54 protein-coding genes and 2 tRNA genes (1 of these 56 only partly in view) are annotated in these 56,163 nt (G+C 64.8%); 29 read left to right on the top strand and 27 right to left on the bottom strand.

Annotated elements, in window-relative coordinates; genetic code table 11:
- A protein-coding gene (locus BJ122_RS13180) for an efflux RND transporter permease subunit (RefSeq protein ID WP_110781457.1) crosses the window boundary here: on the top strand, positions 1-905 show its 3' end. It extends 2,260 nt beyond the left edge of the window; the window shows 905 of its 3,165 coding nt (coding positions 2,261-3,165); the start codon falls outside the window, past its left edge; its stop codon occupies positions 903-905.
- Between the two features lie 461 nt (positions 906-1,366).
- Here BJ122_RS13180 and BJ122_RS13175 read toward each other — a convergent pair whose 3' ends face one another.
- The 9 genes from BJ122_RS13175 to soxA form a co-directional block, all read right to left on the bottom strand.
- Complete coding sequence (locus BJ122_RS13175) at positions 1,367-2,602, bottom strand: NAD(P)/FAD-dependent oxidoreductase (RefSeq protein WP_110781455.1); 1,236 nt, start codon at positions 2,600-2,602, stop codon at positions 1,367-1,369.
- Positions 2,603-2,681: 79 nt separating this feature from the next.
- Positions 2,682-3,950, bottom strand: coding sequence for an NAD(P)/FAD-dependent oxidoreductase (locus BJ122_RS13170; RefSeq protein ID WP_110781453.1), 1,269 nt, complete (start codon positions 3,948-3,950; stop codon positions 2,682-2,684).
- A gap of 16 nt (positions 3,951-3,966) precedes the next feature.
- Entirely contained in the window at positions 3,967-4,278 is a 312-nt protein-coding gene (locus BJ122_RS13165) for a c-type cytochrome (RefSeq protein WP_245407726.1), read from the bottom strand.
- Positions 4,279-4,722: 444 nt separating this feature from the next.
- On the bottom strand, positions 4,723-5,808 hold the full coding sequence (locus BJ122_RS13160) for a YeeE/YedE family protein (protein ID WP_110781451.1): 1,086 nt from the start codon (positions 5,806-5,808) through the stop codon (positions 4,723-4,725).
- Positions 5,809-5,884: 76 nt separating this feature from the next.
- Entirely contained in the window at positions 5,885-6,262 is a 378-nt protein-coding gene (locus BJ122_RS13155) for an ArsR/SmtB family transcription factor (protein ID WP_110781449.1), read from the bottom strand.
- 18 nt (positions 6,263-6,280) lie between these two features.
- Entirely contained in the window at positions 6,281-6,610 is a 330-nt protein-coding gene (locus BJ122_RS13150) for a thioredoxin fold domain-containing protein (protein ID WP_430694784.1), read from the bottom strand.
- A gap of 402 nt (positions 6,611-7,012) precedes the next feature.
- On the bottom strand, positions 7,013-7,510 hold the full coding sequence (locus BJ122_RS13145; protein WP_110781507.1) for a GlcG/HbpS family heme-binding protein: 498 nt from the start codon (positions 7,508-7,510) through the stop codon (positions 7,013-7,015).
- Positions 7,511-7,543: 33 nt separating this feature from the next.
- Positions 7,544-8,287, bottom strand: coding sequence for a sulfur oxidation c-type cytochrome SoxX (gene soxX, locus BJ122_RS13140; RefSeq protein WP_245407725.1), 744 nt, complete (start codon positions 8,285-8,287; stop codon positions 7,544-7,546).
- A gap of 12 nt (positions 8,288-8,299) precedes the next feature.
- On the bottom strand, positions 8,300-9,145 hold the full coding sequence (soxA, locus tag BJ122_RS13135; RefSeq protein WP_110781445.1) for a sulfur oxidation c-type cytochrome SoxA: 846 nt from the start codon (positions 9,143-9,145) through the stop codon (positions 8,300-8,302).
- Positions 9,146-9,316: 171 nt separating this feature from the next.
- Between soxA and soxY the strand changes: the two genes are divergently transcribed.
- The 6 genes from soxY to BJ122_RS13105 all read left to right on the top strand — a co-directional run bounded on the left by soxY (position 9,317) and on the right by BJ122_RS13105 (position 15,133).
- Positions 9,317-9,781 carry a thiosulfate oxidation carrier protein SoxY gene (soxY, locus tag BJ122_RS13130; RefSeq protein WP_103011717.1) on the top strand — a complete coding sequence of 155 codons (465 nt, stop codon included), beginning with the start codon at positions 9,317-9,319 and terminating at the stop codon, positions 9,779-9,781.
- Between the two features lie 36 nt (positions 9,782-9,817).
- A complete protein-coding gene (soxZ, locus tag BJ122_RS13125) occupies positions 9,818-10,147 on the top strand; it encodes a thiosulfate oxidation carrier complex protein SoxZ (protein WP_110781443.1) in 330 nt (109 codons plus the stop codon).
- Positions 10,148-10,236: 89 nt separating this feature from the next.
- A complete protein-coding gene (gene soxB / locus BJ122_RS13120) occupies positions 10,237-11,934 on the top strand; it encodes a thiosulfohydrolase SoxB (protein ID WP_110781441.1) in 1,698 nt (565 codons plus the stop codon).
- Between the two features lie 48 nt (positions 11,935-11,982).
- Positions 11,983-13,263: a sulfite dehydrogenase gene (gene soxC, locus BJ122_RS13115; protein WP_027279130.1), complete on the top strand. Its 1,281-nt coding sequence runs from the start codon at positions 11,983-11,985 to the stop codon at positions 13,261-13,263.
- Positions 13,247-13,942 carry a c-type cytochrome gene (locus tag BJ122_RS13110; RefSeq protein WP_110781439.1) on the top strand — a complete coding sequence of 232 codons (696 nt, stop codon included), beginning with the start codon at positions 13,247-13,249 and terminating at the stop codon, positions 13,940-13,942. Before soxC ends, BJ122_RS13110 begins: the two co-directional genes overlap by 17 nt.
- Before the next feature lie 117 nt (positions 13,943-14,059).
- The gene (locus BJ122_RS13105; RefSeq protein ID WP_110781437.1) at positions 14,060-15,133 is read left to right on the top strand and encodes a YeeE/YedE family protein; all 1,074 of its coding nucleotides are present in this window, start codon (positions 14,060-14,062) and stop codon (positions 15,131-15,133) included.
- A 334-nt stretch (positions 15,134-15,467) separates the two neighbouring features.
- Here BJ122_RS13105 and feoB read toward each other — a convergent pair whose 3' ends face one another.
- From feoB to BJ122_RS13090, 3 genes are all read right to left on the bottom strand, one after another.
- Entirely contained in the window at positions 15,468-17,351 is a 1,884-nt protein-coding gene (gene feoB / locus BJ122_RS13100; protein ID WP_110781436.1) for a ferrous iron transport protein B, read from the bottom strand.
- 10 nt (positions 17,352-17,361) lie between these two features.
- Positions 17,362-17,649 (bottom strand): FeoA family protein, encoded by a 288-nt coding sequence (locus BJ122_RS13095; RefSeq protein WP_110781434.1) that lies wholly within the window; start codon positions 17,647-17,649, stop codon positions 17,362-17,364.
- A gap of 288 nt (positions 17,650-17,937) precedes the next feature.
- Entirely contained in the window at positions 17,938-18,678 is a 741-nt protein-coding gene (locus BJ122_RS13090; RefSeq protein WP_110781431.1) for a thermonuclease family protein, read from the bottom strand.
- A 165-nt stretch (positions 18,679-18,843) separates the two neighbouring features.
- On the opposite strand from BJ122_RS13090, the gene BJ122_RS13085 reads away from it, so the two are divergent.
- Complete coding sequence (locus BJ122_RS13085; RefSeq protein ID WP_110781429.1) at positions 18,844-19,134, top strand: hypothetical protein; 291 nt, start codon at positions 18,844-18,846, stop codon at positions 19,132-19,134.
- Between the two features lie 213 nt (positions 19,135-19,347).
- Here the strand turns inward: BJ122_RS13085 and BJ122_RS13080 are convergent, their stop codons facing one another.
- Positions 19,348-19,527, bottom strand: a complete 180-nt coding sequence (locus BJ122_RS13080; protein ID WP_110781427.1) for a hypothetical protein — start codon at positions 19,525-19,527, stop codon at positions 19,348-19,350.
- Positions 19,528-19,934: 407 nt separating this feature from the next.
- On the opposite strand from BJ122_RS13080, the gene BJ122_RS13075 reads away from it, so the two are divergent.
- Positions 19,935-20,861 (top strand): hotdog domain-containing protein, encoded by a 927-nt coding sequence (locus BJ122_RS13075; protein WP_110781425.1) that lies wholly within the window; start codon positions 19,935-19,937, stop codon positions 20,859-20,861.
- On the opposite strand, the gene BJ122_RS13070 is transcribed toward BJ122_RS13075, so the two are convergent.
- Together BJ122_RS13070 and BJ122_RS13065 are read right to left on the bottom strand one after the other, a co-directional pair.
- Positions 20,854-21,036 (bottom strand): hypothetical protein, encoded by a 183-nt coding sequence (locus tag BJ122_RS13070; RefSeq protein ID WP_110781424.1) that lies wholly within the window; start codon positions 21,034-21,036, stop codon positions 20,854-20,856. The two genes, BJ122_RS13075 and BJ122_RS13070, sit on opposite strands and share 8 nt — an antisense overlap.
- A 13-nt stretch (positions 21,037-21,049) precedes the next feature.
- Entirely contained in the window at positions 21,050-22,192 is a 1,143-nt protein-coding gene (locus BJ122_RS13065; RefSeq protein WP_110781423.1) for an NAD(P)/FAD-dependent oxidoreductase, read from the bottom strand.
- A 172-nt stretch (positions 22,193-22,364) separates the two neighbouring features.
- Here BJ122_RS13065 and BJ122_RS13060 point away from each other — a divergent pair, with 172 nt between their 5' ends.
- Together BJ122_RS13060 and BJ122_RS13055 are read left to right on the top strand one after the other, a co-directional pair.
- Positions 22,365-22,985, top strand: coding sequence for an SAM-dependent methyltransferase (locus BJ122_RS13060; RefSeq protein WP_110781422.1), 621 nt, complete (start codon positions 22,365-22,367; stop codon positions 22,983-22,985).
- 173 nt (positions 22,986-23,158) lie between these two features.
- On the top strand, positions 23,159-24,304 hold the full coding sequence (locus BJ122_RS13055; protein ID WP_110781421.1) for an acyl-CoA dehydrogenase family protein: 1,146 nt from the start codon (positions 23,159-23,161) through the stop codon (positions 24,302-24,304).
- Between the two features lie 313 nt (positions 24,305-24,617).
- Here the strand turns inward: BJ122_RS13055 and BJ122_RS13050 are convergent, their stop codons facing one another.
- A complete protein-coding gene (locus BJ122_RS13050; protein ID WP_110781420.1) occupies positions 24,618-25,121 on the bottom strand; it encodes a YbhB/YbcL family Raf kinase inhibitor-like protein in 504 nt (167 codons plus the stop codon).
- Positions 25,122-25,211: 90 nt separating this feature from the next.
- Positions 25,212-26,033: a PaaX family transcriptional regulator C-terminal domain-containing protein gene (locus BJ122_RS13045; protein WP_110781419.1), complete on the bottom strand. Its 822-nt coding sequence runs from the start codon at positions 26,031-26,033 to the stop codon at positions 25,212-25,214.
- A 178-nt stretch (positions 26,034-26,211) separates the two neighbouring features.
- Here BJ122_RS13045 and BJ122_RS13040 point away from each other — a divergent pair, with 178 nt between their 5' ends.
- A complete protein-coding gene (locus BJ122_RS13040) occupies positions 26,212-27,903 on the top strand; it encodes an acyl-CoA dehydrogenase family protein (protein ID WP_110781418.1) in 1,692 nt (563 codons plus the stop codon).
- Positions 27,904-28,135: 232 nt separating this feature from the next.
- Here BJ122_RS13040 and acs read toward each other — a convergent pair whose 3' ends face one another.
- The 5 genes from acs to tsaD form a co-directional block, all read right to left on the bottom strand.
- Positions 28,136-30,085, bottom strand: coding sequence for an acetate--CoA ligase (gene acs / locus BJ122_RS13035; protein WP_110781417.1), 1,950 nt, complete (start codon positions 30,083-30,085; stop codon positions 28,136-28,138).
- Positions 30,086-30,619: 534 nt separating this feature from the next.
- The gene (locus BJ122_RS13030) at positions 30,620-31,279 is read right to left on the bottom strand and encodes a class I SAM-dependent methyltransferase (protein WP_110781504.1); all 660 of its coding nucleotides are present in this window, start codon (positions 31,277-31,279) and stop codon (positions 30,620-30,622) included.
- Between the two features lie 130 nt (positions 31,280-31,409).
- Positions 31,410-31,823: an EVE domain-containing protein gene (locus tag BJ122_RS13025; RefSeq protein ID WP_110781416.1), complete on the bottom strand. Its 414-nt coding sequence runs from the start codon at positions 31,821-31,823 to the stop codon at positions 31,410-31,412.
- A 1-nt stretch (position 31,824) separates the two neighbouring features.
- Complete coding sequence (locus BJ122_RS13020) at positions 31,825-32,814, bottom strand: NAD(P)H-dependent glycerol-3-phosphate dehydrogenase (protein ID WP_027279147.1); 990 nt, start codon at positions 32,812-32,814, stop codon at positions 31,825-31,827.
- Positions 32,815-33,030: 216 nt separating this feature from the next.
- Positions 33,031-34,176: a tRNA (adenosine(37)-N6)-threonylcarbamoyltransferase complex transferase subunit TsaD gene (gene tsaD / locus BJ122_RS13015; protein ID WP_110781415.1), complete on the bottom strand. Its 1,146-nt coding sequence runs from the start codon at positions 34,174-34,176 to the stop codon at positions 33,031-33,033.
- Between the two features lie 140 nt (positions 34,177-34,316).
- On the opposite strand from tsaD, the gene BJ122_RS13010 reads away from it, so the two are divergent.
- The 9 genes from BJ122_RS13010 (at position 34,317) to BJ122_RS12970 (ending at position 43,587) form a co-directional block, all read left to right on the top strand.
- Positions 34,317-35,060 (top strand): uroporphyrinogen-III synthase, encoded by a 744-nt coding sequence (locus BJ122_RS13010; RefSeq protein WP_110781414.1) that lies wholly within the window; start codon positions 34,317-34,319, stop codon positions 35,058-35,060.
- A 55-nt stretch (positions 35,061-35,115) separates the two neighbouring features.
- Positions 35,116-36,537, top strand: a complete 1,422-nt coding sequence (locus tag BJ122_RS13005; protein ID WP_110781413.1) for a COG4223 family protein — start codon at positions 35,116-35,118, stop codon at positions 36,535-36,537.
- A 16-nt stretch (positions 36,538-36,553) separates the two neighbouring features.
- Positions 36,554-38,266, top strand: a complete 1,713-nt coding sequence (locus BJ122_RS13000) for a heme biosynthesis protein HemY (RefSeq protein WP_110781412.1) — start codon at positions 36,554-36,556, stop codon at positions 38,264-38,266.
- Positions 38,267-38,676: 410 nt separating this feature from the next.
- Positions 38,677-39,756 (top strand): GNAT family N-acetyltransferase, encoded by a 1,080-nt coding sequence (locus tag BJ122_RS12995; protein WP_110781411.1) that lies wholly within the window; start codon positions 38,677-38,679, stop codon positions 39,754-39,756.
- Positions 39,757-39,822: 66 nt separating this feature from the next.
- Positions 39,823-41,571 carry a hypothetical protein gene (locus BJ122_RS12990; RefSeq protein ID WP_181418952.1) on the top strand — a complete coding sequence of 583 codons (1,749 nt, stop codon included), beginning with the start codon at positions 39,823-39,825 and terminating at the stop codon, positions 41,569-41,571.
- A 23-nt stretch (positions 41,572-41,594) separates the two neighbouring features.
- Positions 41,595-41,670, top strand: a tRNA-Thr gene (locus tag BJ122_RS12985).
- Between the two features lie 90 nt (positions 41,671-41,760).
- Positions 41,761-41,982 carry a hypothetical protein gene (locus BJ122_RS12980; RefSeq protein ID WP_110781410.1) on the top strand — a complete coding sequence of 74 codons (222 nt, stop codon included), beginning with the start codon at positions 41,761-41,763 and terminating at the stop codon, positions 41,980-41,982.
- Between the two features lie 182 nt (positions 41,983-42,164).
- Positions 42,165-42,668 carry a tellurite resistance TerB family protein gene (locus BJ122_RS12975; RefSeq protein ID WP_110781409.1) on the top strand — a complete coding sequence of 168 codons (504 nt, stop codon included), beginning with the start codon at positions 42,165-42,167 and terminating at the stop codon, positions 42,666-42,668.
- A gap of 139 nt (positions 42,669-42,807) precedes the next feature.
- Positions 42,808-43,587, top strand: a complete 780-nt coding sequence (locus tag BJ122_RS12970) for an SDR family NAD(P)-dependent oxidoreductase (RefSeq protein ID WP_110781408.1) — start codon at positions 42,808-42,810, stop codon at positions 43,585-43,587.
- A 209-nt stretch (positions 43,588-43,796) separates the two neighbouring features.
- Here BJ122_RS12970 and BJ122_RS12965 read toward each other — a convergent pair.
- Positions 43,797-43,872 (bottom strand) — tRNA-Ala (locus BJ122_RS12965).
- Between the two features lie 202 nt (positions 43,873-44,074).
- Between BJ122_RS12965 and BJ122_RS12960 the strand changes: the two genes are divergently transcribed.
- From BJ122_RS12960 to folD, 3 genes are read left to right on the top strand one after another with little or no spacing between them, the layout of a single operon-like run.
- Positions 44,075-44,365, top strand: coding sequence for a YggT family protein (locus tag BJ122_RS12960; protein ID WP_110781407.1), 291 nt, complete (start codon positions 44,075-44,077; stop codon positions 44,363-44,365).
- Between the two features lie 21 nt (positions 44,366-44,386).
- The gene (locus BJ122_RS12955; protein ID WP_173400870.1) at positions 44,387-44,710 is read left to right on the top strand and encodes a DUF167 domain-containing protein; all 324 of its coding nucleotides are present in this window, start codon (positions 44,387-44,389) and stop codon (positions 44,708-44,710) included.
- Positions 44,711-44,719: 9 nt separating this feature from the next.
- Positions 44,720-45,607 carry a bifunctional methylenetetrahydrofolate dehydrogenase/methenyltetrahydrofolate cyclohydrolase FolD gene (gene folD / locus BJ122_RS12950; RefSeq protein WP_027279158.1) on the top strand — a complete coding sequence of 296 codons (888 nt, stop codon included), beginning with the start codon at positions 44,720-44,722 and terminating at the stop codon, positions 45,605-45,607.
- Between the two features lie 187 nt (positions 45,608-45,794).
- Here the strand turns inward: folD and BJ122_RS12940 are convergent, their stop codons facing one another.
- The 4 genes from BJ122_RS12940 to BJ122_RS12925 form a co-directional block, all read right to left on the bottom strand.
- Entirely contained in the window at positions 45,795-47,276 is a 1,482-nt protein-coding gene (locus BJ122_RS12940) for a M20 family peptidase (protein ID WP_110781405.1), read from the bottom strand.
- Between the two features lie 32 nt (positions 47,277-47,308).
- Positions 47,309-47,845: an inorganic diphosphatase gene (gene ppa, locus BJ122_RS12935; protein WP_110781404.1), complete on the bottom strand. Its 537-nt coding sequence runs from the start codon at positions 47,843-47,845 to the stop codon at positions 47,309-47,311.
- 76 nt (positions 47,846-47,921) lie between these two features.
- Positions 47,922-48,431: a GNAT family N-acetyltransferase gene (locus BJ122_RS12930; protein ID WP_110781403.1), complete on the bottom strand. Its 510-nt coding sequence runs from the start codon at positions 48,429-48,431 to the stop codon at positions 47,922-47,924.
- Between the two features lie 370 nt (positions 48,432-48,801).
- Positions 48,802-49,776 (bottom strand): NADPH:quinone oxidoreductase family protein, encoded by a 975-nt coding sequence (locus tag BJ122_RS12925; protein ID WP_110781502.1) that lies wholly within the window; start codon positions 49,774-49,776, stop codon positions 48,802-48,804.
- A 284-nt stretch (positions 49,777-50,060) separates the two neighbouring features.
- Here BJ122_RS12925 and BJ122_RS12920 point away from each other — a divergent pair, with 284 nt between their 5' ends.
- From BJ122_RS12920 to argG, 5 genes are all read left to right on the top strand, one after another.
- A complete protein-coding gene (locus BJ122_RS12920) occupies positions 50,061-50,639 on the top strand; it encodes an invasion associated locus B family protein (protein WP_110781402.1) in 579 nt (192 codons plus the stop codon).
- Positions 50,640-50,884: 245 nt separating this feature from the next.
- Positions 50,885-52,090 carry a dual-specificity RNA methyltransferase RlmN gene (gene rlmN / locus BJ122_RS12915; RefSeq protein ID WP_110781401.1) on the top strand — a complete coding sequence of 402 codons (1,206 nt, stop codon included), beginning with the start codon at positions 50,885-50,887 and terminating at the stop codon, positions 52,088-52,090.
- Positions 52,091-52,556: 466 nt separating this feature from the next.
- Positions 52,557-53,048, top strand: a complete 492-nt coding sequence (locus BJ122_RS12910) for a hypothetical protein (protein WP_110781400.1) — start codon at positions 52,557-52,559, stop codon at positions 53,046-53,048.
- 52 nt (positions 53,049-53,100) lie between these two features.
- Positions 53,101-53,877: a phosphatase PAP2 family protein gene (locus tag BJ122_RS12905; RefSeq protein WP_110781399.1), complete on the top strand. Its 777-nt coding sequence runs from the start codon at positions 53,101-53,103 to the stop codon at positions 53,875-53,877.
- A 113-nt stretch (positions 53,878-53,990) separates the two neighbouring features.
- Positions 53,991-55,328: an argininosuccinate synthase gene (gene argG, locus BJ122_RS12900; protein ID WP_110781398.1), complete on the top strand. Its 1,338-nt coding sequence runs from the start codon at positions 53,991-53,993 to the stop codon at positions 55,326-55,328.
- The last annotated feature ends 835 nt before the right edge of the window (positions 55,329-56,163 follow it).

Raw genomic sequence — 56,163 nt, 5'->3', positions numbered from 1 at the left:
ACATCAACAACTTCAACATGTTTGGGCGCACCTGGCAGGTCAATCTGCAAGGCGATGCCAGCGGCCGCCGCGATCTGCCGGCGCTGTGGGACATCTATGTGCGCAGTGCCAAGGGCGAGATGGTGCCGCTGCAATCGATCGCCTCGGTGCGCACCGTCACGGGGCCCGCGGTGATCACCCGCTACAACAATTATCGTGCCGTTTCGATCAACGGCTCGCCGGCGCCCGGCGTGTCGTCCGGCACCGCGATGGCGACGATGGCCGAGGTGTCGCAAAAAACGCTGCCGCCCGGCTATGCCTTTGAATGGACCGGCACGGCCTATCAGGAGCATCAGGCAGTCGGCAAAACCGGTTACATCATCGCGCTGGCGGTGATCTTCGCCTACCTGTTCCTGGTGGCGCTCTATGAAAGCTGGATCATCCCGATCCCGGTGCTGCTGTCGGTGTCGATCGCGGTGTTCGGTGCGTTTGTCGGCGTGCTGATTGCCGGCGTCACGCTCGATCTCTATGCCCAGATTGGCCTCGTGGTGCTGATCGCGCTGGCTGCCAAGAACGGCATTCTGATCGTGGAGTTCGCCAAGGAGCAACGCGAGGCGGGGCGCTCGATCAAGGAAGCCGCCGAGCAGGGCGCGAAGCTGCGGTTCCGCGCGGTGATGATGACCTCGATCGCCTTTATCCTCGGCCTGGTGCCGCTGGTGTGGGCGCACGGCGCGGCGATGCTGGCACGGCGCAATCTCAGCACGCCGGTGTTCTCCGGCATGCTGGCGGCCAGCCTGATCGGCATCATCTTCATCCCGATGCTGTACGTCGTGTTCCAACGGATGCGCGAAAACAGCGGCGAGCTGCGCTGGCTGCCGTCGATCAAGGGCCTGCGCGAGCGGTTCGCGGGCAAGGCCAAGCAGTAGCGGGCGCAATACGCTTGTGTTGCGGCAAGACGGTGCAACGCCTTCTCTGTCCCTCCTCCTTGCGGGGAGGGTGGCCGGCCCGATGCTGATCGGGCCGGACGGGTGGGGGGACGAGGAGGCGCGCAGTTTCGTTCTGCCTACCGTTTACTGCCCGACTATCGAAATGAAGCGTCGATCCGTGTGATCGGCAAAACTCCCCCCACCCCGGCGCTACGCGCCGACCCTCCCCACCGCTACGCGGGGGGAGGGATGGTGAGCGCGTTTCTCCTCACTGCTTCACGTCATCCCCGCGCTTGTCGCGGGGATCGACGTCTTCGCAGCGGTGCAGGTGCCAAGACGTGGATGGCCAAGACGTGGATGGCCAAGACGCGATTGTCCAAGACGCGGCCGGCCATGACGCGCGGCGTAGTGGATTCAATTGTCGCTGGAGTTAGTTCTGTTTGATCCGAACTAACTCAACCTTACCCAAAAATGTCGGTGGTCATGCCGGCATACCAGCCGGTGGCTTCGCGCGCCTGCTTGGCGCGCAGCTCGGCGCTTTCGTCGAGCTGTGAGGTATAGGGCTCGATCATCACGATCCGGCCGTCGCGCGGCTCGTAGCGCGCGCCGTTCTTGACGGCGTCGTTCGGCGCCAGCGTGCTCCAGCAATGATTGGTGAAGCGGAACGGCAGCCGCCGACCACCGGCCAGTTCAGCGCGGATGATCATCGCGGTCAGCTTGCCCTCATTGTTGGCGGCAAAACCCGATTTCGGGAAATCGCCGCCGATCGCCGAGTCGCCGATAACGTGGATCGCCGGATCGATCAGCGAGGTCATGGTGTCGGCATTGACCGGGCAAAAACCGCTTTCATCGACTAAGCCAGCGTCGCGGCCGAGCTGGCCCGCGGTCTGCGCCGGGATCACATTGACCATGGCTGCCTTGATCTGTTCGAGGTCAGTGACCACGGTCATGGTGCGCGGATCGACTTCCTTGATGCCGCCGTGAATGGTCGGGTCCTGCCACTCCACCATGCCGGGATAGTGGCGCTCCCAGCCATCGGTGAACAAGGGCTGCATCGCAAAGTGATCCTTGTAGTCCAGGATCACGATCCGGACATTCTTGACGCCGCGCGTCTTGAGCGCATTGGCCATCATCGAGGCGCGCTCATAAGGCGCCGGCGGACAGCGATAGGGCGTCGGCGGCGCGATGATGACAATGGTGCCGCCATCGCCGAGCGCATCGAGCTGACGCTTCACGAGCTGAAACTGCTCGCCGCCCTGATAGCCATGCGGCATCACCGCGGCCGCCTGCTGCGAATAGCCCGGCACCGAGTTCCAGCGAAAATCGATGCCGGGCGACAGGATCAGCCGATCGTAATCGAGCCGGCCGCCGCCCGCGAGCCGCACCTGTTTGGCGTCGCGCTCGATCGCGGTGACGCGGTCGAACACCAGTTTGGCGCCGGAAGCGGCCACGCCGTAATAGCCAAAGTTCAGCGCCTCAAAATTCTTGAGGCCGCCGAGATAGAGATTGGAGGTGAACGGCGTGACGTAGTTGCGGTTGGCCTCCACCAGCGTCACGTCGAGCGCGTCCGAGCCGTGACACAGATAGCGGGCCGCGGTGGCGCCGCCAGGGCCACCACCCACCACCACGATCCGTGGCTTGGCTTTGGCGATCGCGGGACAGCCGAACGCAGCCGTCGCGGCCAGGGCGCCGATCATGCTGCGTCGGGTCAGGAGGGGAGAGGTCGTCACAGCCGGTCTCCTTGCCGCGCTCCGCCGGGCGAAGCGCGGCGAGCTGTCATGTGAAGATGTCTGCGGTGATGCCGGAGTACCAGCCCATGTTTTCTTCGCTGGTCTGCAGCCGCACTTCCGGATTTTCGTTGGTCTTGGAGACGAAGCCTTCGACTTCGGCGATCGCGCCGTCCTTGGCTTCATAGCGGCCGCCGATTTTCACGGTGTCGTCCTTGGCGATCACCGACCAGCAGGTGTTGGCATAGCGCGCCGGGAAGGTGCGGCTGCCGGCGAGTTCGCCGCGCACCGCCATCGCCACCACCTTGGCATGGCTGTTGGCGGAGAAAGCCGATTTCGGCATGGTGCCGGCGATCGCGGCGTCGCCGAGCACATAGATGTTCGGATCGACCGCCGACTTCATATTGTTCGGATCGATCGGACAATAGCCGATCTGATTAGTCAGTTGGGCGTCGCGCGCAATCTTGCCTGCCATCTGCGCCGGGATCACGTTGACAAGGTCGGCCTTGATGGTTTCGAGGTCGGTGGTCACGGTCATCGCCTTGGGATCGACCGCCTTGACGCCGCCGTGCATCTTCGGGTCCATCCACTCGACCATGCCCGGATAGTGCTTCTGCCAGCCTTCCTGGAACAGCGCCATCTTGGAGAATTTTTCCTTGGGGTCGATCACCACAATGCGCGACTTGGTGTGGCCCTTGGCCTTCAGCACGGCGGCCATACACGACACGCGCTCATAGGGCCCCGGCGGGCAGCGATAGGGATTGGGCGGCGCCAGCATCACGATGGTCGCGCCGTCACTGAGCGCGTCGAGCTGTTTCTTCAGCAGCAAGGTCTGCGCGCCCGGCTTCCAGGCATGGGGCATGATCGCGGCGGCCTCTTCGGAGTAGCCGGGCACGGAATCGAACTTGATATCAATGCCGGGCGCGACCACCAGGCGATCGTAGGGCAGCGTGCTGCCATCGGCGAGCCGGACCTGCTTCTTGTCACGATCGATCGCGGCCGCCATCTGCCGGACGTGCTTCACGCCGTAATTCGACAGCTTGTAGGGGTGGATGATCGAGTCGTAGCTGCGCAGGCCGCCGAGCACCAGATTGGAATGGAAGCAGGTGATGAAAGCGTCGAGCGGCTCGACCATGGTGACATCGATCGCGCCTTGCGAATCGCGCGCGACATATTTCGCGACCGTGGCGCCGCCTGGCCCGCCGCCGATCACCACCAGCTTGGGTTTGCCTTGGGCGCGCAGCACGCCCGGGGCAGCCAGGACGCCGGCGGCGGCCAGAACGGATGCCGAAAACCGGCGTCGGGTGATCGTGGACATGCTTATTCCTCCCTGCTTATTTGGTTGTGGCCCCGTCGCTGGCGGCGACCGACTGTGTTTCATGATCCGGTGCCAGACTGCCGAAATAGGCAGCCAGCGCCGCCAATTCGTCATCGGTGAATTTGATGGCGATCGAGCGCATCACCGCATTGTCGCGGCGGTGCTCGCGAAAATCGCTCAGCGCTTGCACGAGGCTCGATTCCGGCCAGCCGACGATCGAAGGAATGCCGTCGTTGCGGCCGCTGAGCTGATGACAGGTGACGCATTCGGTGGAGAGATATTCGCCAAGCTCGCGATCGCCGCCGGCTTTCGCCGTGGCGGTGGTCATCAGCACCGCGCCGATGACGAGCGCGGCGACCTTGGTGATCTGGAGGCTGACGACAACATCGCTGCGACGGCCTCGGCCAACGCGGTCGGCTCGCCGTGCGGCCTCGGCCGGCGTTGGTGCGCGCTGCGAATCATGGGAGGCGAGTTGCGGTTGTGCTGCCCATGCTCCGCAAAGCAGTATCGCCTTGCGGCGGCTGCCCGGCATTTCCTTGCCCCTTTCGTCGGCGGCCTGTGGTAGTGGCCGTTGCGCGACTTCGTTCTCTTGTCAGTAGCAGCGTGGCCGCCGCTCTCTGCAGAGATACATTCAGCTTTTTGAACATAATAATACGAAGATGCGTTTGGGCAAGTGTTAGTGCGTGGTCTTGCTGATGCGCGCGGCAATTATCCGTGCTGCACTGCCGCAAGTGACAGCGGTGATTGTTATTTGCCCGCTGCGAGCGGGTGGCTAAGTCAGCCGCTGCTTGCCGCGCCGGGCCCGCAAGGGGATGTCACCCATCAGAAACGCGATGCCGATCCGGGCGCCCAGGATCATGCCGCCGACGGCAAACGGCCAGGACAACGATAGCAGCGATCCGGCGGTTAGTCCCTGGCCGATGGTGCAGCCGCCGGCGAGAATGCCGCCAACGCCCATCAGCGCCGCGCCGGTGAGATGACGGCGCATCTCGCGATCATCATCGAACGCTTCCCAGCGCAGATCATCGGACCACCAGGCCGACAAGAACGCGCCCGCGATCACGCCGAACACCGAGCCGACGCCGAAATCGGCGAGATTGGCGGTGCTGATCAGGCTGGCAAACAATGCCTTGCCGACCGTCGAAACGAAGGTCAGGCTTTGCGGCCGCGCCGGCCCGGCGAAGTCATCATGCAACAGCGTGGTCGCCAGCCAGCCCAGCGTCACCATCACGCCGAGCACGGCGCCAGCCGTCAGCAATCGCGGCGTCCGCCACATCCGGCTGCTGCCGAGCGCGCTGAAACACAGCGCCGCGCCGAGGGTCAGCGCCAGCGCGCCGCGCCATTCCGAGCCGATCAGATATTTGATCAGCGATGGCAGGTCGGAGCGCAGGCCATCAGGCATCGGAACGGCGACCGCCTCCAGCACCGTGATCCGTGGCGCTGCGAAAATGCCGCGCAGCGTGGCGTAGGCCAGCGCGCCCAGCACCAGCACCACCACCAGGCTGCGCAGATCGCCGGTGCCAAGCCGCACCAGCGAGCCAAAGCCGCAGGTGCCGACCAGCGCCATGCCAATGCCGAACAGGATGCTGCCGGTCACGGTCGAAAGCAGCGGCAGCGCGCTTGGCGTGTAGGAGGTTTGATCCGGCGCCAGCACGCCGAATGCGATCAGCGCTTGCGTACCAAGCAGCGCAATGCCGAGCGCGAGCGCGAACACCCGCATACGCCGGCTGTCACCGCCGATCAGCAGATCTTCGATCGCGCCGAATGAGCACAGCTTGGCTTGTCGCACGGCAAATCCGGCGATCAGCCCGATCGCGAAGCCGGCAAACGCGATGATCCAGGCGGACCAACTCTGCACAGGGACCTCCCGTTGCGCGCAAGGCCGCTGCTCGCCTTGGCAAGCGCGGTCCGAGCCTTTCGGCGTCCCGGCGGAGTTATGGCTTCTTGTCGGCCTTCGCGGTTGCGCAGAAGATATCGTACACGACAGATATCACACGGCGCACGTCGTCATTGGCAAGACTATAGTAGATCGTCTTGCCGTCGCGGCGGGTATCGACCATGCCGTCATAGCGCAGCCGCGCCAATTGCTGCGACACAGCAGATTGCCGCAACGACAGAATGCTCTCCAGTTCGCTGACCGAGCGTTCGCCCTCGGCGAGCAGGCACAGCAGCAGCAGCCGGCTTTCATGCGACAGCGCTTTCAGGAAGTTGCTGGCCTTGCGCGCATTGCGCATCAGCGTTTCGAGTTCCGGCGAATATTCCGCGCCGTCTCGCAGTTCCGTTTCGATATCGTCGGGAAGGATCGATGCCATGATGCTGAAGGATCCGCTCTAGCGTTGGATGGCCGATACTGAACTCTCAGCAACCGGGGGCGGCAGTTTGGCGATCAAGGTGCCAAGCAAGCCCCAGAACGTATCGTCATTGATGTAACCCGTGATGCGCCCGACCTCACGGTCCTGGTCCACCACCACGAATGTCGGCGTAAAGCGCACCGGCATATCGAGCCGCAGGCCCTGCGCCGTGCCGCGGTCGAGATTGACGCGCCGCAGCGGCAGCCGTTTCGCTTCGTCGGTCTTGTCGTAAACGGCGCCGACCTCGCGATTCCAGCGCTGGCACCAGGGGCAGCCATCGCGTTCAAACACGATCAACTCAGCCGCCATGGCGCGCATCGGCATCAACGCCAATAGCAGCGCTGCAAACAGAAGTTGCGGTCTCCACCCCTTCGACATAGCGCACATATAATCGAATTCGCATATGTGTACCAGAGCCTACCGCCCTTGACGGCCAATATCTCTTGGATCGGAGCGGTAGGGCCGGGCTGATGTTCCTGTCCGGCGCCATGCCGCAGGTCTCGAACTGGCTGTGGCAACCTTTCCCGCGCTCGGCGATATCGGCTGATAGCAGCGGCGCTGTGGTGATTCGTCAGGCCTAGTCACCGGCGTCACGCGCGTTCAAAAGGCCAAGACGCGGATGGCCGGGACGAAGCCCGGCCACGACGACTGGACAGTTGGGTATCGAGGGCCGCGGGTATGAGCGCGGCCGCTCGGTCTTTCGCGATAGCGCTAAAAATCCAGCCGTTCGCGAATGGCGTCGATGCCCGCTTTGGCGCAGGCTTCGTCGATGTCGCCACCCGGCGCACCCGACACGCCGATCGCGCCGACCAGCGAGCCGGCCGCGTCGATGGTGATCGCGCCGCCCAGGATCAGCGCGCCCGGCACGCTGCGCAGACCGGACAGCGCCGAGCCCGGCTGGCTTAAGTTCTGCAGATCGGTGGTGGCGGTGCGGAACGTCGCCGCGGTCCAGGCCTTGCCGGTCGCGGTCGGAATGGTGTGCGCGCCGGCAAAGCGGTCGCGCAGCGTCACTTGCGTGAGGCCGAAGCGATCGACCACCGCGACCCCGACCTGAAAGCCGCGCGTGCGGCATTCGTTGAGTGCGGCGCGCGCGCAGTCGAGCGCCAGTTCCGGGCTGAGCGCCTTGTAGGTGACCAGCGCGTCCTGCGCGCGGGCGGCCGCCGCAATAGCGCTGGCGGCGAGCAGGGCGATGAGCACAGAGCGGAGCATCATGATCAGCAATCCCAGTTTGTTTGTTGCGGGCTATTTGTTCACGGGCGATTGCGGATCGAACAGGAACGCCATCACGTCCTTGATCTGCTGCTCGGTCAGGAATTTGTTGGCGCCAAAGCGCGGCATGTTGGAGCACGCCACCACGGCCTGCGAATTGTAGATCTTGATATAAGCGCGCTTGATTTCGGCCGCGTCGTAGTGGCGGTCCTTGCCGTAGTGGGTCAGGCTCGGCCCGAGCGTGCCGAACGACACTTCCGATTGCTCCATCTGATGGCAGGCGTAGCAATTGCCGCCATTCACGGTGTTGGCGTCGTCGGAAAACTGGCCGCCGCGGCCGTTATTGGCGATCTTGGCGCCGGACTTCCAATCGCCGAGGAACTGGCCGTCGGCCGGCAGCACCACCCGTTGGCTCTCCTCGGCGATCAGCTTTTCAGCCAGCGCCGGCGGCGGCTCGTTGCGATAGCTGCTGCATAGTTTCATCGCCTCATCCGGTACGATCTTGGCCTGCCATTCCGGCGGCGCCTTGCCAAAGGTCGCCTGCAGATAATTGTCGACCACGGCTTGGCTGACCACGGCTTGGCTGACCACGGTTTGGCTGACCACGGTTTGGCTGACCACGGTTTGGCTGACCACGTCCTGGCTGATAGCGGGCTTGGCCACCGGCAGCGGCAGATCGGCGGCGTGGCCGGCCACCGCACCGGCGACGGCCACGGCCACGGCAATCACGGCGAAGGTTTTGACATAGTTCATCTTGGCGAAGGTCATCCTGGTCATGGCAGCCGGCCCTCAGCGCTTGATGGAAGGAACGTTGATGTCGCCGCCCGCCGCCTGCTTATTGAGAAACAGCGTGAGCGCGGTGATGCCGTCCGAGCCATATTCAGGCACGGGCCAGCGCTGTTGCCGGTAGCAGTCCCACAAGCGGTGCTGCATGGTACGCAGCGCGCCTTGCGACACCCGATAGGTCGGCCAGGAGCCCATCGCTTCCTGGGCCTGCGGGCTGGGCTTGGAGAAGTTCGGCAATTGCTGCAGGCGGATGCGCTTGCCCTCTTCGCCGTGACAGGTAGCGCAGGCAAAATCCATCACGCCGCCGCGGCGATAGAACATTTCCTCGCCGACCGCCGCCATCTCCTTTTCCTTGGGGTGACTGAGCTGCGGCTCGATCTTCATGCCGCTCGATTTGTTGGCGATGAACGCCACCAGATCCTGCATGTCGGAGGCGCGTCCCGGCGCCGAGAAGCGCCGCGCGATCACATCCTTGGTATCCAGCGCCTGCAGCTTGTCCATGCACCACAACAGCCGCTGCTCGAGATCCATCACCCGGTCGGCGTCGGCGAAGTAGCGCGGCAGCTTGGCATAGGCGCCTTCCAGCTTGCCGGCGCCGAGCCCGAGATCGCATTGTTCCAGCGAGACATTGTTGGCGCCGCGCGGCTGCTTCCACAGCGCTTCGCCGCGATCGACCGCGAGGTAACCGGGATTGGACATCGGATCGGAGATCATCGCGCGGTAGCGCTCGATCTCCTTCTCGCCATTGTCCTTATTGTCCTGAGCGTCCTTATTGTTCTGAGCGTGAGCCATGACGCCCATGCTGCAAAGCAGCATCAGTGCGCCAGCCGCGATCGCCGCTGCTCTCATCAACTCCTCCCTGTTGGCCGTCTTGGAGCGGCTCCATCAATCGACTTCTGTCGGGTATCTTTACATTCAAGAAAATCGATATAATGATATTTGTATCTTGATAGCGGCGGCTTGATATCGTCAAGCGAAACTATCGCCAGGGAGCGCAGACTCCCGTTGGAGGACGTCACCATGGGTTGGAATGCGGGCAAACCGTCTCGTCGTGAAGCTCTGGGGCTGGCAGCCATCGCGGGGTTCGCCGCGCTGCTGGCGCCGCGGCTGTCATTCGCTGACCAGCAAATGGTCGATGCCGAACTGAAGAAACTATACGGCGACAAGAAGTTCGAGGCCGGCAAGATCAAGCTCGACGTGCCGGAAATCGCCGAAAACGGCCTGGTGGTGCCGATCTCGGTCGAAGTTGATAGCCCGATGACCGAGGCCGACTACGTCAAGGCGGTCCACGTCTTTGCCGATGGCAATCCGCTGCCCGGCATCGTCAGCTACAAATTCTCGCCGGCCTGCGGCAAGGCGGCGGCATCGACACGGATGCGGCTCGCGCAGACCCAGAACATCATCTGCGTTGCCGAAATGTCGAACGGCAGCCTCTACACGGCCAAAGCCAACGTCAAAGTGACGATCGGCGGCTGCGGCGGCTAACGGCCCGTTCAACGAAACAAGGCGAGGAAATACATCATGTCGAGCGCACCCACCCCCCGCGTCCGTGTTCCCGCCCAGGCCAAGCCGGGCGAACTGATCGAAATCAAGACGCTGATCTCCCACGAAATGGAGTCCGGTCAGCGCAAGGACGCCTCCGGCAAGATCGTGCCGCGCAAGATCATCAACAAATTCGTGGCCGAGTTTAACGGCAAGCCGTTCTTTGAAGCCGAGTGGAATCCGGCGATCTCGTCGAATCCGTTCCAGTCGTTCTTCTACAAGGCCGCCGAGAGCGGCGAATTCACCTTCACCTGGAAGGATGATGACGGCTCGAACTACGTCTCCAAAAACAAAATAACCGTCGGTTAGTTCGCAAGCGGCCCGGCTCACGCCGCGGCCGCGCACGCAACGATAATGACCGCCGAATTGGCGGCGATTAGACGGCCAAGGGTGGAACGATGATTTCAAGGCGGGAATTCCTGCAAGCGACGGCGGCTGCCTCGACGCTGGTGCTCGGCTCCGGGCTCGGGCCGCTCGGCCAGGTCGCGGCGCAGCAGCGCCTGACGCAGGCCGACATCACGAAGTTCGATGCGCTTGGTCGCCTCACCATCCTGCACGTCACCGACATCCACGCGCAGCTGATGCCGCTGCATTTCCGGGAGCCGTCGATCAATCTCGGGGTCGGCGAGGTCAAGGGACAGCCGCCGCATCTCACCGACGCCGAGTTTCGCGCCTATTTCAAAATCGCCACCGGATCGGCCGATGCGTTCGCGCTGACCTCTGATGATTTCATCTCTCTGGCGCGCAATTACGGCCGCATGGGCGGGCTCGACCGCATCGCGACGCTGGTCGCCGCAGTGCGCGCCGAGCGCGGCGCCGACAATGTGCTGCTGCTCGACGGCGGTGACACCTGGCAGGGCAGTTGGACCGCGCTCAAGACCGACGGCCAGGACATGGTCGATGTCATGTCGGCGCTCAAGCTCGACGCCATGACCGCGCATTGGGAATTCACGCTCGGCGCCGATCGCGTCAAGGCGATCGTCGATGCTGCGCCCTTCGCGTTCCTGGCGCAGAACGTGCGCGACAACGAATGGCAGGAGCCGGTGTTCGAGGCGCGCAAGACGTTTGAGCGCGGCGGCGTCAAGGTTGCGGTGATCGGTCAGGCGTTGCCGCGAACCGCGGTTGCCAATCCGCGCTGGATGTTTCCGCGCTGGGAATTTGGCATTCGCGAGGAAGATATCCAGAAGCAGGTCGATGCCGCGCGCGCCGAAGGCGCCGCCGTGGTGGTGCTGCTGTCGCATAATGGCTTTGACGTCGATCGCAAGCTCGCCAGCCGCGTCAAAGGCATCGACGTCATTCTCACCGGCCACACCCATGATGCCATGCCGGGCTTGGTCCGGGTCGGCGACACCGTGCTGGTGGCGTCGGGCTCGCACGGCAAATTCGTATCAAGGCTCGATATCGATGTGGCGAATGGCAAGGTCGGCGGGCTGCGCTTCAAGCTGATGCCGGTGTTCGCCGACGCGATCGCGCCCGATCTGGCGATGGCCAAGCTGATCGAGCAAGTGCGCGCGCCCTATGCCAAGGATCTGCAACGCACCATCGGCCGCACCGACTCGCTGCTGTACCGGCGTGGCAATTTCAACGGCACTTTCGACGATCTGATCTGTAACGCCATGCTGGAGCAGCGTGACGTCGAGATCGCGCTGTCGCCCGGCTTCCGCTGGGGCGGCTCGCTGCTACCCAATGACGAGATCACCTGGGAACACGTTACCAACGCCACCGCGATCACTTATCCGAATTGCTACCGGATCGAGATGACCGGCCAGCAGCTCAAAGAGGTGCTGGAAGATATCGCCGACAACATCTTCCATCCCGATCCGTATTTCCAGGGCGGCGGCGACATGGTGCGGGTCGGCGGCATGGGCTACGCGATCGACATTGCCAAGCCGGCTGGCGCGCGCATTTCCGATCTCACCCATCTCAAGAGCGGCAAGCCGATCGAAGCGTCGAAGCGCTACAGCGTCGCCGGCTGGGCCAGCGTCAATGAAGGCACGCAGGGCCCGCCGATCTGGGATGTGCTGGCGGCCCATGTCGAGCGCCACAAGGTGGTGTCGGTGACGCCCAACAACGCCGTGAAGGTTTTGGGAAGCTGAAACCGATCGAAGCTGGATAGTTCGAACGCCGGAGCACGAGCGATTGCGATGAGCAAGCAAGCCCCCAAAGACGTCCTCAACCGCCGTGGTTTCCTGGGTGCAGCGGGGCTGCTGGCCGCCGGCGCCGCGCTGCCGATCGGCAAGGCCAAGGCCGAAGCCGCCGCGCAGCCCGATCCGGCGATCACCGAAGTCCACGACTTCAACAAGCTGCTCGGCGACGGCGTCGATCGCCGGCCCTATGGCATGCCGTCGAAATACGAAAAGCATGTCGTGCGCCGCGATGTCGGCTGGCTGACCGCCTCGGCGGAATCCTCGGTGAATTTTACGCCGTTGCACGAACTCGACGGCATCATCACCCCGTCCGGGCTGTGCTTTGAGCGCCATCACAGCGGCGTTGCCGAGATCAATCCCGCCGACCATCGGCTGATGATCAATGGCCTGGTGGAAAAGCCGCTGGTCTTCACCATGGAAGACATCAAGCGCATGCCGCGCGTCAACCGCATCTATTTCCTGGAATGCGCGGCTAATTCCGGCATGGAATGGCGCGGCGCCCAGCTCAATGGCTGCCAGTTCACGCACGGCATGGTGCACAATGTCATGTACACCGGCGTGCCGCTCAAAGTGCTGCTCGACGAAGCCGGGCTGAAGCCGAACGTGAAATGGCTGATGCTGGAAGGCGCCGACGCCGCGGGCCTCAATCGTTCGCTGCCGATCGACAAAGCGCTCAATGACGTGCTGATCGCGTTCGCCATGAATGGCGAGGCGCTGCGTCCGGAGCAGGGCTATCCGCTGCGCGCGGTGATCCCGGGCTGGCAGGGCAATATGTGGGTCAAGTGGCTGCGCCGCATCGAAGCTGGCGACATGCCGTGGCAGACCCGCGAGGAAACCTCGAAATACACCGACCTGATGCCGGATGGCCGGGCGCGTAAGCACACCTTCGTCATGGATGCCAAGTCGGTGGTCACCAATCCATCGCCGCAGGCGCCGCTCAAGCACAAGGGCCGCAACGTACTGAGCGGCTTTGCCTGGTCCGGACGCGGCACCATCAAGCGCGTCGACGTCTCGATCGATGGCGGCCGCAACTGGGGCACGGCGCGGCTCGATGGCCCGATCCTCGATAAGTCGCTGACGCGGTTCTATGTCGATTTCGACTGGAACGGTCAGGAGATGATGATCCAGTCGCGCGCCATCGACGACACCGGCTATGTGCAGCCGAGCAAGCCGGAGCTGCGCAAGATCCGCGGCGTCAACTCGATCTACCACAACAACGGCATCCAGACCTGGCTCGTCCGCGCCAACGGGGAAACGGAAAATGTCGAGATCAGCTAGTGCGCTGCGTGCGCTGACGGCGTCGCTGGCCGCACTCAGCCTGCTCACCTCGGTCGCGGTCGCGCAGCAGCAGCTGGCGATCAAGCCGGGCGCCAAGCTCGGTCTTGGCCGGGTGGCACTGCCGGAAGAGATCAAGGCGTGGGACACCGACGTGCGTCCCGACGGCGCCGGGCTGCCGGACGGCAAGGGCACGCCGAAACTGGGCGATGCGATCTTTCAGGAGCGCTGCTCGACTTGCCACGGCGAGTTCGGCGAAGGCGTCGGGCGTTATCCGGTGCTGGCCGGCGGTCTTGGTAGTCTGAAGGCCGACCGGCCCGACAAGACCGTCGGTTCCTATTGGTCCGATGCCACCACGCTGTTCGACTACATCAAGCGCGCGATGCCCTATGGCAATGCCCGCTCGCTGACCGACGATGAGATCTATGCGGTCGCGGCCTATATTCTCAGCATGAACGACGTCATCAAGGACGAGAATTTCGAGCTGAACAAGAACACGCTGGCCAAGATCAAAATGCCCAATGCCGCCGGCTTCTATGAGGACGACCGCGACACCACCGAAAAGCACTTTTGGAACAAGTCGCCCTGCATGAGTAATTGCCGCGACGAGCCCAAGGTGATCGGCCGGGCGATCTCGGTGGACGTCACGCCGGAAGGCAAGAACGGCCCGGCGGTCGATTAGTCGCAAGCGCAACGGAGCCGGTCTCAGCGATGGCTTGCGGAAGATCAATGACGGCCAGAGGGCCGCAGCGAGGGTGCTGAGGGCGCTGGCAGCGGCTTCGCCCAGGGGAGTTCGGCCGTGAACTTGGATGCCCTCTCTGCCCGATTCGACGAAGACATGCTGCTGACCGCCGGCGGCGTGCTGATCGGCGTGATCTTCGGGGCCTGCGCCCAGCGCAGCACGTTCTGCCTGCGCTCGGCCACCATCGAATTTGCCGAAGGCCGGTTCGGCAACAAGCTGGCGATCTGGCTGCTGACCTTTTCCGCCGCGGTGATCGCCACTCAGGGCGCGATCCTCGCCGGCGTGCTCGATGTCAGCGAGGCGCGCCAGCTCGCGGCACGCGGCAGCCTGTCCGGGGCGATCATCGGCGGGTTGATGTTCGGCTGCGGCATGATCCTGGCGCGCGGCTGCGCCAGCCGGCTCTTGGTGCTGTCGGCGACCGGCAATCTGCGCGCGCTGATCACCGGGCTGATCCTGACCATCGTCGCGCAGGCCTCGCTGCGCGGCCTGCTATCGCCGGTGCGCGAGCAATTGTTCAATCTCTGGACGGTGCCGGGCGGCGCCGCGCGCAACCTGTTGTCGCTGATCCATGCCGGCGCGCTGTTCGGCACGCTGCTCGGCGCCGCGTTGCTGGTCGTAGGGCTGTGGCTGGCCTATCGCGCCAGCGTCAGCCTGCGCACCGGGATCTATGCGATTGGCGTTGGGCTCGCGGTCGCCAGCGGCTGGCTGATCACCTACCTGTTGGCGCAGCAGGCCTTTACCCCGGTGACCATCAAGAGCGTCAGCTTCATCGGGCCGTCGGCCGATACGCTGATGGGGCTGATCAACTCGCCGTCGCTGCCGCTCGGTTTCGATACCGGCATGGTGCCGGGGGTGTTTGCCGGTGCGCTGCTGGCGTCGCTGGCCGGCCGGGATTGGAAGCTGCAGGGCTTTCACGATGGTCCGAGCATGACGCGCTACGCGATCGGCGCGATCCTGATGGGGTTTGGCGGTATGCTGGCCGGCGGCTGCGCGGTCGGCGCTGGCGTCACCGGCGGCGCGATCTTTGCGGTCACCGCCTGGGTGGCGCTGCTGGCGATGTGGATCGGCGCGATGGCGACCCATCTTTTGGTCGATCGGCCGGCCGCCACCGCAGCCATCGCCGCCAAATAACGCGAGCGCCGGTGTTGTGAGTGGTGCCTGAGGGATTTTCCCTCCCCCTTGCGGGGAGGGTGGCCGGCCGTAAGGCCGGTCGGGTGGGGGCTCCTGAAAAACGGATAAGTCATCGCGCGAGGCGGCATCGCGGTCGAGCTGTCAAATAACGTAACAGCCAGTGCTGCGAGCGGCGGCGGGAGGGCGCCGGTGATCCCGACGGCGATCACTAACCCACCCGTCATGGCCGGGCTTCGTCCCGGCCATCTACGTCTTTGGATACTGCACCGCTCCATAAGACGTAGATGCCCGCGACAAGCGCGGGCATGACGTGTCATGGGTGGAAGCGCAACGCCTAGCCGGCGCCGAGGCTGCGGGCGATCTGGTAGGTGGCAAAGCTGGCGAAATAGGCCAGCGTCATCATGTAGGTGAACGACACCGCCACCCAGCGCCAGCTGCCGGTTTCGCGGCGGATCACCGCCAGCGTCGAGGCGCATTGCGGGGCGAAAATGTACCAGACCAGGATCGACAGCGCGGTGGCGAGGCTCCATTTGCTGGCCAGCACCTGACCGATCTGCTCGGCGGCTTCCTTGCCGCCCTCGATCGCATAGACCGTGCCGAGCGCGGCAATCGCCACCTCGCGCGCCGCCATGCCGGGGATCAGCGCCACCGCGATCTGCCAGTTGAAGCCGAGCGGCGCCAGCAGCGGCTCGATCGCGTGGCCGATCATCGATGCCAGGCTGTAATTGATGTCGGGCTCGGTGGCGCCTGCCGGCGGCCGCGGGAACGAGGCCAGGAACCAGATCAGCACCATCATCGCGAAGATCGTGGTGCCGGCGCGCTGCAGGAACATCTTGGCGCGGGTATAGACGCCGATCACCACGCTGCGCAGCCGCGGCATCTTGTAGTCAGGCAATTCCAGCATGAACGGCGCCGGCTCATAGTCGCGCCACATGGTCAGCTTGATCACCAACGACACCGCGAGCGCGCTCAGGATGCCTGCGGCATAGAGCCCGAACATCACCAAGCCCTGCAAGCTGACCCAGCCCCAGATCTGTTTGGCCGGCACGAAAGCCGAGATGATCAGCGTATAGACTGGAATGCGCGCCGAGCAGGTCATCAGCGGCGCGATCAGAATCGTGGTCAGCCGGTCGCGGCGATTGTCGATCACCCGCGTCGCCATGATGCCGGGAATGGCGCAAGCAAAGCTCGACAGCAGCGGAATGAAGGCGCGGCCATGCAGCCCGGCGCCGCCCATGATGCGGTCCATCAGGAACGCGGCGCGCGCCATGTAGCCGAAGTCTTCCAGCAGCAGGATGAACAGGAAGATCAGCACGATCTGCGGCAGGAACACCACCACGCTGCCGACGCCGGAAATCACGCCGTTCTGCAGAAAACTCTGCAGCAGGCCATCGGGCAGGTTGTCATGGACCAGTTGGCCGAGCGCGGCAAAGCTGTCGGAGAACAGTTCCATCACCGGCTGTGCCCAACTGAACACCGCCTGGAACATCAAGAACAGGATCAGCACCAGCACCAAAAGCCCGGCGACCGGGTGCAGCACCACTTGATCGATGCGCGAGGTCAGCGTCTCCGGCCGGGCCGGCAGGCTGATGCAGGCGGCGATGATGTGATCGGCCTCGCGCTGCAACGCGCGCAGCTCGGCGACCGTCATCGGCTTCCAATTGTTTTCGACCTCGGCGGAAACGTGCTGCGCCGCCAGTTCGTCGGTGCGCTGTAGCAGCGCCTCGGTGCCGCCCTTGCGCACCGCGATCGAAGTCACCACCGGCACGCCGAGTTCAGCGGACAGCCGCTCAAGATCGACCTGCACACCGCGGCGGGTGGCGATGTCGAACATGTTCAGCACCAGCAGCAGCGGCCGCCGGGTCTGCTTCAGCTCCAGCAGCAGCCGGAAGGTCAGGCGCAGATTGGTGGAATCGGCGACGCACAGCACCAGATCGGGCGGCGCTTCATTGGGGAAGCGGCCGAGCACCATATCGCGGGTGATGTCTTCGTCCGGGCTGCGACCGCGCAGCGAATAGGTGCCGGGCAGGTCGATCAGCGTGACGTTACGGCCGGCCGGGGTGGTGAAGGTGCCGGCTTTGCGCTCGACCGTGACGCCCGGGTAATTCGCGACCCGTTGCCGGCTGCCGGTCAAGGCATTGAAAAGGGATGTTTTTCCGCAGTTTGGGGTGCCGACTAGCGCCAGGCGCAGCGATTGAAGCTCAACAATGGAACTCATCAGGTGGCCGTCAGCCCAGCACGACCGCCATGGCCTCGCGCCGCCGCACCGCGATGGTGTTATTGTCGACGCGGACCGCAATCGGGTCGCGTCCAATAACACCTTCGTGCAGGACCTCGATCCGAGCCCCCTCGACAAAACCCAGCTCGATCAGCCGGCTTTCCAGCTCGGTCGGATGCAGGGTGGAGGTCACGTCCTGCGCCTCAATGGCGTGGACGGTTCCGCAAAACCCGCGCCGGGCATTGCCGAGCAATTTGACGGTTGCTCGTTTGTGGTTTCGTGTTCCGGATTGGGGCATTCTGAGCCTTCGGCAGGGCAGCTTGTTGCTTGTGCTTCCTAATAAGACCAAATCATGAGCTGATGATTTGAGCTAGCGCAAATTTCTCGCACGAGCTGTCTACATCTTTTGCACAGCAAACGGTTCCATTCGCAATCGACAGCAATGCAGGGCCGCCCTTCGCGAAATGATTATCATGAACGTTCTTCCGAACGGAACCGGCGACTGCAATTCAATACCGTTTGCGGCCGCCAACAATGCTGACGGCAGGATCTGGATACCAATTTCCGGCTGGGCGGCCTTCAGACGTCAATTGCCGCTGCTGGCTCGGCAATTATAGGCGCGGCGGAACCCGGCGGCCTTGGCGTCATCTTCTGAACAGAACCAGCGGTCCGGCTTGGTGTTGCCTGCATAGCTGCGGCAGCCCTGGTGGTGATAGACGCCGACATTGCCGGTCAGCCGCGCCCGCCGGGCAAACTTGCCCTTGATCGAGCAGCCGGGCGGCATGGTGGTGCGTGCCGGGAACAACAGCTCGACGGTCTCGGCGCGCTTGTCGTCGCGGCAGGAGGCGCCGAGCAGCACCGCGTCGCGGTCAGAGCGCCGAAAACTCTGCGGCGCCGCAAAGCAGCCGCGCCACAGCCCGCTGTGCTCGATCCGCGCCTTGGCCTCGTCGCCGGCAAAGCGGTCCCTGCCGGGCAGGTTGATGGCAAAGCCCTGCTGCACCATCTGCTGGCCGAGGCTCACCGTCTCGCCCTGGATGGTGCAGGCGCCGAGCCGGCGCGCTTTATAGAGTGGGTCGGCGCCGAGATCGCGGCAGCTGACGGCGCGCTCGCCGATCAGCTTGGCCAAGGCGTCGCGGGCGCCGACGCCGCACGCCCAGGGGTCGGCGCGGTCATTGAGGCAGATCTGGTCCATATCCGGTGTGTCGATGCCGGCCAGCCGGTAGCTGGTGCTGCCGATCTGCAGGGTCCGGCCGTCTCGGACCACCACGTCGGCCGCGGCGGCGGGCAGTGCGCACAGCAGGGCGGACAGAACGAGAAACGCGCGCATGCCGGGTGATCCTTGCTTGATCGTCGGGTGAGAGCCCTGGGTCAGGAGCGGCTATTCCTACAAGGCGCCGCGCGATAAACAAGCCGCACCACGGCGTTGCCGGTCCGCTGCTGTTCGCCATGCGGTGCGCGTCGGCTCAAGCCTGCCGGAGAATGGAGGAATAGCATGATCAATGTCAGGCAACTCCATGACGGCGATCCTGGTATTTACCAGGTCGCGGTGCGGGATACCGCCGGCAGCAGTCAGTACCGCGTCACCATGGCCCGCGCGCTGCGTAGTCGGCTCGTGGGTGATCAGCATCCGCCGGAGCGCTGCGTGGAAGCGGCGTTTCGCTTTCTGCTGGCGCGCGAGCCGAAAGAGGCGATCCTGCGCGAATTCGATGTCGCGGTGATCTCGCGCTACTTCCCCGAATTCGAGGCGCAGTGGCCGCGCTATCTGGCAGACCCGACGCTTTAATTGCTTATGCAGATGGGGTTATCGGTAGATGCGCAAGCAGCGCGCGGAGCCGCGATGCCCGTAAAAATACGGGTTCGCGGGCTGCCGCGTTTAGCTTCAGCTCGTCATCGATGCGGGATTGTAGGCAGTCGAATTGTATCAATGGCAATCGCGCAGCGATGTGCCTCGATGTGTGGTCAGTGCCTCACATCTGGCTGATCACAAGGAATCGGATCAGCCGATCGCACCTGATCGGAGCTTGCGCTCCAGCTTAGACTGTTCTTCGTCCATCCGTCGCAAAATGGCTTTGCGCCTGATTTCATCAGGCTCGGTATCCAGAAGCCGGCGGTAATGGTCGATGTTCAGTCTCGCAATTGTCTCGTCCATGGCTCGGTCGGTGACATTGGTTGACATCAACGCAGCCTACCTACCGAACGTTACCGCATTCTTCAAGGGCTTGGCGCATTTGCGAGGGACTATCGGCATTGCGTGGCCCTCTGACCAGCGAGGTCAAGCCGTTGCAGTCGCGTCAGGCGCTAGTGATTCGCAGCGGGCCCGCGCTGGATGGCCCGGGTTACGCTGCATGGCCGATTCACAAGTGCAGATTGTAGCGCGCTTGCAGCGCCAACAAGCTGACGCCTATTGTGCTGCAATGCCCGCTGCATCATGGCGGGCCAACAACAACCACGGGCCAACCCGGCTCGACGAGGAAACGAATAGTCGGAGAGCCGAGATCGCCGCGCCTGGTCGTGTAGCGTGCTGCCGCGATCCTGGCCGTGCCGGTCGCCGACCTCCGCAAGCCCGGAAAGAGGCGATCTGACATGCATGACACTCCCTCCGCCGCGTCGCCCTGGTTTGAAGCCAAGCTGCACCGCATCCGCAATCGCCGCTCGCTGCACGGTACGCTGGTCGGGTTGCAGCTCGAACGCGCCGAGCCGGCGCAGGCCTGGACCATCCTGCCGTTTCATCCGGTGTTTGTCGGCGATGACGCCAGCGGCGTGATGCATGGCGGCGTCGTCACCATCATGCTCGATGAAAGCTGCGGGATGGCGGTGCAACTCGCGGCGGAAGCGACCGGGGCGATCGCGACGCTCGATCTGCGCATCGATTACTTGCGGCCGGCCGCGCCGCGTCAGGCGATTCGCGCCCACGCCCATTGCTACCGGCTGACGCGCTCGATCGCCTTCGTGCGCGCCACCGCCTATCAGGATTCCGAAGAGGTGCCGGTGGCGAGCGCCACCGCGATCTTCATGCTCGGCGCCAACCGCTCCGACATGCTGCACCAGACCTCCAAGGTGCCGTACGATCAACTGCCGCCGCTGGAAGCGCCCGCGGACCCGACCGGCCTGTTCGAGCGCAATCCCTATCCGCGCTTTCTGGGGATCAAATACGCCGACGACCACACGCTGATGATGCCGTATCAGCCCAAGCTGATCGGCAACCCGATCCTGCCGGCGCTGCATGGCGGGGTGATCGGCGCGTTTCTGGAGACGGCGGCGGTGGTCCAGGTCGGCCGCGAAATGGCACTGAGCGCGCCGCCGAAGCCGATCGGGCTCACGGTCAACTATCTGCGCTCAGGGCGTCCGCTCGATACCTTCGCCAAAGTGTCGATCGTCAAGCAGGGCCGGCGGGTGGTGGCTTTCGAGGCGCAAGCCTACCAGTCCAGCCCCGACGAGCCGATCGCATCGTGCTACGGTCATTTCATGCTGCGTCGCGAAGCATCGGAAGCAGGTGCCGAGGCTACTTAGCCGGCAACTGCCGCCGCCGGCGACGCACCACCGGCACCGGCTGCAACACCGGCTGCGGGGGCAGCGGCCGCGCCATCGCGAGCAGTGTGACGATCAAGGCATCGAGCGTGGCTCCCATGTGGCGCCGGATGGCGTCGGTCTGCTCGACAGGCTTGTTGTTCGGTTCGCTTGCCATGGCACGGTCCTCGTCAGCGGTATGTGGTCAGGTAGTGTCGCTCATAGGCCCGCTTCAGCCAGTGAGCGATTCTCGAATTAGGCAGTACAAAATCAAAGTGTTCGTTACGAAATACCAGTGTGCCGGCGTCGAGCGCGTCAACAATGCACATCATTTCGGGTTTGAACGGGGTGTTGGCCTCTTCGCCGCTCTCGATCGCGTCGATATTGGCGGCGACCGCCAGCGCTTGCAGCCCGGCCTGGTGCGCCTGCTTCGACATCCAGTCCGGCCCCGGGAACGAGCCGACGTCGCCGGCGACCCAGACATTGGTCGCGCCTTCGGCGCGGCACAGCTCGTCGGCGCGGATCATGCCGCCCGGCGACAGCGCTAGTCCGCTGTCGGCCAGCCATTGCGGCCCGGTCAGGCCGGGCATGAACAGGATCAGGTCGGCGTCGAACTCGCTGCCGTCGGCGACCACTTTGCCGTCCTCGAAGCGCAGCAGCTTGCGGCCTCGTAGATCCACGATGCCGCGCTTCTTCATTTCCACAAACAGCCCGTCGAGAACGCGGTCGCCGAGCCGCGCTCCCGGCCGCGACGCCGGGCTGAAGAACGCCAGCTGAAAGCCGGGGCGCTTGCCGCGCCGACGCAGCAGTTTGTCGATGATGAACAACAGCTCGAACATCGGTGCGGCGCGCACCGCGCTCGGCTCCTCGGGATTGCCCGCAAAGCCGACCGCGATCGTGCCGCCCTTCATCGCCTCGATGCGCCGGGCGATTTCCTCGCCGGTATCGAGGCCGTCGTCAGCCACCTGGTCGCCGGGAATCAGCGCATGCTCAAGGCCGGGCAGGTCACGCATGAAGCGCGCGCCGCACGCCACGATCAGATGATCGTTGCGCAGCTCGCCGCGGTCGGTCACCACGACCCGCCCGCCATCCTTCAGACTGGAAACCGTTCCTTGCACGTAATTGATGTGGTGTTTGGCGAAGAAGTTCGCCAGAGGCACTTTGAGCGCATTCGCGCTGCGCAGCCGCGGCGGCAGCCAGATCACGCTCGGCAGGAAATGCAGCTGATCGCGCGGCGACACCATGGTGATGTCGGCATCGACCTTGCGGCGACGCAATTCGCGCGCGGCCGCCAAAGCAGCAAACCCAGAACCAATGATGGTGATGTTGGTCATCGTCCTGTCCGCGCCACCACTGACTTGCCGTGTCGCATGAAGCGTGGCGTTATCTCTGTGACCATGTCACTGCGAACAAGGGCGCTAGCGCGGCAGATTGTGAGAACTGCGGCAAGATGCGCAGATCGCGGCCGTGACACGGGAAATTGATCGGCTTGTGATCAGGGTGCGTATGAGCGCTGAAGAAGAGTTTTTGCGCTGGGAAACGCGGTTTTCGAGCGACGAGTTCGTGTTCGGCACCGAGCCGAATGCGTTTCTGGCGGCGAGCTGCGGCCTTTTGCCGCCAAGTGGCTGCGCGCTGTCGATCGCCGATGGCGAGGGCCGCAACGGCGTATTTCTGGCGCAGCGTGGTCTGTCGGTGCTGTCGGTCGATTACGCGCCGTCCGCGCAGCGCAAGGCGCAGCGTCTGGCCGCAGCGCGCGGCGTCACCATCGCAACCGAGCAGGTCGATCTGTTCACTTGGCAATGGCCGGGCGAGTTCGACGTCGTGGTCGGCATCTTCTTTCAGTTCGCCGAGCCCGAGCAGCGCGCGCTGCTGTTCGAGCGTATCCGCGCCGCGCTCAAGCCCGGCGGGTTGCTGCTGATCGAAGGCTATCGGCCCGAGCAGATCGGCTATGGCACCGGCGGTCCCAAACAGCCGGAGAAGCTCTACACCCGCGCGCTGCTGGAACAGGCGTTTGGTGATTTCGAGCGCTTGTGCATCCAGGAATATGACGCGGTGATCGAAGAAGGCGCCGGCCACAGCGGCATGTCGGCGCTGATTGATCTGGTCGCCTGGAAGCCGCGGGCGTGATGATGAATTGGCCGACATGCCATCGCGCGCAATATCGGCGCGCTTGTCGATCACAAGCGGACGCCGATACGGTTTATCTCGGCGCAGTGCCGCATTAGAAAGGCGGCTCACCGTTCACGACGATGATCGATGATCGTCGGGCGTAGCGATCGACAAAAACAAAGCGAGGAAACATGCAGTACCGCTCCCCTTGGATGACCGAAGAGCTGGAAACCTTCCGTGATCAGTTCCGCCGGTTTCTGGCCAAGGATCTGGCGCCGCACGCCGACAAGTGGCGGGCGCAGAAGATGGTCGACCGCTCCGCGTGGTTGAAGCTTGGTGAGATGGGCGCGCTGCTGCCGAGCATTCCGGAAGCCTATGGCGGGCTCGGCGCCACCTTCGCCTATGACGCCGCGGTGTTCGAGGACATGGAAGCGATCGTGCCGGACGCGCTGTCCGGCGTCACCGTGTCGAGCGGCATCGTCGCGCATTACATCCTGCATTACGGCTCGGAGCAGCAGAAGCAGCGCTGGCTGCCCGGCATGGCGCGCGGCGAGCTGATCGGCGCGATCGCGATGACCGAGCCCGGCACCGGCTCCGATCTGCAGAGCATCCGCACCACCGCCAAGCTCGACGGCGACAACTACGTCATCAACGGCCAGAAGACGTTCATCACCAACGGCCAGACCGCCGATCTGATTGTGGTGGTGGCGCGCACCGGCGGCACCGGCGGCAAGGGCCTGTCGCTGATCGTGCTCGAGACCAAGGACAATCCCGGCTTCAAGCGCGGCCGCAACCTCGACAAGATCGGCCTGCACGCCTCCGACACCTCCGAGCTGTTTTTCGAAAACGCCGTGGCGCCGCGTGAAAACCTGCTCGGCGGCGAAGAGGGCAAGGGCTTTGCGCAGCTGATGCAGCAATTGCCGCAGGAACGGCTGATCATCGCGGTCGGCGCGGTGGCGGCGATGGAGCGCGCGGTACGTCTCACCGCGGAGTACACCAAGGAGCGCAAGGCGTTCGGCCAGCCGATCATCGAGTTCCAAAACACCGCCTTCACGCTGGCGGAGCGCAAGACCGAGGCGATGATCGCGCGGGTGTTCGTCGATTTCTGCATCGAGCGGCTGATTGCCGGCGATCTCGACGCCGTCACCGCCTCGATGGCGAAATGGTGGTGCACCCAGAAGCAGGTCGAGACCGTCGATGAATGCCTGCAGCTTTATGGCGGCTATGGCTACATGCAGGAATATCCGATCTCGCGGATGTTCATCGATTCCCGCATTCAGAAGATCTATGGCGGCACCAACGAGGTGATGAAGCTGTTGATCGCGCGCTCGCTGTAGGCGGCGGCGCGATCACGCTTGACCAGCATTGAGACGTCATGCCCGCGTTTGTCGCGGGCATGTTCGTTTGATACCAACGGCAATTGATATCAACCTATCCGCACGTCATGGCCGGGCTCGTCCCGGCCATCCACGTCTTTGCGCTTGCAGCGATTTTAAGACGTGGATACCCGCGACAAGCGCGGGCATGACGGTCATTGATACGACCCGATGGTATCAGACGGTACGGCAGCAACAACGAAAATGGCCGGGACAAGCCCGGCCATGACGTGTCGATCAGTTGCTATCAACCGATCACAGCTGGTGCGCCGCGTCAGTCGCGCTTGAACAGGCCGACGATCGCGGCCTTGGCCAGCGTGTTGAAATGCAGGTTGAAGCCGACCACCGCCGCCGAAGTGTCGGCGGCCACCGGCAGCGTTTCGGCGCCAACCGCGAACACCGTGAAGAAATAGCGATGCGGATGATCGCCCGGCGGCGGGCACGGTCCGCCATAGCCAGGCGCGCCGAAATCGGTGCGGGTCTGCAGCGCGCCTGCGGGCAGCTTTGGCGCGCGTGGATTGCCGGCGTCGAGCTCCAGCTCGGTGACGTTGGCGGGGATGTTGACCACCAGCCAGTGCCAGAAACCGCTGCCGGTCGGCGCGTCCGGGTCATAGCAGGTCACGGCAAAGCTCTTGGTGCCTTCCGGCGCGCCGGACCAGGCCAAATGCGGCGACTGATTGCCGCCGGCACAGCCGAACCCGAAATCCTCCGACAGGATGTGCGGCTTCGGCAGATAGTCGCCGTCCTTGAAGCTGTTGCTGCGCACCGAAAACGCCATTGATCTCTCCCCAAATGTCTCAGCTGGCCGCGGCCTTGCCGCGCCGGCGCACGATACGACGCGGCGACGGTGGCTGCAATTTGCCGGTGGTCAGGCGGCGGAAACCGTGGTCCTGGCGCGCGCCGCGGCGAGGAAAGTCGACCAGATCGCGCGGCCCTGTTGATCGAAGGCGATCACCGTATCGCGGTAGCGGCGGCGCAATGCCGCATCGATCAGCGGATCGGGCAATAGCGGATCGAACACCAATTGCCGGATCGCGTGATCGCCGATCAAGAACGCTTCCTTGGCGGCGATGCCTTCCGGCAGGCTGGCGGCGCCGGCCAGCCACTGCGTCAGCCGCGCGCAGCCGTCGCGATAGGAGCGCATCAGCTCGTCGGCGTTCCAGAGCTGGCGGGCCTGCTGATCGAGCGCGTCATCGAATTGATCGGCGCAAAACACCGGGGTTTCGGCGCCGACCCCGAGCGAGGCCAGGCGAGCGCGCACCGAGGCGACGCCGCCATCGAGATTGTCGGGGCGCACGAACAGCGCGCCTTGCAGCTCACGCAGCCCGAGCAGCGACAGCGCGCGCTCGCGGGCGCGCCAGGCGGCGCGGTCGGTGCGCGGCAGCCCGGTGGTCAGCACCGCGATCCAGCGCCCGCTCCAGGGCACCACCCGCGCCTCGGCGCTGCGCCAGGCCGACACCTCATTATCGAGCGCCACCCCGGCCTGGCCGAGCCGATAGCTGCCGCGGGTTTTGGCATCGACCAAGCCCGCCGCCGCCAGCCGCGCCAGCGCCACTCTGGTGGCATTGCCGGAGATGCCGAACAATTCCCCGGCGGCCACCGCCTCGGCCGCGGTCAGGCAGCCCTTGTCGGCGGCGCGCAGCAGATTCATCAGAAGGTGGCGGGGCGACGGTTGGGCAAGGTCGGTCATTGCCGACGACAATGACGATCCGTCGGACGCCGCGCAAGCCGAGCGGGAACACGCTGTCATGAAATATTACATAGATTGACCGCGATCGTTTCGCAATGTAACAATTCCCCGATCATCCATAACGGCCAAAGCCGCCAGTGACTGCCCGCAGTCACCACCAGATCGGGAGGAATTCACCATGAACGCGCCGGTGAATGTGTTTGCAGTCGCCACCAAGGCCGAGCAGTCGCTCGCCTCGACCCATGAGGTCGTCAACGTCGCGCGCGAGCTGCGCGACTACAATCTGTTCACCCAGGACGCTGTGTTGCAGCAGGCGGTGCAGCGCGAGGCTGCCGGTTGGGCGCAGGACGAGCTGACCGCGTTCGGTGCGCTCACCGGCCAGGCCGAGTATCGCGAGCTGGGCATCGTCGCCAACCATGTGAAGCCGGAGCTGGAAACCCACGATCGGTTCGGCAACCGCATCGATCAGGTCAACTTCCACCCCGCCTATCACCAGCTGATGAAGGTCGCCTTCGAGCACGGCCTGCATTCCTCGCCCTGGACCAGCCCCGGTCCCGGCGCGCAGGTGGCGCGTGCCGCGCGGTTCTACATGCAGGCCCAGGTCGAAGCCGGCCATGGCTGCCCGGTGTCGATGTCCCATGCCGCGGTGGCGGCACTGCGCGCCACGCCCGAGGTCGCCAAGATCTGGGAGCCGAAGATCACCGCGTGCGCCTATGACCAGCGCAACGTGCCGGACCGCGACAAGCAGGCGCTGGTGGTCGGTATGGCGATGACCGAAAAGCAGGGCGGCTCGGATGTGCGCAGCAACAGCACCCAAGCGTTCCCGGTCGGCGCCGAGGGCGAAGGCCAGCTCTACGAACTGGTCGGCCACAAATTCTTCGTGTCGGCGCCGATGTCGGACGTGTTCCTGACGCTGGCGCATACAAGCGGCGGGCTGTCGTGCTTCCTGATGCCGCGCTGGCGTCCCGACGGCACCAAGAACCCGCTGCAGATCATCCGCCTGAAGCGCAAGATGGGCAACGCCTCCAACGCCACCAGCGAGACCGAGCTGCGCGGCGCGCTCGGCTGGATGGTCGGCCCGGAAGGCAAGGGCATCCGCACCATCATCGACATGGTGGCGATGACCAGGTTCGATTGCATGATCGGCTCATCGGCCGGCCAGCGCATCGCCACCACGCTGGCGATCCATCACTGCACGCACCGCGCCGCGTTCGGCAAGCAGCTGGTCGATCAGCCGCTGATGCAGAACGTGCTCGCCGATTTGGCGCTGGAAAGCGAAGCGTCGCTGACGCTGGCGATGCGCATCGGCCGGGCGATCGATCACCGCGCCGATCGCGCCGAAGAACTGTTGATGCGCTTTGGCACCGCGGCCGGCAAATACTGGATCTGCAAGCGCACCCCGAACCACGCTTATGAAGCGATGGAGTGCCTGGGCGGCTCGGGCGTGATGGAAGACAGCCCGTTCCCGCGGCTGTTCCGGGAATCGCCGGTCAACGCCATCTGGGAGGGCAGCTCCAATGTGCAGTGCCTCGACGTGCTGCGTGCCTTCGGCAAGCAGCCGGAGGGCTTGCAGGTGTATTTCGCCGAAGTGATGAAGGCCAAGGGCGGCAATGCCCGGCTCGATCGCTGGATCGCCGATCTGCGCCAGGAGTTTGCTGATCTTGGCGATCTCGAATTCCGCAGCCGCGGTTTGGTCGATCGCATGGCGCTGGCGCTGCAGGCGGCGCTCTTGGTGCAGCATGCGCCGGCGTTCGTGGCCGATGCGTTCTGCGCCTCGCGGCTCGATGGCCTCGGCGAGCGCAATCTCGGCGCGTTGCCGCGCGGCGTCGATTGCGCGGCGATCATCAAGCGCGCCGCGGTCGACGCCTGATACCGGCGGCTCCTACCATTGACCCGTCATGCCCGCGCTCGTAGCGGGCATCCACGTCTTGAAAGCGCCGCAAGATCAAAGACGTGGATGGCCGGGACGAAGCCCGGCCATGACGTGCGGAGTGGTTGGTGTCAATCGCCGTTGGTCTGAGCGCCATCATCTCGTCCTGAAATGACAATGCCCGGGACCAGCCCGGGCATTGGATGTTGCGGATGTGGAGGCCGCTTGGCGCTTACGCGCTCGGCCGCTTGTTCTGGCGGTGCGCCACCAATTCATCGACTACCCCCGGATCGGCGAGCGTCGAGGTGTCGCCCAGCGTCGACGGCTCGTCCTCGGCGATCTTGCGCAGAATGCGGCGCATGATCTTGCCGGAGCGGGTCTTCGGCAGGCTGGGCGCGAACTGGATCAGGTCGGGCGAGGCAATCGGGCCGATGTCCTTGCGCACCCAGGCCACCAGTTCCTTGCGCAGTTCCTCGGTGGCATCGACGCCGGTCATCAGCGTGACATAGGCGTAGATGCCCTGGCCCTTGATGTCGTGCGGATAACCGACCACCGCGGCTTCCGACACCTTGGGATGGGCGACCAGCGAGGATTCCACCTCGGCGGTGCCCATGCGGTGGCCGGACACGTTGATGACGTCGTCGACGCGGCCGGTGATCCAGTAGAAGCCATCGGCGTCGCGCCGGCAGCCGTCGCCGGTAAAATACTTGCCCGGATAGGCCGAGAAGTAAGTCTGCTCGAAGCGGGCGTGATCGCCATAGACGGTGCGCATCTGGCCCGGCCAGGAGCGCGCCAGGCACAGATTGCCGGTGCATTCGCCTTCCAGCACATTGGCGTCGGCGTCGAGGATCTGCGGCACCACGCCGAAGAACGGCCGGGTCGCCGAGCCGGGTTTCAGCTTGGTGGCGCCGGGCAGCGGCGTGATCAGAATGCCGCCGGTCTCGGTCTGCCACCAGGTATCGACGATCGGGCAGCGGTTGTCGCCGACCACGTGGTAGTACCACTCCCAGGCTTCGGGGTTGATCGGCTCGCCGACCGAGCCGAGCAGCCGCAGGCTCTTGCGCGAGGTCTTCTTCACCGGCTCGTCGCCGCTCTGCATCAGCGCGCGGATCGCGGTCGGTGCGGTGTAGAAGATGTTGACCTGGTGCTTGTCGATCACTTCCCAGAAACGCGAATTGCTCGGGTAGCTCGGCACGCCCTCGAACATCAGCGTGGTGGCGCCGTTCGCCAGCGGTCCATAGAGGATGTAGCTGTGGCCGGTGACCCAGCCGACGTCGGCGGTGCACCAGTAAACGTCACCGTCGTGATAATCGAAGATGTATTGATGCGTCATCGACGCGAATACCAGATAGCCGCCGGTGGTGTGCAGCACACCCTTGGGCTGGCCGGTGGAGCCGGACGTGTACAGGATGAACAGCGGATCTTCGGCGTTCATCGGCTCGCACGGGCAGTCGGTGGTCACCATCTCGGCGGCTTCGTGGTACCAGAAGTCGCGGACGTCATCCATGAACACGTCAGCGCCGGTGCGCTTCACCACCACCACCCAATCGACGCCGCCGACCTTGCGCAGCGCGGCATCGACATTGGCCTTGAGCGGCACGCGGCGGCCGCCGCGCAGACCTTCGTCGGCGGTGATCACCACCTTGGACTGACAGTCGGTGATACGCTGCGCCAGCGAATCCGGCGAGAAGCCGCCGAACACCACCGAATGAATCGCGCCGATCCGCGCGCAGGCCAGCATCGCGAACGCCGCCTCGGGGATCATCGGCAGATAGATGGTGACGCGGTCGCCCTTCTTCACGTTGCGGTTGCGCAAGACGTTGGCCATCTTGCAGACCTCGTCGTGCAGCTCGCGATAGGTGATCTTGCGCGATTCCGACGGATCGTCGCCTTCCCAGATGATCGCGACCTGGTCGCCGCGGGTCTCCAGATGACGATCGATACAGTTCCAGGCGGCGTTCAGCTCGCCATCCTCGAACCATTTGATCGAGATATTGCCGGGCGCGTAGGAGGTGTTTTCGACGATGGTGTAGGGCTTGATCCAGTCGAGGCGCTTGCCGTGCTCGCCCCAGAAGCCGGTCGGGTCCTTCACCGAGCGCTCATACATCTCGCGATATTTCGCGTCGTCGACAAAGGCGCGCTTGGCCCATTCCGCGGGCACGTCATAGATCTTCTCGGACATTCGTTCCTCCACACCCCAATGAGCGGTCATTGCCGCACCCGCCGTCAGTGCCCTTCGACCGCAACCGCGCTTCCCGGCGGCTTACCATCAGCGCCGACGACTTCGCCGGGCGTCGAACGTTCCGGCAAAGTCTGCATTAAGCCTGATGGATAAGCGTCACCGGCCACGAGAGATGCGATCGTCCCGCCCTCCGGCTATTGATACGATTATGCGTTGCCGCCCGGGGCGCCGACAAGCCGTCCTGTATAGGACTTTTGGCCCTGTTAGGCGGTGCTACACCGCTGATTGTGCAGTGCAATCAAGTTGGTAGTGCGTAGCGAGCGGTGAGCTAACAGGGCCAAAATCTCTCATTTTGGCATCCAACCGAGGGTGCCGGGTGCTGTTATCGCCAAGAATTCCGCCAGCCGGGCAAAGGCGAGATAGTGCGGTGCGATCAATGCGACGCTGCGGCGCGAAATTGAATTTCGCAGCTGCGAAGTGATCAGCAGGCGAATTTTGCACTGATTGTTAGCTAGCCGCGGCAAAGCGCCGCGGCTAGCGCAGCGTCCAGACGCTGGTGTTCTTGATCTCGGCGTCTTCCAGATCGCGCGACACCGGCACGCCGAACTGGGCGAGCTGAGTGAGCTGGTCCTTGGGCAGATAGCTGCGGCCGGGATCGCCGATCAGCACGCTTGCGCCGTCAGCGGCGCGGCTGCTGAGAAATTGCAGCGCCAATTCGGCAATATCGCGCTGGTAGAAGATGTCGCCGGCCAGCACGGTGTCCGCGAATTCGGGATGGGGCGCGCTCAGCAGGTCGGCACCACTGACCTTCACCGCGACATCATTGGCGGCGGCGTTGATGGCAATCGCCGCGCAGGCAAAGCGGTCGATATCAAAGGCGGTGACGCGGCGCGCGCCGGCCTTCATGGCCGCGATCGCCACCAGTCCGGAGCCGGAGGCGAGATCGATCACCTCCTTGCCGGCGACCGTGTCCGGGTTATCGAGCAGGTAGCGGGCCAGCGCCTGGCCGCCCGCCCAGGCAAAGGCCCAGAACGGCGGCGGCAGCCCGGCCTCGCCCAGTTCTTCCTCGGTCTTGCTCCACAGCGGCAGCGCCTCGTCGGCGACATGCAACGCCACTTCCGGCACCAGCGGCACCGGCCGCAGCCTGGTATTGGCGTGAATGAAAGCGATCGGGTCGGTGATGGCGGTGCTCATCGCGCGGTGATGCGGGGCGGCATGACAAAAGTCCAGCGCCACGCCGCGCGGCACGTGGCGGTGCTGATGCCTGCTACGAACGCAAACACTGTGCGCGGATGGGGTCACACCGCAAGCGGCGTGATGGCGGCTAAACGCCGCCCATCTGGCAGATCAGCCGCCATTCGGCGTCGGTGACCGGCTGCACTGACAGTCGCGACTGCTTGAGCAGCGCCATTTCGGCGAGCTTCGGTTCGGCCTTGATCGTCGCCAGCGTCACCGGGGTTTTCAGCGGCGCGACCGCCTTGAGGTCGACGCACACGAATTTGCCGGACGGATCGGTCGGGTCGGGATAGTGCTCGCGGATGATCTCGGCGATGCCGACGATCTCCTTGCCCTCATTGGAGTGGTAGTAGAACGCGCGCTCGCCCACCTTCATGCGCATCAGATGCTGCTTGGCACTGTGATTGCGAACCCCGGTCCAGGCTTCGCCCGCGGCGCCCTTGTCGAGCTGCTGCTGCCAGGACCACACCGAGGGTTCGGACTTCACCAGCCAATACGCCAAGCTACAGCTCCGATTTCAAAGGACGGGTCAGCAATGCGCCGATCGCGGCATCGACCGTGGTCTGCCCGGCCAGCACCGCCGCCACGGCCTCCGAGATCGGCATCTCGATATTTTTGGCGTGCGCCATCTCCAGCAGCACCGGCGCGGTGAACGCGCCTTCGGCGAGCTTGCCATGCGAGGCGGTGTCCACGCTCTCGCCTTTGCCAAGCGCCATGCCGAACGAGAAATTGCGCGACTGCGGCGTGCCGCAGGTCAGGATCAAATCGCCGAGCCCGGACAGCCCCATCATGGTCTCGGTCTTGGCGCCATAGGCTTTGCCAAACCGCACCAGCTCGGCAAAGCCGCGCGTGGTCATCGCCGCCAGTGCCGAGGCGCCGAGTTTCTTGCCCTCGACGATGCCGGCGGCGATCGCCAGCACGTTCTTGGTGGCGCCGCCGAGTTCGACGCCGCGCACGTCGGTCGAGTGATAGGGCCGGAAGCTGCCGCAATTGATCGCCTGCGCCAGCGCTTCGGCGACGGCGGCGTCAGTCGCGGCGATCGTCACCGCGGTCGGCAGGCCGCGCGCCACGTCGGCGGCAAAGCTCGGCCCGGACAAGATCGCCGGCACCGCTTCCGGCGCGCATTCGGCGATGATCTCCGTCATAAAACGATGGGTGCCGCGTTCGATGCCCTTGGCGCAGGCGATCAGCGGCGTACGCGGCGCAATCAGCGGCGCCAGCTGGCTCACCACCGCGCGCAGCACTTGCGCCGGAATGACCAACAGGATCGCATCGGCGCGCGCGGCTTCCGCAAGATCGCGCGTCACCTGGATCGCCGGTTCCAGTTTCACGCCGGGCAAAAACAGGCTTTCGCGGGCGTTCGCCAGTTGCTGTGCATTACCGGCGTCATGTTCCCACAGCATCACCTTGCGGCCGGCGCGGGCGCAGGTCTGCGCCAGCGCGGTGCCCCAGGCGCCGCCGCCCAGCACGGCGATCGAACTCATCATGGTCATCGGTCTTCCATCACATCAAAATGCCGGTTGCGCAGCGATCAGCCTGCTCCCTCTCCCCGCCTGCGGGGAGAGGGGTGGGGTGAGGGGGCTGATGAGTCCGCGTTGCGTTGGCGCGCCCCCTCACCCGACCGGCTTCGCTGCGCTCGGCCGGTCGACCTCTCCCCGCACGCGGGGAGAGGTGAAGCCAAGCTCGGGGCGGCGCCAGCGCGTTCATCGTCAGAACCCGGCGCGGGTGTTGGCGAATTTCGCCGGCGTCGTGACATTGGCATCAAGCAGCCAGCGCGCGCGCGGCGCGGTTTCGAGCGGATCGGTCAGCCCCAGCGCCAGCCGTTCGGCGCCGGCCCAGGCGATCATGGCGCCATTGTCGGTGCACAGTTTCGGCGGCGGGATAATGAACTCGGTGCCGGCACGGTCGGCGGCGGTTTGCAGCGCGCCGCGGATCGCCTGGTTGGACGCCACGCCGCCAGCCGCGACCAGCGCTTGCGGCGGGCCGAACCGCTCAGCGAACTGCGTCAGCCCGACATCGAGACGATCGATGATGGTCTCCAGTACCGCAGCCTGGAAACCGGCGCACAGATCGCAGACGTCCTGGCGCTCCAACGGTTCCAGCCGGCTCGCTTCATTGCGCACCGCGGTTTTCAGTCCGGATAGCGAGAAATTGGCATCGGGGCGGCCGAGCATCGGCCGCGGGAACGCAAAGCGCTCCGGATCGCCGGTTTCGGCGGCGCGTTCCACCTGCGGGCCGCCGGGATAGGGCAGGCCGAGCATCTTCGCCACCTTGTCGAACGCTTCGCCCATCGCGTCGTCGACGGTGGTGCCAAGCCGTACATAGTCACCGACGCCGAGCACCGCGACGATCTGAGTGTGACCGCCGGAGGCGAGGAACAGGCAATACGGGAACGGCAGCGCGTGCGTCAGCCGCGGCGTCAGCGCGTGCGCTTCAAGATGGTTCACCGCGATCAGCGGCGTGCCATGCACCAGCGTAATGGCCTTGGCGGTGGTCAGGCCGACAATCACCCCGCCGATCAGGCCGGGGCCAGCCGCGGCGGCGACGCCGCTCAGTTGCACGAAGCCGACATCGGCCTGGCGCATCGCGCGCGCGATCACGCCGTCGAGCAGATCGACATGCGCGCGCGCCGCAATCTCGGGAACCACACCGCCATACGGCGCGTGATCCTCGATTTGCGAATGCACGATGTTGGAGAGAATCCGACCACGACCGTCGCTGCCACGCTCAATCACGGCCGCTGCGGTTTCGTCGCAAGTGGTCTCGATCCCCAACACCAGCGAGGCTGTGTCAATAGCCAAATTGAGCCCTTGCGTTTGCAGGCAGACTTGCGCTTTGCTGCCCCGGCGTAGCATTGCGGGGTCTCAGAATGCAATCGTCCGGTTGGCAATCCCCCGGCGCAGCATCGGGATCGGCAGGGCAAAACTGCCGTCCGGGTGCTAATATCCCGCGTGCGTTGCGTCCTTCCTTGAAATTTTCTGTGGAGATCTGAAGAGTGGCCATGCTCGTTACACGGCCCCAGCCTGACAACGAGGCGACTGCCGCCTTGCTGCGGGCGAAGGGGGTCGAGGTGCTGTTGGCGCCGATGCTGCGGTTTGAACCTGTGGCGTTCGACATCGATCCAGAGGTTGAATATGGCGGCGTCATTGTCTCCAGTGCCAATGCGTTTCGAGCGATGGAAGGCAAGCCGTCACTGACGAGATTGCTGGATTTGCCGCTGTTTGCGGTTGGTCCGCATACAGCGGACGTGGCGGAGGCGTTCGGATTCCGCGATCTGGTGGTTGCTGAAGGCGACGCGATCTCGCTGCGCGATACCATCATCGCCACCGTGCGCGAGCGCAACATGGATCGTTCCAAGCCGCTGCTGTGGCTGGTCGGCGCCGATCTGGCCCGGGATATCGCCACCGAACTACGCGGTCTCGGGTACAATGTCGTCGCGCAGACAGTGTATAAGATGGTCCCGGTCCACAGCCTGCCGGACGACGTGTGCAGCGCGTTCGCAGGCAGCCGGATCGACACCGTGATGCACTATTCCGGTCGCAGCGCGCGATCGTTCCTCGATGCGGCGCGGGCTGCCGGTATCGAGATCTCGGCGCTGGCGATCGTGCATTGCTGCATTTCGGAAGCGGTGGCTTCGGTGGTGCGTGAAGCCGGTGCGACGCGGGTGATTGTCGCGCGCGCGCCCAGCGAAGCCGCGATGTTTGAAGTGCTGGACCGCGCGCTCGGCTTGCCGTCGTAACGGGCGGCCCGTGCCAGCGGGGGCGGCTGCGAAAGCCAATTAGGGAAATCGAGTGATGGTCGAGGGTAAGCCCGACAACAAGGATCACCTGAAGGAACACCCAGAAGCGATCGGCGAGGAGTCTACCGGCTCGGCACCGCCCGCCCGGGAAGCCCAGTTCATCGAGGAGACCGAGCAGGTCGGACGCGATGTCGATCAGGCTGCCGATCAGGTTGATGGCGATCAGGCCAATGCAGTGGCTGCTGCTGCCGCCGCCGAGGCCGCGCCTTCCGAGCCGGAGGACGCGGCGCCCGCCGCGGCCAAAGCTGCTGCTGAAAAGGCTGCTGTCGAACAGTCCGCAGCTGACAAGGCTGCGGAACCTGCGGCGCCGCGCGGCTCATCACCGATCCTGCCCCTGCTGTCCGGCGCCGTCGGTGCCGCGCTGGTCCTGGGCGGCGCATGGTTCGCGGTCGGTCAGAACCTGCCGCTCACCTCGCAAAGCGGCGACAGCGCCGCTTTGGAATCGCTGACGGCGCGTCTGGCCAGCGTCGAAGCCAAGGCCAATGCCGCGGCCTCGGCGCCCGCCGTCGCAAGCGCGGCCGCGCCGGCTGCGGCCGAGCCCGATCCGGCGCTGATCAAGCGCATCGACACTCTGGAAAAGTCGCTGACAGCGCTCCATGACGAGCTCGCCGCCACCAAGGACAAGACCGTGCAGCTGTCGGCTGCGCTCGGCAATCTGAAGCCGGCCGCAGCCAGCGATGCTACGCCTGGCGAGCCGAGCACGGCTGAGGCCGCTGCGCCGGCGACGCCGAGCGTTCCCGCTGCCACGGCTGCCGAACTCGCCGAGCTTGGCGAACGCTTGACCAAGCTGCAGGCCGCGGTGGCCGCCTTGCCGCCGCCGCCCGCGCCGGTCGATCTCGCCCCGGTCAATGAGCGGCTCAGCAAGCTGGAAGTTGCGGTCGATAAGCCGCCGCCGGTGCTCGACGACAGCGGCCTGCGCCGCGTGGTGGCCGCCGCGCTGTTGGAAAGCGCCGTGCAACATGGCGAGGCCTATGCCGGATTGCTCGGCACCGCCAAGTCGCTGGCACCCGATCCGGCCGCGTTGCAGCCGCTGGAACCGTTTGCCGCCAATGGCGTGCCGAGCGCCAAGGATCTGTGCCGCGAGCTGATCGCACTGCTGCCGAAGCTGATCCCCGGTTACGATCCGCTCGACTCTACCGCGAGCATTCTCGACCGGCTGCAGGCCGGCGCCGACCGCCTGGTGCGGATTCAGCGTCCTGGTGCGCCCGGCACCAAGGATCGCAGCGCGGTGCTGGCGCGTATGATTTCGGCCGCGCAGCGCAACGACCTCGCCGAGGCCAAGCGTGAGCTGAGCGTGCTGGAGCCGTCCGAGCGGGCGCCCGCCCAAGAGTGGCTCAATCGCGCCAATGCCCGCGACGCCGCGCTGTCTGCTTCCCGCCAGTTCGCCGCCGCCGCGATGGCCGCGCTCTCGAAATAATCGCCATAGGATTCCGATGCTTCGTATCATCCTGTTTCTTGTCGTGATCGCCGTTGCGGCCACCGGTGCCGCATGGCTCGCTGAGCAGCCCGGCAATGTCGTGCTGTCCTGGAACGGCTGGCAGGCCGAAGCGTCGGTGGCCGTGTTTTCGATGGTGGTCGGCGGCGTCCTGATTGCGGCGCTGCTGACCTGGGCGATCCTGGCTGGCATTTGGCGCTCGCCGGGCCGGCTGCGGCACAGCCGCCGCGAGCGGCGCCTTGAACGCGCCCGCCGCGCCATCACCCAGGGGCTGCTGGCCGTTGGCCATGGCGATGCCGCGCAGGCGCGCTCGCAGGCCAATGCCGCGCGCCGTCATGCGCCGAACGATCCGCTGGCGCTGCTGCTGCAGGCGCAGGCGGCGCAGCTCGATGGCGATCGCGAGGGCGCCAAGCGCGCGTTCCTGGCGATGGCCAATCGCGACGACACCAAGTCGCTCGGCCTGCGCGGGCTGTTCATCGAAGCGCAGCGTGCCGAAGACCCCTATGCCGCGCTGACCATTGCCGAAGAAGCGCTGCGCCTGTCGCCGGGCTCGCATTGGGCCGCGCACGCCGTGCTCGGTTTCCGCTGCGCGCGCAGCGACTGGTCGGGCGCGCTCGACATTCTCGAAAACAATCTGGCGTCCGGCCTGATCGACAAGAAGGCCTATCGCCGGCAGCGCGGCGTGCTGCTCACCGCGCGCGCGATCGAATGCGCCGATTCCGATGTCAGCCTGTCGCGCGACAGCGCGCTGGAAGCGATCAAGCTGGCGCCGACGCTGGTGCCGGCCGCGGTGCTGGCCGCCAAATATATGAGCGAAGCGCATCAGCTGCGCCGCGCCCTCAAGATCATCGAGACCGCCTGGAGCGCGCAGCCTCATCCCGATCTCGCCGAGGCCTATGCCCATATCCGCTCCGGCGACAGCGCCAATGCCCGGCTGTCGCGCATCGAAACGCTGGCGGCCAAGGCGCCCGGCCATATCGAAAGCGCGCTGGCGATCGCCCGCGCCGCGATCGACGCCTCTGAGTTCACCCGCGCCCGCAATGCGCTGGCGCCCTATATCGATGCCCCGACCCAGCGCGTCGCCATGCTGATGGCCGAGATCGAACATTCCGATCGCAATGACAGCCGCGCGGCGCGCGCCTGGACCTTGCGCGCGGTGCGTGCGCTGCGCGATCCGGCCTGGACGGCGGATGGCTGCGTGTCCGATCGCTGGCGGCCGGTGTCGCCGGTCACCGGGCGGCTCGACGCCTTTGTCTGGACCACGCCGCTCGCCGAGCTGCCGTCCGACCGCGGCATGGTGCTGGAAAGCGATCTGTTCGACGAAACCCTGATCGAGCCGCCGAGCGACGACGAGGCCGAAACCGTGATCGCCGAGCCGGTGGCCGCCGAGCCGGAAAAGCCCAAGCCGGCCGCGCCCAAGACCAAGGCCGCCAGTGCCGCGGTCGAAGTGGTGATGGAACCGGCTGACACCCGCCCGGTGTCGACCCCGACCTCAACGGCGAGTGCGGCCGCTTCCGCGGCCCCGGCCGCCGCCAGCAGCGATAGCGCGCTGCCGCTGTTTCACCGCCGCCAAACCGCCGCGCCGGTGATCCCGATCGTGCGCGCGCCCGATGATCCGGGCGTCGACGACGACGGCAGCGGCGATTTCGACAACAAAACCCCGTCGCAGGGCAGCAGCTGGCGCGGTTACCTGCCGCGTCGCGACGGCTAGGCTGGGCTTGGGGGCGCAAAGCCCCCCACCCGACCGGCCTAAAGGCCGGCCACCCTCCCCACCGCTTCGCGGGGGGAGGGAAAGTGCACGGGTTCCGGGCCAGACTGAGCCTCGGGTTCCATCGATGATCGTCGTGCCCGCGCTTGTCGCGGGCATCCACGTCTTCAAAACGCTGCAAGAACAAAGGCGTGGATGGCGGGGACGAGCCCGGCCAAGACGTGCGCAGTGGTTGGGATCAATCGCCGATCCGGCGCGCGGGCCGGTGTTTGACAGCACTTAACCAACAATTGCATTGCGGGTCGGCCACAAGCTGAACCGTTAACATCGTGTGTTACGGTCCGCGCCCGCATCACGGGCGCATCGCCAGACCCCGCGCCAAAGCCAGGGCCGGCGCAGCAGGTAGCACATTGATGATCGAGATCAGCCAGCAGGAATCGTTCGACTTCCTCAGTGAGGATTATGCCGAGCTGTTCGCGCATTCTGACGCGACCGCGTTTCAGCATCCGATCTGGCTCGACCGGCTGCACAAGGTGCTGGTGCCGGCGCGCGGCGCCGAAGCGGTGACACTGCTCGGCCGGTATCGCGGCCGTCTGGTGTTTGTGATGCCGCTGATCCGGCGCCGGTTCGGGCCGTTATCGCTCTATGATGCCGCCGATCTCGGCGTGTCCGACTACAACGCGCCGGTGATCGATCGCACGCTGCTCGCCGCGCTGGAGCGCGATGAGGCGCTGCGCAATCAGCTGCACCGCGCGCTGCCGCGCTGGGCGCTGACCCGGATCCGCAAGGTGCGGCCGGAGCAGATCGCGCTGGTCAACAGTCTTGGCGCCAGCCGCGCCACTTTCATGGAAGTGAACGCCCATGAAGTCGCGCTGTCGGCGCCGTTTGACGAATGGCGCAGCCGCACGCTCGATCCGGCATTCAGCCATTTCCTCGACAAGAAGCGCCGGCTGCTCGCCAAAAAGGGCGAGATCATGCTGACGGCGCTGCAAGACCCGGCCGAGATGGAAGCCGCGCTCAACACCATGGTCGCGTTCCGCGCCAAGCGCTGGCCGAACGACTCTCTGCAGGACCCGGCGAATTTCGCGTTCTATCTCGACGTCGCGCGCGCCGGGCAGGCCAGCGGCTTCTGCTGGATGTACCGGATGGACGCCATCGGCGCGCCGGGCGCGGTGATGTTCGGCCTGCGCCATCGCGGTCGGTTTCTGTTCGTGCTGCTCGCCTTCGATTTCGAGCGGCTGCGCAACTACTCGATCGGCCTGCTGTTCATCGAAAGCGTGATCGAGCAATGCATCGCCCGCGGCGACACCGTGTTCGACCTCACCATCGGCGACGAAGCCTATAAGGACAAATTCGCGACCCATGCCGTGCCGATGCAGGCGTGCTGGGCAGGCCCGACGCCGATGCCGGCGCTGTGCGATCTGGCGTTCGCGAGGTTCCTCAAGCTGCGCGCCCGGCTGCAGCCGCCGGAGCGTCCGGTGACCGCGTCCTGAACGCGCGCGGCCAGCCGGCGGGCTGGTCCGATGGTTAACGGTTTCTTGCGACTTGTGCGCTAGCTGGTGCAGGCGCGGCATTGGCTTTCGCGGCTGTCGCAATACGCCTCAAACCAGATCGCGGCCAAGCCGCCGATCACCGATGATCCCGGGCGCAGCACCATGTCTGTCGAAGCGATGGCACAGCCGAGACCGAACGCGCCCGCCGCGCCGGTGCCGGCCGCGACGCGGTTCGGCTCGATCGTGCTGCCGCTGTCGATCGCGTTGATCTCGACCATGTTCGGGCCGGCGCTGAACGCCGTCAGCCCGCTGCTCGGCCTTGCGGTGCAGACGCTGCTTGCCTTGTCGATCGCGATCGCGCTGCCGAATTACGGGCCGGTGGTCGCGATCGTGGTGCTGCTGTTCCAGAACGTGTTCGTGTCGATCTGCTCGCCGCTGTACGCCAGCGATCCGTCGCAACTGGAATTCATCAAGGGCTACAATTTTCTGAGCTGCGTGCTGCTGTGGCTGGTGGCGTTCGTGCGCTATCTGGCGCTGCGCCGGCAATGTCACCCGCTGCTGCAGCGCTGGATGCTGGCCAGCACCGTGGTGCTGGCCGCGATCGGCTTCTATCTGATGGTCGGCGTGCTGCAGGACCCGAAGGCCGCCGCGATCTATCTGCGCAACATCGTGCTGCCGTTCCTGCTGTTCCAGCTCGCGCTATGGACCGCGAGCCGTTACCGGCTGCGTGTCACGCCGCTGTTGGTGGCGATCGCGGTGGTGTTCATCGGCTGCGGCTTATTTGAGTTTGCGTTCCGCGAGACCTGGCTCACCCTCACCAATGGCCGCACCTATTGGTATCTCGACGGCCTCAAGGCGATGGAAGCCGGGGTCTGGGAAAAGCAGATGCGCGCCACCGGCTCGGTGATGGTCGATCTGTTCGACCGCTTCCGGGTGTCGTTCTTCAACACGCCGCTGCTGGAGCCGCTCGGCCTGACCACCGTGCTGCGCATTTTCGGCCCCAATATCAGCGCCATCAGCTTCGCTTATGGCGTCGGCTTCTTCGTGCTGTTTCTGACCGCGGCCGGCCGCTATCTGCTGGCGCTGGCCGGGTTTGCGCTGCTGATCCTGTGCAGCGTCAAAGGCGCGCTGCTGATGGTGCTGTTCGTGCTGGCGGCGCTGGTGGCCACCCGGCTGATCGGGCCGGTGCTGACCCTGGCACTGGCGCTGATGGGGCTCGCCGTCTACGCCGCGGTGGTGATCGTCAGCGGCCTCCGGATCGGCGACTATCACGTGATCGGCCTGATGGGCGGCGTGAACGGCTTTCTGCAGCAGCCGTTCGGCCGCGGCCTCGGCATCGGCGGCAATCTTGGCGGCGATTTCAATTCGATCGACTGGGAGGCGGCCCAGCATCTTGGCGCCGTGCAGGGCGCCTTTGAGAGCGCGGTCGGCGTGCTGCTCTATCAGATGGGCGCGGCCGCGCTGTTGCCGCTCGGCTTCTGCCTGGCGCTGGCGCTGACCATCTGGCGGCTGTACGCCCGCTCCGGCCTGCTGGCCCAGGGCATGGCGGCGTTCGGTATCCTGATCATATTGGTCAACGGCCTGTTCCAGGAGGAGGCGCTGTTTTCGCCGCCGGCGCTCGGGCTGATGCTGTGCATGGCCGGCCTGGTGCTGGGCCATGCCATCCGCGAGCTGGGCGGGGCGGCCGGCGGGCCGCAAATCGCCACCGCCGGGCGCGATCAGCACTTTGACGACAGCAACCTTTCCCGCTATGAAGCGGCCGTTCAAATGCGCTCTGCCGTGGCGGAACCGCCCGGCAGGCCGCTACGATCTTAGCAATCGGGCTCGCTGCTTGATTCGCCGCAATAGCTCAGCCGGTAGAGCACATCATTCGTAATGATGGGGTCGGGGGTTCGAATCCCTCTTGCGGCACCATTTTCCGGCTCGGCCGTTGGTTGAACCATCGACGCCTGCCGCTCGCGAGCCAGCGGCGTAACGGCCTTCTTCCGACACGAGGTTGATGCGATGCTGCGAACTCTCCTGCTCACGCCTGCGCTGCTGCTGGCGGCCACCACCGCCTTTGCCCAGCAAACCCAGCGCACCGATCCCGGCTGCGGCCGCGATGCCTCGCGGTTCTGCCGCGCGGTGCTCGACCAGGGCGACATGGCGGTGCTGGCCTGCCTGCAACAGAACCGCGCCAAGCTCAGCAAGACCTGCGCGAAGGTACTGGCCGATAACGGCCGCTAAACCGCCTGGCGGACAGCCCGCCGGTCCGCTGGCGGGAACCTGACTTTTCCGACAACGTTGACGCTGGCACGACTGCGACGACGACGCAGTTGTCCGCCGCGATAGGCCTGCTTAACTGTTGGCCAGAATGCCTGGAACAATGGCGGGGTCGCCTTGTCCTGATCAATGCCGGAGAAGCCGCGATGCTCAGCAGATTGCGCCAGTTTATAGAAGACGTGATTGCCCCCGCTGGGCCGCGGCCGGAACTGACGCTGGACGACAATGGCTACCGGCTGGCCGCTGCCGCGCTGCTGATCCATGTGATCTCGCTCGACGGCGAGCCGTCGGCGGTCGAGCGCCGCAAATTGCAGCTGTTGCTGGAGGATCGCTTCAATCTCGATGCCGAAGCCGCCAGCAAGCTGATGGCGCTCGCGGCCCGCGCCGAAAGCGATGCGGTTGACCTCTATCAGTTCACCAGCGTGCTGATGCGCACCGTCAATGAGGAAGGCCGGCTGCGCATCATCGAGATGATGTGGGAAGTGGTCTATGCCGACGGTAACGTCACCGAGTTCGAGGAGAACGTGGTGTGGCGTGCCGCCGACCTGCTCGCGGTATCGGCACGCGACCGCATCAATTTGAAGCGGCGCGCGGCGTTTGATCTGCAGCGCGGTACTCTACGCGAACCGATCGACGACGCCGCCAACTGACGGCGGGCGTCGCGGCTGCAACTCTGCGCGTCGCGCGGTACGGGAAAACAGGCGCGTTGCACGGCTCTTGCATTGCACCTTCGGCCTGTGGTGATCTGCGCATCACCAATCGTTCGCCATCGCAAAGAGTACCAGCATCGTGACTGAACGTGTGACGTTGATAACCGGCGCTTCGGCTGGAATCGGGACGGAGCTGGCGCGGGTATTTGCTGCGAATCAGCACCGTGTCGCGCTGGTCGCCCGGCGCGAAGATCGCCTCAATGAGCTGGCGCAGGCGATCGTGGCCGCCGGTGGTAAACCGCCGCTGGTAATCGCATGCGATCTGCAACAGCCCAAGTCCGCCGAGGCCGTGGTCGCTGCGCTCGCCGCCGCCAATGTCGAGGTTGAGTATCTGGTCAACAACGCCGGCTACGGCCTGTTTGGCCGGGCTATCGAACTCGATCGTGACAGCCAGCTCGGCATTGTCGATCTCAACAACCGCATGCTCACCGATCTGACGCTGCGGTTCGTCGACAGCGTGGTCAAGCACCGCGGCGGTATTCTCAACGTGGCGTCGATCGCCGGCTTTCTGCCGGGACCGGGCATGGCGGTGTACTACGCCTCCAAGGCGTTCGTGCTGTCGTTTACGGAGGCGCTGCACGCCGAACTGGCCGGGCAGGGCGTGCGGGTCACCGCGCTCTGTCCCGGGCCGGTGCTGACTGAATTCCAGGATCGCGCCGGTTTCGAGCCGGGCTTCGATTCGGCGATCCTCAATGTCTCGCCGGCTGAGGTGGCGCGCCAGGCGTTTGAAGGGCTGATGGCCAATAAGCGCACGGTGCTGCCGGGGCTCGGCATCAAGATCGTGCCGGTGCTGCTGCGGCTGTTCCCGCGCTGGTTCATCCTGGCCGGCGTCACCAAGTTTCAATTGCGGCGGCGCTGAGCGCCGTCAAACGCGAACCGAAACGGCGCGAATCGAATCCGCGCTTCGAATCAGGGGCACGGGAGGCACCAAAAAGGAGACGCGCTGAAACGGATGCGTTGAGCCGGGATTAAGCAGAAGCGGTATTGATGTGTGTCTGCGATCGGGTGGGAATATCGGATGGGAGTAACGCGCGACGGCTAACACCGAACCAGCCATTTGAGGGAGGTTGGTGGAGCCAGGCGGGATCGAACCGCCGACCTCGTCATTGCGAACGACGCGCTCTCCCAGCTGAGCTATGGCCCCGTCATGGCCGCGTCGATGGGGCGAAGCGGCCGGTAGACGGCGCCATTTACAGTGGCATTCCGCGCCAAGTCAAGGACGCATGACATGAGATTTTGCTGATTCATTTTAACCGGGCGGTTCCCTTGTTTGCCTTGGATCGAACCGATATCTACGGGACAGCCAAAAACCCTGCGCCAAACCCCTCCGCGAGTTATCCCCCGCCATGCGTGCCATTCTCGACATCGTTCAGATCGTTCTCGACCTTTACATCTGGCTGTTGATCGCTTCGGCGATTCTGTCCTGGCTGATCGCGTTCAACGTCGTGAACACGCGCAACCAGTTCGTGGCCTCGGTCTCGGAATTCCTCTATCGCATCACGGAGCCGGTGCTGGCGCCGATCCGCAACATCATGCCGAATCTCGGCGGCCTGGATATTTCGCCGATCGTGGTGATCCTGATCATCATGTTCATCCAGCGCATCATTTCCTACTACATCTATCCGGCAGTGTTTTAAGCGACCGGCGCCGAGCCGATCATGGAAGCTTGGCGCTATTCGCCGCAGGGAATCAGCGTGGCGTTGCGGGTGACGCCGCGCGGCGGGCGCGACGATATTGATGGGCTGGAAACGCTGGCCAATGGCCGCACCGTGGTCAAAGTCCGGGTGCGGGCGATCGCCGAGGGCGGCGAGGCCAATCGCGCGGTGACCGAGCTGCTGGCGAAGGCGCTGGGCGTGCCAAAGCGCGCGGTGCGGCTGCTGTCAGGCGCCACCTCACGGCTGAAACAGGTTGCCGTCGATGGCAATCCCGAACAATTGGGCGCGGCGCTGCGCAAGCTGACCGCCACCCCGAGCACTGATTAAGAGGACGATATGACGGCGCGGATTATTGATGGAAAAGTGATTTCAGCCGATGTGCGGGCCCGCGTCGCCGACGAGGTCAAGCGGCTGAAGGCCGAGCACGGCATTACCCCCGGTCTGGCGGTGGTGCTGGTCGGCAATGATCCCGCCTCGGAAGTCTATGTCCGTTCCAAGCACAAGCAGACCAACGAAGCCGGCATGGCCTCGTTCGAGCACCGGCTGCCGGCCGATGTCGCGCAGGACGAGCTGCTGGCCTTGATCAAGAAGCTCAATGCCGATCCGTCGGTGCACGGCATTCTGGTGCAATTGCCGCTGCCCAAGGGGCTCGATTCCACCGTGGTGATCGACGCGATCGACCCGGCCAAGGATGTCGACGGTCTCAACCCGGTCAATGCCGGGCGGCTGGCCTCCGGCCTGTTCGCGCTGACGCCGTGCACGCCGCTCGGCTGCATCATCATGGCCAAGCAGGTGCACAATTCGCTTGAGGGCATGAATGCCATCGTGATCGGCCGCTCCAATCTGGTCGGCAAGCCGCTGGTGCAGCTGTTGCTCAACGAGAACGCCACGGTGACCATTGCCCATTCGCGCAGCCGCGATCTGCCGGCGCTGTGCCGTCAGGCCGATCTGGTGTTTGCCGCGGTCGGCCGGCCGGAAATGGTCAAGGGCGATTGGATCAAGCCGGGCGCGACCGTGATCGATGTCGGCATCAACCGCACCCCCTCGCCCGATGGCGGCAAGGACAAGCTGGTTGGCGACGTCGCGTTCCATGAGGCCAAGGAAGTCGCCGGCGCCATCACCCCGGTGCCGGGTGGCGTCGGGCTGATGACGGTGGCGTGCCTGTTGGTCAACACCGTGCGCGCTGCCTGCGCCATTCACGGCCTGCCCAAGCCGGCGGTGTGATCGACGACGGGATTTTCCCCGTCATTGCGAGCGCAGCGAAGCAATTCAGTGCGCTACGCCGCAATCATTCCGTCATGGCCGGGCTCGTCCCGGCCATCCACGTTTTTTTAAGACTGCACGGCCCTGAAGACGTGGATGCCCGCGTCAAGCGCGGGCATGACGAGTCACAATTGGGCGCGCGTTGGTATCAACCCGCCGTCGTCTGCAGCAGCCGCTGATAGAAGCGGATCATGTCGGCGTAGTTGGTGATGCTGAGCCGCTCATTGGTGCCGTGAAAACGTTTCAGGTCCTCGCCGGTGGCGCGCACTGGTGAGAACCGGAACACGCTGTCGGCGATCGCGGAAAAATGCCGCGAGTCGGTGGCGGCGACCATCAACCCCGGCGCTACCACCACATCGGGAAACACTTCGCGGATGGTGCGGTTCAGCGCCTTGAACGCCGCGCTGTCGGTGGCTGACACCGGCGGCGGATCGAAATTGCCCGGAAAGCCGCTGACCGCGATCTTGTCGTTGCCGATGGTGGTGCGGACATGGTCGGTGACGCTGCTGATGGTGTCGCCGGGCAGCAGCCGGAAATTCACCGCAGCTTCGGCGATCCCCGGCAGCACATTGTCTTTCTCGCCGGCGTTGAACACGGTCAGCGCCGTGGTGGTGCGCAGATTGGCCTCGATTGCCGCGCTTTTGGCGAGTTCGCGCATCAGCAGCGGCTTGAACAGCCACAGATTGGACAGCACCACGCGGTTGGGAAGACTCATCTCCGGCGCCAGCGTCGCGAACATTTCTGCGGCGGTGCCGCGCAATTGCATCGGCAGCCGGTTGTCCTCCAGATGGGTCAATGCCGCTGCCAGCATGCCGATCGCGGTCTCGCGCGGCGGCATCGCCGAATGGCCGGGCGTGGCGCGTGCGGTCAGCATCAACGTCGCATAGCCTTTTTCCGCGACGCCGATCAGCGCCGCCGGCTGCGACAGCCCTGTCATGATGCCGTCGGTGATCAGCAGCCCCTCGTCGAGCACGAACTCCAGTTTGACGCCGCGGCTCGCCAGCAGCTCGACGATCGCCTTGGCGCCGCGCAGCCCCGACACTTCCTCGTCATGGCCGAACGCGAAATAGATCGTGCGCTTGGGGCGAAAGCCCGCTTTGGCGAGCGCCTCGGCGGCTTCCATGATTGCGTACAGATTGCCCTTGTCGTCCCAGGAGCCGCGGCCCCACACAAAACCGTCGGCGATCACGCCGTCGAAGGGCGGGTGGCTCCAATCGGCCTCGGTCTTTGGCGCGATCGGCACCACGTCCTGATGCGCTAGCAGCGCGATCGGCTTGGCGGCCGGATCGCTGCCCTGCCAAGCGTATAGCAGGCTGTATTGGCCGACGATCTCGCGGCTTGAGGCGGCATGAAACGCCGGAAAGCTCGCGGCAAGATGGGCGTGCAGCGCCTTGAGCGGCTCGGCGGCCTGATCGGGATTGAGGAAATTCGAGATGGTTTTGAAGCGGATCGCCTCGGCCAGCCGCTGCGCGGCGCCAGCCTGGTCGATCGGCTGCGGCGGCAATGGTGCCACCTGCAATTGCCGCGAGCCGTGGCTCAGCGTGTTGTAGGCGAGCACGCCCGCCAGAACAGTGATGCCGAGGAGCAGTGATACGACGATGTTGCGGAGGATCCGTAGCAATCGTCGCATCGCTGTCTCCTAGCGGCTTGTCTCCAGATGCCTTATTTCTTGGCGGCGTTGGCGCGCTCGATCCCTTCCAGGATCAGCTTGTGCGCTTCATCGGCGCCGCCCCAGCGCAGCACCTTGACCCACTTGCCGGGTTCGAGGTCCTTGTAGTGCTCGAAGAAGTGCTGGATCTGGCTGAGCGTGATGTCCGGCATGTCGGAGTAGGTCCGAATCCGGTCATAACGCCGCGTCAATTGCGATGACGGCACCGCGAGGATCTTTTCGTCGTGGCCCGCTTCGTCGCTCATATACAGCACACCGACCGGACGCACGCTCATCACGGCGCCGGGGACGATGGCGCGGGTGTTGGCGACCAGCACGTCGCACGGGTCACCGTCATCGGACAGCGTGTGCGGGATGAAGCCGTAATTCCCCGGATAATGCATCGAGGTATACAGGAACCGATCGACCACCAGCGTTCCCGCGGCCTTGTCCATCTCGTACTTGATTGGCTCGCCACCGACGGGAACTTCAATGATCACATTGACGTCATACGGCGGATTGACGCCAATCGACACTGCGTCGATGCGCATCGAAATCTCCAGACTGATTGAGGGTAGTGTGACTACCCAATAGCCGCTACCGCGCGGTTCCGCCAGCCTGAAAGCTTCAGTTGGTCCAAGCGAACGCGACTTTGTCCAGCGACTTCGGTCCAAACCGCTCCGAGGAACGCGCCACCATGCGGCCGCCGAGGTTGCGATAGAACTCGGTGGCGGGCTCGTTGTCGGACAGCGCCCAGATCACCAGCGTCTTCAACCCGCTCTGCACCAAATCGCGCTTGGCCGCGGCAAACAGCCGGCGGCCAAAGCCGAGTCCCTGAAATTCCGGGCGCAGATACAACTCGTAGATCTCGCCGTCGAATTGCAGGCTACGGGCGCGGTTGCGGCCGTAATTGGCGTAGCCGGCAACCTGGTCGCCGAAGCACAACACGCTGACGCGGCTGCCCTTGCGGATGGCCGAGTCCCACCATGCGGGACCGCGGCGATTGATGAGGCGTTCCAGCTCGGCACCAGGGATGATGCCCTGGTATGCGGAGCGCCAGGCTTCGTCATGCGTCGCGGCGACTGCGGCTGCATCCGCAGTTTTGGCCGGCCGAACCTCGATCAACGTCGTGCTCATGACGGCAATCAAAGCAAGTCAGCGGCCCGCCTTCAAGGTCCATCGTTAATTATCGGTTAACGTGTGGATTCTCGGCATCACCGCGACAGAAACTGTATCGAAACTGGACAGTGAGCGCGGCGCACGGCGCGAACATGTGCCGATTTGCGTCGGGAATTGTCAGCAGAGCCGCAAGTGATCGTCGTGCCATGTGGACAGCGTCAGCGGTGCCGCGCCGCGTATGGCGGGCAAGCGGAGGCGCGCGAGCGAATCGCGCGCTATCAACGCGGCGTTATCAGCGCTGTTCGCCAGCCGCGCCACGAGCGCAACTAACAAGCGGCACTTAACAAGCCGGCGCTCAGTTCGATCCTCGAGCGCGCAAGCGCGGCAATCACGGATGCAGGATCACCTTGCCCATGGCTTGCCGTTCGGCCAGCACCTTCAAGGCGTCGGCGGTTTGCGCCAGCGGAAAAATGCGATCGACGTGTGACGAAATTTTGCCCTCGGCCGCCCATTGCACCAGCCGTTCGAGATTGGCGCGATTTTTCTGCGGGTTGAGATTGGCGAACGCGCCCCAAAACACGCCGCGAATGTCGCAGCCTTTCAGCAGCGCCAGATTGAGCGGCATTTTCGGGATGTCGCCGGCGGCAAAGCCGATCACCAGAAAGCGGCCTTCCCAGGCGATCGAGCGCAGCGCCGCCTCGGCATAGGGGCCGCCGACCGGATCGAACACGATATCGACGCCCTTGCCGCCGGTGAGCTGTTTCAGCCCGTCCTTGAGGTCGTTCTTGGCGTAGTTCAGCGTCAGCTCGGCGCCGTGCTGCTTGGCAAATTCCAGCTTCTCATCGGAGGACGCGCAGGCAATCACCTTGAGCCCGAGCTGTTTGCCGATTTCGCAGGCCGCAAGGCCGGTGCCGCCGGCCGCGCCGAGCACCGCCAGCGTCTCGCCGGGCTTCGGGCTGGCGCGGTCCTCGAGCGCATGCAGCGCGGTGCCGTAGGTGATGATGATGCCGCTGGCGCGGTCGAAATCGAGCGAGTCGGGGATTTTGATGATCGAGGCCGCCGGCAGCGCGATCTTTTCGCGCGCGCCGTTGTAGCCGCACGACGCCACCACCCGGTCGCCGGGCTTGAGGCTGGTGACGCCGTCGCCGACCGATTCAATCACGCCTGCGACTTCCGCGGCCGGCGAGAACGGGAACGGCGGTTTGATCTGATACTTGCCCTGGATCATCAGCAGGTCGAAGAAATTCAGCGCTGCGGCCTTGATCGCGATCACTGCTTCGCCGGGGCCGGCGACCGGATCGGCAATGTCCGTGAGCACGAGGTCGTCGGGGCCGCAATAGTGGGAGCAGAGAATCGCTTTCATGAATCCACCCGCATGATTTTTCTTGGTCTGGCGCTTTGTGCCGGATTTGCCGGCCAAGGACAATTGCATTCGGCGCTGCCAAGGCTCGCGCCAATCGTCAAAAAAGCGTTGTAGATCAATGATTTTCCACCATGGGAAATAACGCGGCGCAGCGGTTGGGCCGCTGAGGCGCATGAGCCATGACCAACCGCCGTCTTTGCAGAATCGCGCGGGGCGGTTATTGCAGGCGGGGTCGCTGCGGCCCGGGCCATTATGCAGTCACATTCATGGGGGACGAGGCTGGCATGTACTTGCGGCGCATGGTTTTGGGGCTTTCGATCTGCGGATTGCTGTGTGGGGCATCAAACCTTGCGCTGGCGCAGTCGGCTGCGAAGGGCGCCAAGAACGCGCCGGTCGCGGCAAGCAGTGGCGGCGCCGAGCCGCAATTGATCGGCCAGTTTGGTTCCTGGGGCGCCTATGTCGCCAATCCGAACGGCCGGAAGGTCTGCTTCGCGCTCGCCAAGCCGTCATCGTCCAAGACCAATCCGCCGAACCGGCCGCGTGACCCGTCCTACGTGTTCATCTCGACCCGGCCGTCGGAAAAGGTCATCAACGAGGTCTCGGTGATGATCGGCTACCCGCTCAAGCCGGGCTCGGAAGGCTCGCTCGAGGTCGGTGGCTCGAGCTATGCCATGTACACCCAGGGCGACGGGCTGTGGATCAAGAACGCCGCCGACGAGGAACGCCTGGTTGAGGCGATGCGCCGGGCCGGCGATCTGGTCGTAAAGGGCACCTCCAGCAAGGGCACCCAGAGCATCGACACCTTCTCGCTCAAGGGCTTGGCGCAGGCTTTGGACCGGCTGGCCCAGGATTGCCGCCGCTGACGACACCCAGCGCCGGCGGCCGATCATGGGCCGCGGGCGCATTTCCCGTCTTTGCAGGGGCGGCGGAAACGCCTATCTGAAGCAGCATCGGGCGCCGGTCGCGCTCTTTTTGACCTCCATGGCGCACCGCCTGCTTGCGGGCGTGCCGGACCTGGAGGCCGGATTATCGCTCCTTCGTCGCTCAGACGGGGCCGGATCGCGGCCGCTGGGCATGAGGGCGTTGCTTGCCAGACCCACGGGATGCCATGACCCTCGCTGCCGCTGCTCTCGAAAAGACCGCTCAGGAAAGTTATGTCGAGCTCGCCAAGCCGTCGCTGATCGGCCTGTCGCGCGCCGAGCTGATGCAGCGCCTGGAAGGGATCGGCGTGCCGGCCTCGCAGCGCAAGATGCGCGCGCAGCAGCTCTGGCATTGGATCTATGTGCGCGGCGTCACCCAGTTCGCGGACATGACCAGCATCTCCAAGGAGCTGCGCGGCCAGCTCGCCGAGCATTTCACGGTCGATCGTCCCGAAGTGGTCGCCGAGCAGATTTCGGCGGACGGCACCCGCAAATGGCTGCTGCGGCTGCCGAGCGGGCTGGCCGGCGAGCGCGCCCATGAGGTCGAGTGCGTCTACATCCCGGAGACCGATCGCGGCACGCTCTGTCTGTCGAGCCAGGTCGGCTGCACGCTCAATTGCGCGTTCTGTCACACCGGCACCCAGAAGCTGGTGCGCAACCTGACCGCCGGCGAGATCGTCGGCCAGGTGATGGTCGCCAAGGATCGGCTCGGCGATTGGCCGCTGGCGCTCGATGCCGAGAAGAAGGACGGCAGCAACCGGCTCGTCACCAACATCGTGATGATGGGCATGGGCGAGCCGCTCTACAATTTCGATGCGGTGCGCGATGCGCTGCTGGTGGTGTCCGACAATGAGGGCATCGGGTTGTCGCGGCGCCGGATCACGCTGTCGACCTCGGGAGTGGTGCCGAACATCGTGCGCGCCGGCGAGGAAATCGGCGTGATGCTGGCGATCTCGCTGCATGCGGTGCGCGATGAGCTGCGCGACGTGCTGGTGCCGCTCAACCGCAAATATCCGCTCAAGCAAGTGCTGCAGGCCTGCCGCGATTATCCCGGCGCCTCCAATGCCCGGCGCATCACCTTCGAATATGTGATGCTGAAGGGCGTCAACGACTCGCTCGACGACGCCAAGCTGCTGGTCAAGCTGCTCAAGGGCATTCCGGCCAAGATCAATCTGATCCCGTTCAATCCCTGGCCCGGCAGCGCCTATCAGTGCTCGGATTGGGATCAGATCGAGCGCTTCTCGGAATACATCTTCAACGCCGGCTATTCCTCGCCGGTGCGCACGCCGCGCGGCCGCGACATCCTGGCGGCCTGCGGTCAGCTGAAATCCGAGACTGAAAAGCTGTCGGCGCGCGAGCGCGAGGCGCTGCGCGCCATGGCGCTCACGGATTGATGGCGATGGCATCGTTGCCCGGCACGGTCAGTGCCCCCCCTGCCGATGGCAGGTCGGCGGGTGCAGGTTTTCGCTCCCCCCGCGAGCTTGGCGAGCGGCGGGGAGGGTGGCCGGCCGCAGGCCGGTCGGGTGGGGGGATGCTTCCATCCGAGACCGCACGGGCTGCGGAACGGCTGAATTGCCCCCCACCCCCGACCCCTCCCCGCCACTTCGCTGCGCTCCGTGTCGGGAGGGGAGATGCCCGCGCGCTGCGACGGACCGTCGGGCGTTTCAATGGACTAATCCCAACGGTGATTGATACCAACCTCTCCGCACGTCATGGCCGGGCTCCGTCCCGGCCATCCACGTCTTTGATCTTGCAACGCTTTCAAGACGTGGATGCCCGCGACAAGCGCGGGCATGACGAGTCAATGGGAGGAGCCGCTGGTATAATCTGGCTGCGCCTGCCGGTCGCGGAGGCGCTGTGATGGCGTTGATCGGCCGACTGTTCGTCATTCTGTTCGGGTTTTTTACCGCGGCGATGTGCGCCGGCATCGTGGTGGTCGGGGCGGTGCTGTGGCCGGAATTGTCCGACCTCGATTTCGGGCCGGTCGATCATGACCCGCGCAACATCCTGTTCGGCATCGGCTTTGTGTTCGTGTCCGGCTTTGCGCTGCTGCCCGCGATGCTGGTCGCTGTGATTGCCGAGGCGTTCTACATCCGCAGCCTCTTGGCCTATGCGGTCGCGGGCGCGGTGATCGGGCTGGTGTGCTATCTGGGGCTGTTGCCGTTCGATCCCGGCACGCTGCAATTCGACGGCTTGGTGCGCCGCCATCTCGAAGTGATGACCGGCGCCGGCATTTTGGCTGGGGTGGTGTATTGGGCGATCGCCGGCCGCAACTCCGGCGCCTGGCGGCAGCCACCTGCGCCGCGCGCCCCTTTGCCGCAGGCGCCGCCGCCCGCCGCGCCGCGGCCATAACGGGCTGCGTGCCCGGCTTTCCTTGTCCCTTACCCTCGGCTAAACCGCTGCCATGAACCGGACCGGACTCTACATCGCGCTCGGGCTGTTCGCCGCGGTTGGATTGCTGTTCGGGCTCTATCCCGAACTCGACCTGTGGCTCGCCGGGCTGTTCTTCGACCCTGCCACCCGCAGCTTCCCGCTGAAATCGGTGCCTTTTGCCAATTTCGCGCGCGACGCGGCGATGTGGATCGCCTGGGCGTTCGCGGCGCCGTCGATCATCGCGCTGGTGGTGAAGCTGGTGCGCCCGGACAAGCCGCTATTGGTGCGCGGCCGCACCGTGATGTTTCTGGTGGTGACCATGACGCTCGCCGCCGGCATCCTCACCAATTTGACCTTCAAGAGCCATTGGGGCCGGCCGCGGCCGATCTTCGTCACCGAATTCGCCGGCACCAACACCTTTGTGCCGTGGTGGGACCCGCGCGGCGCGTGCCCGAAAAACTGCTCGTTCTTCTCGGGCGAGGGCGCCACCGCCTATTGGACCTTCGCGCCGGCCGCGCTGGCGCCGGCGCCGTGGCGGCCGCTGGCCTACGCCGCCGCCTTCACCTTCGGCACCGTGACCAGCGTGCTGCGCATGGCGTTTGGCGGCCATTTCTTCACCGACGTCGCGATCGCCGGCCTCGTCACCTTCATCACCATCTGGCTGATGTACGCGCTGATCTATCGCTGGCCGCGCACCCGGCTGACCGATGAGCGGATCGACGCGGCGCTGACCCGCTTCGCCTGGCCGCTGTACCGGCTGCGCTCGAAATGGCGCGGCCGCGACGTCGGCGCAGCGCCGGTGGCGTAACCGCGCGTGGCGAGGCGGGCGCCGCGATTGGCGCCCCATGCCATTAAACGCGTGCCCGGCGGCCTGAAATTTGCTATTCGCGCACCCAAACCCTTAATCCGATTGGAATTTTGATGGCTACGATCTTGAAAACCCTGCCTCAGGGCGAAAACGTCGGCATCGCTTTCTCGGGCGGTCTCGATACCAGCGCGGCGCTGCTGTGGATGAAGCAGAAGGGCGCGAAGGTGTTCGCCTACACCGCCAATCTCGGCCAGCCGGACGAGGCCGATTACGACGCCATTCCGCGCAAGGCGATGGAGTTCGGTGCCGAGAAGGCCCGGCTGGTCGATTGCCGCACCCAGCTGGTGCATGAGGGCATCGCCGCGATCCAGGCCGGCGCGTTCCATGTCTCGACCGGCGGCATCGCTTATTTCAACACCACCCCGCTCGGCCGTGCCGTCACCGGCACCATGCTGGTGTCGGCGATGAAGGAAGACGGCGTCAACATTTGGGGCGACGGCTCGACCTATAAGGGCAACGACATCGAGCGGTTCTATCGCTACGGCCTGCTCACCAATCCGGCTCTGCGCATCTACAAGCCCTGGCTCGATCAGCAGTTCATCGACGAACTCGGCGGCCGCGCCGAAATGTCGGCGTTCATGACCGCGCACGGCTTCGCCTACAAGATGAGCGCCGAAAAGGCGTATTCGACCGACAGCAACCTGCTCGGCGCCACCCACGAGGCCAAGGATCTCGAACACCTCGACAGCGGCATCAAGATCGTCAACCCGATCATGGGCGTGCCGTTCTGGCGCGACGATTGCGCGGTCAAGGCTGAAACCGTCACCGTGCGGTTTGAAGAAGGCCAGCCGGTCGCGCTCAATGGCCAGACCTTCACTGATCCGGTCGCGATGTTCTACGAAGCCAATGCCATTGGCGGCCGCCACGGCCTCGGCATGAGCGATCAGATCGAAAACCGCATCATCGAGGCCAAGAGCCGCGGCATCTATGAAGCGCCGGGCATGGCGCTGCTGCACATCGCCTATGAGCGGCTGGTCACCGGCATCCACAACGAAGACACCATCGAGCAGTACCGCATCAATGGCATGAAGCTCGGCCGGCTGCTCTATCAGGGCCGCTGGTTCGACTCGCAGGCCTTGATGCTGCGCGAAACCGCGCAGCGCTGGGTCGCCCGCGCCGTCACCGGCGAGGTGACGCTCGAGCTGCGCCGCGGCAACGACTACTCGATCATGAACACCCAGAGCCCCAACCTGACCTATGCGCCGGAACGGCTCAGCATGGAGAAGGTCGAGGACGCTCCGTTTACGCCGGCCGATCGCATCGGCCAGCTCACCATGCGCAATCTCGACATTACCGACACCCGCGCCAAGCTCGGCCTGTACGCCAAGACCGGCCTGTTGTCGTCGGGCGAAGGCACGCCGATCCCGCGCCTGGAAAACGACAAGGGTTGAGGCGCAAACGACGGCGTCTGTTCAATGTTATTCCGGGGCGCCGCATAGCAACGTAGGGTGGGTTAGGCGCTCTTGCGCCGTAACCCACCATCCTTGCGTTGAAACGTGGATTTCTGTGGGTCGGAACGTTGCTTGGTGGGTTACGCGCTGCGCGCTAACCCACCCTACAATTCGGCGTGTGTTCAATGTTATTCCGGGGCGCCGCATAGCAACGTAGGGTGGGTTAGGCGCTCTTGCGCCGTAACCCACCATCCTTGCGTTGAAACGTGGATTTCTGTGCGTCGGAACGTTGCTTGGTGGGTTACGCGCTGCGCGCTAACCCACCCTACAATTCGGCGTGTGTTCAATGTTATTCCGGGGCGCCGCATAGCAACGTAGGGTGGGTTAGGCGCTCTTGCGCCGTAACCCACCGTCTTTGCGTTGAAACGTGGGTTTCTGTGCGTCGGAGCGTTGCTTGGTGGGTTACGCGCTGCGCGCTAACCCACCCTACATTCTGACTGGCGAGGGCTGAACGAGTCTTCGTCATCGACCCGTCATGTGCCACTCATACGGTCCGCGCTCCCAACCGGACCCGTTGTCATGACCAGGCATTTCGTCACCATCATTGCCGCCGCCATGCTGATCAGCAACGTAGGGTGGGTTAGGCGCTCTTGCGCCGTAACCCACCATCTTTGCGTTGGAACGTGGGTTTCTGTGGGTCGGAGCGTTGCTTGGTGGGTTACGCGCTGCGCGCTAACCCACCCTTGTAATAGCGAAATCGAATATCGTTGGGGTGTTCCGAAAGGAATGCTCTGCCGCGGACGGCCATCCGCGGCAGAGCGGCTGGCGATCGGAT

Origin of the sequence: Rhodopseudomonas faecalis, from assembly GCF_003217325.1 — a bacterium.
In the GTDB taxonomy this organism is placed as follows: domain Bacteria; phylum Pseudomonadota; class Alphaproteobacteria; order Rhizobiales; family Xanthobacteraceae; genus Rhodopseudomonas; species Rhodopseudomonas faecalis.
Note: the sequence above shows the minus strand (reverse complement) of the source record. Positions and strands in the feature narration are given on the sequence as shown.

Excerpts from the sequence above, each read along its gene's own strand:
- BJ122_RS13175 (WP_110781455.1), bottom strand. The coding sequence starts at position 2,602 with ATGATCGGCGCCCTGGCCGCGACGGCTGCGTTCGGCTGTCCCGCGATC.
- BJ122_RS13170 (WP_110781453.1), bottom strand. The coding sequence starts at position 3,950 with ATGTCCACGATCACCCGACGCCGGTTTTCGGCATCCGTTCTGGCCGCC.
- BJ122_RS13165 (WP_245407726.1), bottom strand. The coding sequence starts at position 4,278 with ATGACCACCGCCACGGCGAAAGCCGGCGGCGATCGCGAGCTTGGCGAA.
- BJ122_RS13155 (WP_110781449.1), bottom strand. The coding sequence starts at position 6,262 with ATGGCATCGATCCTTCCCGACGATATCGAAACGGAACTGCGAGACGGC.
- BJ122_RS13150 (WP_430694784.1), bottom strand. The coding sequence starts at position 6,610 with ATGGCGGCTGAGTTGATCGTGTTTGAACGCGATGGCTGCCCCTGGTGC.
- BJ122_RS13145 (WP_110781507.1), bottom strand. The coding sequence starts at position 7,510 with ATGCTCCGCTCTGTGCTCATCGCCCTGCTCGCCGCCAGCGCTATTGCG.
- soxX (WP_245407725.1), bottom strand. The coding sequence starts at position 8,287 with ATGACCAGGATGACCTTCGCCAAGATGAACTATGTCAAAACCTTCGCC.
- soxA (WP_110781445.1), bottom strand. The coding sequence starts at position 9,145 with ATGAGAGCAGCGGCGATCGCGGCTGGCGCACTGATGCTGCTTTGCAGC.
- soxY (WP_103011717.1), top strand. The coding sequence starts at position 9,317 with ATGGGTTGGAATGCGGGCAAACCGTCTCGTCGTGAAGCTCTGGGGCTG.
- soxZ (WP_110781443.1), top strand. The coding sequence starts at position 9,818 with ATGTCGAGCGCACCCACCCCCCGCGTCCGTGTTCCCGCCCAGGCCAAG.
- soxB (WP_110781441.1), top strand. The coding sequence starts at position 10,237 with ATGATTTCAAGGCGGGAATTCCTGCAAGCGACGGCGGCTGCCTCGACG.
- soxC (WP_027279130.1), top strand. The coding sequence starts at position 11,983 with ATGAGCAAGCAAGCCCCCAAAGACGTCCTCAACCGCCGTGGTTTCCTG.
- BJ122_RS13110 (WP_110781439.1), top strand. The coding sequence starts at position 13,247 with ATGTCGAGATCAGCTAGTGCGCTGCGTGCGCTGACGGCGTCGCTGGCC.
- feoB (WP_110781436.1), bottom strand. The coding sequence starts at position 17,351 with ATGAGTTCCATTGTTGAGCTTCAATCGCTGCGCCTGGCGCTAGTCGGC.
- BJ122_RS13095 (WP_110781434.1), bottom strand. The coding sequence starts at position 17,649 with ATGCCCCAATCCGGAACACGAAACCACAAACGAGCAACCGTCAAATTG.
- BJ122_RS13090 (WP_110781431.1), bottom strand. The coding sequence starts at position 18,678 with ATGCGCGCGTTTCTCGTTCTGTCCGCCCTGCTGTGCGCACTGCCCGCC.
- BJ122_RS13085 (WP_110781429.1), top strand. The coding sequence starts at position 18,844 with ATGATCAATGTCAGGCAACTCCATGACGGCGATCCTGGTATTTACCAG.
- BJ122_RS13080 (WP_110781427.1), bottom strand. The coding sequence starts at position 19,527 with ATGTCAACCAATGTCACCGACCGAGCCATGGACGAGACAATTGCGAGA.
- BJ122_RS13075 (WP_110781425.1), top strand. The coding sequence starts at position 19,935 with ATGCATGACACTCCCTCCGCCGCGTCGCCCTGGTTTGAAGCCAAGCTG.
- BJ122_RS13070 (WP_110781424.1), bottom strand. The coding sequence starts at position 21,036 with ATGGCAAGCGAACCGAACAACAAGCCTGTCGAGCAGACCGACGCCATC.
- BJ122_RS13065 (WP_110781423.1), bottom strand. The coding sequence starts at position 22,192 with ATGACCAACATCACCATCATTGGTTCTGGGTTTGCTGCTTTGGCGGCC.
- BJ122_RS13060 (WP_110781422.1), top strand. The coding sequence starts at position 22,365 with ATGAGCGCTGAAGAAGAGTTTTTGCGCTGGGAAACGCGGTTTTCGAGC.
- BJ122_RS13055 (WP_110781421.1), top strand. The coding sequence starts at position 23,159 with ATGCAGTACCGCTCCCCTTGGATGACCGAAGAGCTGGAAACCTTCCGT.
- BJ122_RS13050 (WP_110781420.1), bottom strand. The coding sequence starts at position 25,121 with ATGGCGTTTTCGGTGCGCAGCAACAGCTTCAAGGACGGCGACTATCTG.
- BJ122_RS13045 (WP_110781419.1), bottom strand. The coding sequence starts at position 26,033 with ATGACCGACCTTGCCCAACCGTCGCCCCGCCACCTTCTGATGAATCTG.
- BJ122_RS13040 (WP_110781418.1), top strand. The coding sequence starts at position 26,212 with ATGAACGCGCCGGTGAATGTGTTTGCAGTCGCCACCAAGGCCGAGCAG.
- acs (WP_110781417.1), bottom strand. The coding sequence starts at position 30,085 with ATGTCCGAGAAGATCTATGACGTGCCCGCGGAATGGGCCAAGCGCGCC.
- BJ122_RS13030 (WP_110781504.1), bottom strand. The coding sequence starts at position 31,279 with ATGAGCACCGCCATCACCGACCCGATCGCTTTCATTCACGCCAATACC.
- BJ122_RS13020 (WP_027279147.1), bottom strand. The coding sequence starts at position 32,814 with ATGACCATGATGAGTTCGATCGCCGTGCTGGGCGGCGGCGCCTGGGGC.
- tsaD (WP_110781415.1), bottom strand. The coding sequence starts at position 34,176 with ATGCTACGCCGGGGCAGCAAAGCGCAAGTCTGCCTGCAAACGCAAGGG.
- BJ122_RS13005 (WP_110781413.1), top strand. The coding sequence starts at position 35,116 with ATGGTCGAGGGTAAGCCCGACAACAAGGATCACCTGAAGGAACACCCA.
- BJ122_RS13000 (WP_110781412.1), top strand. The coding sequence starts at position 36,554 with ATGCTTCGTATCATCCTGTTTCTTGTCGTGATCGCCGTTGCGGCCACC.
- BJ122_RS12995 (WP_110781411.1), top strand. The coding sequence starts at position 38,677 with ATGATCGAGATCAGCCAGCAGGAATCGTTCGACTTCCTCAGTGAGGAT.
- BJ122_RS12980 (WP_110781410.1), top strand. The coding sequence starts at position 41,761 with ATGCTGCGAACTCTCCTGCTCACGCCTGCGCTGCTGCTGGCGGCCACC.
- BJ122_RS12975 (WP_110781409.1), top strand. The coding sequence starts at position 42,165 with ATGCTCAGCAGATTGCGCCAGTTTATAGAAGACGTGATTGCCCCCGCT.
- BJ122_RS12960 (WP_110781407.1), top strand. The coding sequence starts at position 44,075 with ATGCGTGCCATTCTCGACATCGTTCAGATCGTTCTCGACCTTTACATC.
- BJ122_RS12955 (WP_173400870.1), top strand. The coding sequence starts at position 44,387 with ATGGAAGCTTGGCGCTATTCGCCGCAGGGAATCAGCGTGGCGTTGCGG.
- folD (WP_027279158.1), top strand. The coding sequence starts at position 44,720 with ATGACGGCGCGGATTATTGATGGAAAAGTGATTTCAGCCGATGTGCGG.
- BJ122_RS12940 (WP_110781405.1), bottom strand. The coding sequence starts at position 47,276 with ATGCGACGATTGCTACGGATCCTCCGCAACATCGTCGTATCACTGCTC.
- ppa (WP_110781404.1), bottom strand. The coding sequence starts at position 47,845 with ATGCGCATCGACGCAGTGTCGATTGGCGTCAATCCGCCGTATGACGTC.
- BJ122_RS12930 (WP_110781403.1), bottom strand. The coding sequence starts at position 48,431 with ATGAGCACGACGTTGATCGAGGTTCGGCCGGCCAAAACTGCGGATGCA.
- BJ122_RS12925 (WP_110781502.1), bottom strand. The coding sequence starts at position 49,776 with ATGAAAGCGATTCTCTGCTCCCACTATTGCGGCCCCGACGACCTCGTG.
- BJ122_RS12920 (WP_110781402.1), top strand. The coding sequence starts at position 50,061 with ATGTACTTGCGGCGCATGGTTTTGGGGCTTTCGATCTGCGGATTGCTG.
- rlmN (WP_110781401.1), top strand. The coding sequence starts at position 50,885 with ATGACCCTCGCTGCCGCTGCTCTCGAAAAGACCGCTCAGGAAAGTTAT.
- BJ122_RS12910 (WP_110781400.1), top strand. The coding sequence starts at position 52,557 with ATGGCGTTGATCGGCCGACTGTTCGTCATTCTGTTCGGGTTTTTTACC.
- BJ122_RS12905 (WP_110781399.1), top strand. The coding sequence starts at position 53,101 with ATGAACCGGACCGGACTCTACATCGCGCTCGGGCTGTTCGCCGCGGTT.
- argG (WP_110781398.1), top strand. The coding sequence starts at position 53,991 with ATGGCTACGATCTTGAAAACCCTGCCTCAGGGCGAAAACGTCGGCATC.